The sequence below is a fragment of the Janthinobacterium kumbetense genome (assembly GCF_023703445.1).
Taxonomy (GTDB): Bacteria; Pseudomonadota; Gammaproteobacteria; order Burkholderiales; family Burkholderiaceae_D; genus Janthinobacterium; species Janthinobacterium kumbetense.
In genome coordinates this window covers 514,093-571,763 of record NZ_JAMQGR010000003.1, presented here as the reverse complement: position 1 = coordinate 571,763, position 57,671 = coordinate 514,093, and the positions used below count along the sequence as shown (strand labels likewise).

Sequence of the window (57,671 nt, the reverse complement as noted above, 5' to 3'; positions counted from 1 at the left end):
CGGCGACAGATTCACCGCCAAGGGAACGGGCTGCAAGCCCTGGCGCTGCCAGGCCATGCTTTGCTCGCACGCCTGGCGCATCACCCACTCGCCCACCGGCACGATCAAGCCGTTTTCCTCCATGATGGGGATGAAGCGGTCCGGCAGCACCAGGCCGTGGCCGGGACGGCGCCAGCGCAGCAGCACTTCCATGCCGTGCAGCCGGCGCGTGGCGATATCGATGACCGGCTGGTAAAACAGCTCGAACTGCTGCAGCGCCAGCGCCGTGCGCAAGCTGCTTTCCAGGTCGAAGTGCAGGGCCGCCGCCTGGTTCATCGTCTGCGTGAAGAACTGGTAGTTGTTGCGGCCATTGCCCTTCGCGTGGTACATGGCCGCATCCGCATGGCGCATCAGCGCATCGACATCGCCGCCATCGTCCGGATACAGGCAGATGCCGATCGACGGCGTCACGTGCAGCACGTGGCCGTCAAGAGGAAAGGCAGGTGTCAGCGCCTCGATGACCTTCTCGGCCACGTGCGCCGCTTCGTCGCTGCCGCGGATGCCCGGCACCAGCACGACGAATTCATCGCCGCCCAGGCGCGCCACCGTGTCGCTGGCGCGCACGGCGCCGCACAGCCGGGCGGCCACTTCCTTGAGCAGCAGGTCGCCCGTCATGTGGCCCAGCGAATCGTTGATGGTCTTGAAGCGGTCCAGGTCGATGAACATCACGGCCAGCTTGCGCCCGGAGCGCTGCGCGGCCAGCATGGCCCGCTCCAGCCGGTCCGACAGCAGCGCGCGGTTCGGCAAGCCCGTCAGGTTGTCGTGGTACGCCATGTGATGCACCCGCGCCTCGGCCTGGCGCCGCTCGACGATCTCGCCCTGCAGCAGCAGGTTGGCGCCGGCCAGTTCGGCCGTGCGCTCCTGCACGCGCAATTCCAGCTCGTCGCGCGCGCGGCGCACCGCCTCGGCCGCCTCGCGGCGCGCCGTCACGTCGTCAACCAGCCACACGGAACGGCCATGCGCATGCGCCAGGTCAAATGGCCGGCCGGACAGGCGCGCCCAGAAGCGGCTGCCATCCTTGCGCACCAGCTGGTATTCGGACATGTGCACTCTGCCCGCATCGAAATCGCGCGCCGTCTCGCCGCGCGCCGCCTTCCACGCGGCCACGTCGGGATACAGGGCCTGCACCGACAGGCCGTTGATCTCGCCGGGTCCATAGCAGAACAGCTCTTCCATCTTGCTGTTGGCGCGCAAATTGTGGCCGCCCTCCACCACCGAGATGCCCAGCACGGCGCTGTCGAGGATGGCCTGGTTTTCCAGCAGCGCGTTGCGCAGGGATTCTTCGGCGCGCTTGGCTTCCGTGCGGTCCTCGATGATCCAGATGGTGCCGGCGGCGGGATCGTCGGGATTGACGACATAGGCGATCAGCTGCGCCCACAAGGTGCTGCCGTCGCGGCGCATCATTTCCACTTCCGTCTGGAAGGGCTTGGCCACGGACAGGAAGGGAAAGGCCGCCGCGCCCAGCAATTCGTAGGATTGCTGCGACACGTACAGCGCGCGCCCGGGCAAGCCCAGCGCCTCGTCGCCGCTGTAGCCGAACATGGCGGCAAAGCCCAGGTTATAGCGCGTGATCTGGCGGTTCTTGGTATACAGGATGCTCACCGAGGCATTCGTCATGATGGCCGCCACTTCCATCTGCGTCTGGCGGCTGGCCGTGACGTCTTCCAGGATCCAGATGGCGCCCTGCTCGCTGTGCGCCTGGTCGACGGCCTTGGCGCGGATGCGGCACCAGAACAGGCTGCCGTCGCGGCGGCGGAACAGCGATTCATCCTGCTCGTACGGCAAGCCCTGTCCCAGCAGCGGCGTGGCTTGCACGCCAAACGCCTCGTAGGCGGCGGGAGAAGGAAACAGCTCGGCGGCGGGCAAGCCCGTCATCTCCTCCTGCGCGTAGCCGAACATTTCGGCGAAGCGGGGATTGCAGCGCAGGACCAGGCGCGAACGGGAAAACAGGATGCCGACGGAGGCATTGTCGAGGATAGCCTGCTGCTCCAGCATCAGCTGGCGCGTCGCCTCCTCGGCCGCCTTCTGCGCGCTGCGGTCGTCGAACAGCCAGATCGTGTCGCGCAAGCCGCGGTCCGTCTGGCTCTCCGGATTCAGGACATAGCCATACGCCAGCGCCCAGAAAGTGGAACCGTCGCTGCGGCGCATCTCCATCTCGCCCTGGAACGGCTGGCCGCGCCGCAGCAGGGGCGAAGCCTGCCTGACGACATTTTCATACGCCGCGCGCGACGGATACAGGTCGGCGACGGCCATGCCCACGCCGCTGTCGCCATCGAAGCCGAAGCATTCGGCGAAGCGCCGGTTATAACGCAGCACGCCCTTGTCGCGCTGAAAACCGATGGCCAGGGGCGCGTTATCCATCACGGCCTGCATTTCCAGCATGGCGCGGCGCAGCTGGTCTTCATCGCGCCGGTGGTCGCTGATATCCTCGATGATCCAGACCGTGCCGTCATGCGTATTGAGGGGATCGACGGCGCGCCCGTGCAGGCGGCTCCAGAACAAGCTGCCGTCCTGGCGCCGCAATTCCAGTTCGGTGCGGTACGGCTTGCCTTTCGACAGCAGCGGCGCCGCTTCCAGCCCCAGGGCGCGGCAATGCTCGGCGGAGCGGTACAGCACCGCGCCCGGCATGCCCGTCAACTGGTGGCGCGCGTAGCCGAGCATCTCGGCGGCGCGGATATTGCACTCTTCGATGAAGCCGCCCTTGGAAAAGACGATGCCGACGGCCGCGCTTTCCAGGATGGCCTGCTGCTCGAGCAAGGTCTTGCGCAAGGCTTGCTGGTCGCGCTGCTGCACGCGGATGTCGGCAAACACGAGGGTCGCGCCGGGCAAGCCATCGTCCACCAGCAGGGGCCGGGACCAGACCTGCACGGCGATGGCGCCCGCCGCCCCCTCCAGGCTGCTGTCCCAATGCCGTTCGCGCCCGGCCGCACCGAGCGCGCCGCGCAGCATGCTGGTGCTCGACGCGCAGTAAGCGTCCGTAAAGCAGTCGGCCAGCAGCCGGCCCGCGATATCCCGGCCCAGCAGGGCCTGCAAGGCGCCATTCGCCGCCACCACCATGCCGCAGGCATCGCAGGCGCAGGCCGGCAAGGCGATCAGTTGCAAGGCATCGGCGATGAAATCGGGACTGGTCGGTACGCGGTTCATGGACACCATGGGACGGTTAAGGACAAGATAAACATGCGCCTGGGAAAAGGATTCCTACAAGCATCATGGTGCTGCTAGATCATAAACCAGTTTCCCACGGTTTTTTCATATTCCTTATTGGCAATATCTGAAACACCACAGACCACCTGCAACACGCCCGTTGCAACGCCGTTGCATGGCTGGAAATTGAAACAAATCGTTTAGAATAAAGCATGCGCCGCCCTCCCCAACCTCCGCTCGACCACCGCGACAAACCTGTCATCTGGACCGTCTCCGTCTCGCGCCTGTTCGATCTGTTCCGCGACATCACGCTCGAATACGACGACCTGGCGACGATCGAACCGATCAACCTGGGTTTCGACGACGCCGTGCGCCACATCCGCGAACGCATGGCCACCGAGCGCTGCGACGCCGTCATCGCGGCCGGCTCGAACGGCGCCTACCTGAAAGGCCGGCTGTCGGTACCCGTCATCATCGCCAAGGCCAGCGGCTACGACGTGATGCAGGCGCTGGCGCGCGCGCGGCGCATCTCGCCGCACATCGGCGTCGTCACCTACCAGGACCCGATGCCGGAACTGGCCGAATTTGCCGCCACCTTCGGCTTCCAGATCGCGCAGCGCACCTACGCCACAGAGGAAGACGCGCGCGCGCAGATCAATGAACTGAAGGCAGCCGGCGTCAAGGCCGTCGTCGGCGCGGGGCTCGTCACCGACCTGGCCGAGGAAGCGGGACTGGCCGCCGTCTTCGTGTATTCGGCCACGGCCATCCGGCGCGCCTTCGACGACGCGCTGGAACTGGCGCGCCTGACCCAGATCGAATCGAACCGCGGACGGCGCGCGGTGGTGGCCGACACCCTTCGCGCGCGCCACGGCCTGCACGATTTGCGCGGCGAATCGGAAGCGATGGAAGCGCTGCGCCAGTCGGTGGTGCTGTATGCCCGCTCGCCGGCGACGGTGCTGATCCAGGGCGAGACGGGCAGCGGCAAGGAACTGGTGGCGCAGGCGATCCACCGTGAAAGCCCGCGCAGCCTGGGCGCGAACCGACCCTTCATCGCCATCAATTGCGGCGCCATCGCCGAATCCCTGCTGGAATCGGAACTGTTCGGCCACGAAGATGGCGCCTTCACGGGTGCGCGCCGGGGCGGCCATGCGGGCCTGTTCGAAGCGGCCAACCACGGCACCCTGTTCCTCGACGAAATCGGCGAAATGCCGCTGGCCCTGCAAACGCGATTGCTGCGCGTGCTGGAAGAGCGCGAAGTGGTGCGCGTGGGCGGCACGCGGCCCATCGCCATCAATGTGCGCATCATCAGCGCCACCCATTGCGACCTGGAACAGCGCATCCGCGAAGGACGCTTCCGCGCCGACCTGTTCTACCGCCTGGCCGTGCTGCGCCTGCATTTGCCCGCCTTGCGCGAACGCGCCAGCGACATTCCCGGCCTGGCCGAATGGTCGCTGAAAAACGCGCTGGCCGCGCTGGGCGCCCGTCCGCATCCCAACCTGCACGCGGAAATCCAGGCTTGCGCGCCGCTGCTGCGCCGCTACGACTGGCCCGGCAACGTGCGCGAACTGCGCAACCTGGCCGAACGCCTGGCGCTGTTCCTGGCCGCCGAACCGCTGCAGGCGCTGACGCCCGCCTTCGTGCTGGGCGTGGCGCCGGAACTGGCCAACGCTGCCGGCACGGCGGCGCTGCCGCCGGCGCCGGCCGCCGCCGTCGCACCGCGCCTGGAAGACGAAAGCGCCAGCGCCGTGCTGGCGCGCTTCGGCGGGCGCCGCGACGCCGCCGCCCAGTACCTCGGCATCAGCCGCACTACCTTGTGGCGCCGCCTCCGCGCCGGCTGATTTTTCCAACCAGACAAAAAACACCATGGACGACTGGGCTCACTTGCACGATTTATGGCAGCGCTGCACGGGACAAGGCGCCGCGAGCGGCAACCCGGGACTGGCGCGCGACCACAGCGACATCAAGGCGCTGTACGCACGCGGCATTTCGATGGAAGACGCGCTGCACTTCCTGTATCAGCAACGGCCGACCCTGCAAGCCTACACGGACTGGATCGCCGCGCGCACGCGCCCACGCCCGGCCCATGCCGCCAGCGCGCACGAGGACGTGCTGTCCGCCGCCGAGCTGCGCCATTTCGAGGAACACGGCTATCTGGTGCTGCGCGGCGCCGTGCCGCGCACGCAGTGCGCCGCTGCCCGGGCGGCCATCTGGGACTATCTGGGCGCCTCCCCGGACGATGCGGCATCGTGGTACCAGCCGCACCCGGGCAAGCGGGGCCTGATGCTGCAGTTTTCCGACCACCCGGCCCTCGAGGAAAACCGCCACGTTGCGCACATCCGCCACGCCTACCAGCAGCTGTACGGCACTGGCGCCGGCATCTACGCCAGCATCGACAAGGTGAGCTTCAATGCTCCGGAAACGCCGCAGCACCGCTTCCTCGGCAGCGCCCTGCACTGGGACGTCAGCCTGCAGCAGCCGATTCCGTTCAAGCTGCAAGGCATGCTGTACCTGAGCGACTGTCCGGCGCAGCACGGCGCCTTCCACTGCGTGCCCGGCTTCCAGCACCGCATGGCCGGCTGGCTGCGGCAAGTGCCGCCAGGGCGCCAGCCGCGCGAATGGGCCGTCGACGACTTGCGGCCCGTGCCCGTCGAAGGCATGGCCGGCGATTTCATCATCTGGCACCAGGCCCTGCCCCATTGCGCCACGCCCAACCGCGGCCCGGCGCCGCGCATGGTGCAATACCTGACCTACCATCCGGACCACTGCCAGGACCACGATGGGTGGATCTGAACCGCTCATCCCGCCCTGGCGCCGCTCATCCCGCGACGCTGGCCGCGCGTTCCCGGCGCCGCTAGCATGGTCGTCAAGGAGGAGTACCCCATGAAACGAACACTGCAAACATTGATCTTGCTCAGTACCGCGCTGCTGGCGGGCGCCAGCCAGGCCGCCGCACCCAAGGCCTTCACGGTCGAGGTCACCGGACAAGGCCGTCCCCTCATTCTGATTCCCGGCCTCGCGTCCTCGGGCGAAGTGTGGCAAGCCACGGTGGCGCGCCTGTGCGGCCCGCAAGCCGCGCGCCAATGCCACGTGCTGACATTGGCCGGCTTTGCCGGCGTGGCACCCATCGCAGGCGACCTGCTGGCGCAGGCGGAACAACAGCTGGCCGACTACATCGGCACCCGCAAACTGGGCCAGCCGGCCATCATCGGACATAGCCTGGGCGGCTTCCTGGCACTGAAAATGGCCATCGACCATCCGGCGCAAACGGGCAAGCTGGTGATCGTCGATTCGCTGCCGGCGCTGGGCGCGACGCAACTGCCCTCCATCACGCCGGAGCAGCTGCAAGCCATGTCGCAGCAGATGCAGGCGGCCATGCGGGCCCAGGATGCGGCGGCCGCCAGCGCCAGTCAGCGCCGCACCGTCGCGGCCATGGCCAGCGCGCCGGCCGACGTGGAACGCATCGTCGGCTGGGGCCAGCGCTCGGACCGCGAAACGGTGATCAGCGCCATGGGCGCCCTGATGGCCAGCGATTTGCGCCAGGACGTGGCGAAAGTGCAGTCGCCCACGCTGGTACTGGGCACTTGGATCGCCTACAAGGACTACGCGCCGCGCGCCGCCATCGAAGCCACGTTCCAGCAACAGTATGCACAGCTGCCGGGCGTGCAGATCGCGCTGGCCGACACGGCGCGCCACTTCATCATGTACGACCAGCCGGACTGGATGTTCGGCCAGATCGAGCAATTCCTGCGTTGAGCCATGACGCCACCCCACCGCCCCCCGCTGCTGGCTCGGATCGACTGGTACTGGACCTTCCAGCTGGCCGGCTGGGGCGCGCTGGCCCTGTTCAACAGCGTGTACGGCGGCTCCTCGCAACTGCGCATCGTCGCGACCATCGCCTGCTGGGGATCGCTGGGCGGCTTGCTGCTGTCGCACCTGTGGCATGGCGTGCTGCGCCGACGCGGCTGGGCGGTAAACGGCTTGCGCTGGAAACGCATCGTGCCGTCGCTGATCCTGCTGGCCGCCATCCAGACGGCCAGTGTGACGGCCGCCTTCCACGTCATGTATCCGCCCGACATCCTGCGCGGCATCGCCTGGCTGCCTGGCGCGCTGCTGTTCTGGTTCGGGGTCTTCCTGACCTGGACGGTGTTTTACTTCACCGCGCTGTCGCTGCGCCGCGCCGCTCGCCTGGAAGCGGAAACCCTGCGCCTGCAGCTGCACGGACGGGAGGCCGAACTGCGCGCCCTGCAGGCGCAAGTCAATCCGCATTTTTTCTTCAACAGCCTCAATAGCGTGCGCGCCCTGATCTTCGAAGACCGCGAGGCGGCCGCGCACATGATCGACCAGCTGGCCGGCCTGATGCGCCACGCGCTGCAATCGGGCCAGCACGCCACGGTGCCGCTGGCGGCCGAACTGGACGCCGTGCGCGCCTACCTGGCCATCGAACAGATACGCTTCGAGGAACGCCTGCGCGTCAGCTTCGCGATCGAGATCGGCGCGCACGACGTGGAACACGTGCGCGTGCCGCCCATGGCCCTGCAGACGCTGGTGGAAAACGCCGTCAAATACGGCGTCGAAGCGAGCGCCGAGGGCGCCGACATCCGCATCGCGGCGCGCCGCACCAGCCCGGCTGACGGCGCGGCCATGCTGCAGATCGACGTGGCCAACACGGGCGCCTTGCGCGAACCGGGCAACTCCACCTGCGTCGGCCTGCGCAATGCCCGCCAGCGCCTGCAACTGGCTTGCGGCGAGCGCGCCAGCCTGGAATTGCGCGAACAGGCGGGCTGGGTGCACGCCACCATCCACCTGCCGGAGCGGGCATGAACGGCCAGCCGCTCAAGGTACTGCTGGTCGATGACGAGCGCCTGGCGCGCGCCGAGCTGCGACGGCTGCTGGCGCCGCATGTGCAGCGCGGCGCCGTGGAGATCGTGGGCGAGGCGGCCAGCGCGGCCGACGCCGTCGCGCAGATCGGCAAGCTGCGGCCCGACCTGCTGCTGCTCGACGTGCAGATGCCGGGCGGCTCCGGCTTCGACCTGCTGGCCGCGCTCAATGATGCGCCCGACGTCATCTTTTGCACGGCCTTCGACCAGTACGCGCTGCAGGCGTTCGAGGTCAGCGCCCTCGACTACCTGCAAAAACCCGTGCAGGCGGCACGCCTGGCCACGGCGCTGGCACGCGCCGGCGCGCGGGCGCAAGCCGTGCCGCCGCCCGCGCCGCGCAAAGTCTTCATCAAGGATGGGGAGCGCTGCTGGTTCGTGGCGTTTGACGATATCCGCCTGCTGGAATCGGAAGGCAACTACACGCGCGTGCATTTCGGCACGCAGCGTCCGCTGATGCTGCGCACCCTGAACCAGCTGGAAGAAAGGCTCGATCCCGCCCTGTTCCTGCGCGCCAACCGGCGCCAGATCGTCAACCTGGCGCAGGTGGCGCAAGTGGCGCCGAATGCGGCCGATGGCCTCGACCTGCACCTGCTGGACGGCAGCGTGGTCGAGGTGTCGCGCCGCCGCGCGCAACAGTTCAAGGCCGCCTGCGGCCTGTAGCGGGACTACTTCAGCGCGGGGATCGGCTGCGCCTGGAAAGCGGGGCGCGGCTGCTCCTTGAGCTTTTTCGCCAGCATGTCGAGCGCCACTTCCAGCTGGCGGTCGGCGCCATTGAAGGTGGCGTGCGGCGGATTTTCCACCTCCACGTCCGGCACCACGCCCACGCCTTCGATCAGCCACTGGCCGTCGATGCCGAACTGGCCGTTTTCCGCCACGCGCGCCATGCCATTGTCGGCCAGACGCGTATTGTCGCTGAGCCAGACGCCGGCGCCCGCCGTGCGCTTGCCCACCAGCGGCGCCAGGCCCAGGGCCTTGATGCCAGCGGCGAAGGTCTCGCCATCCGAATACGTGAGTTCGTCGACCAGCACGACCAGGTGGCCGCGGAAGGTATTCTGCATGTTCGACGACGGCTGCACGCCCGGCGGCGCCCAGTAGGCCCAGGCCTTGCGCAGCAGTTTTTCAATGATCCAGCTGTCGATATTGCCGCCGTTATTGCGCCGCACGTCGATGACCAGGCCTTCGCGGTTGATGTTGGCGTAAAAATCGCGCGCGAACGAGGCGATGTCGTTGGGGCCCATGGCGCGCAAATGCAGGTAGCCGATGCGTCCCTGCGAGGCGGCCGCCACCTGCTCGGCGCGGCTCAATTCCCAGTCGCCATAGCGCAGCGCCGTCTGTTTCGCCATGTTGACGGGCGTGACGATGACGGCGCGCGGCGCGCCTTTGCCCCGCCTGACCTGCAACAACACCTGCTTGTCAGCCTGGTTCAGCAGCAGGTCGCTGATGTCGCGCGCGCCCAAGACGTCCTTGCCGTTGACGGCCGTGATCACGTCGCCCGCCTTCACCTCCACTTCGGGACGCGACAGGGGTGCGCGCGCCGAGGGCAGCTCCGCTTCGCTGCGGTAGACATGCTCGACCCGGTAGCCGTCGCTGGTGCGCGCCAGCACGGCGCCCAGGCCCGCCGGCGTGCCTTCCTGCTCCGTGCGGCGCAATTCGCCGGGGCGGATCTGCGAATGCAGGGCGCCCACTTCGGCCACCATCATGCCGAGCACGTCGTTGAGTTCGGCGCGGTCCGTGACCCGCTCGACCAGCGGCGCATATTTGTCGCGCGCCGCCTTCCAGTCCACGCCGCGCATCTTCGCGTCGTAGAGAAAATCGCGGTGCAAACGCCAGGCGTCGTTGAACATCTGCTTCCATTCCAGGCGCGGATTCGACACGAAAGTCCAGTCGTCGACCTTGACCTTGGCCTTCGACAGGTCGGCCGGCAGCTTGGCGCCCGCCTCGATCACCAGCATCTCGCCCGGTCCCGTGGCCGCCGCCGTGCGGTAGTACAAATGCTTCTTGTCCTGCGCCAGGTCGAATTCGCGCACATTGGCCACCAGCAATTCCGGCTTGGAGCCGGTGTTGCCAATCGCCAAGGTCTTCAGGCTGGACTTGTTTTCGCCGCTGTCCCGCTCGAGGAAATACAGGCGCTTGTCATCGGCGGCCAGCGCGCTGTAATTGCCCGCCGCCAGCGGCACTTCATACAGGCGCTCGGCCAGGCCCTGGCTGACGATGGCCGGCAGTGCCGCCGGCGCCTTTTTCACGGCGCCCTTGCCGCCCGCCTTTTCCAGCGCTTTTTCCGCCGCCGATTCGGCGGCCTTTTCATCGTCCGTCTCGGGCGGTTTCACTCCCGGACGGCTCAGTTCATCGTCGGGCTGGAACGGAAAACGGTTGCCCGGCTGCAGCGCCAGCGCATACACGCCGGTGCGCTTGTCGAACACGGGGCCCATGTTGCGGTCGCCCCATGGCGAACCGTTGGCCAGCTGGAAATTGCGCGCCGACAAGAAATACAGCCAGCGCCCGTCCGGCGAAAACACGGGCGAACCAGACGTGTAGCGGTCGCTGGTGACGAATTGCAGCTGCTTCGACGCGAGGTTGTACAAGCCGATCTGCTCGCGCTGCTCGTTGCTGGCCACGCGCACGATGGCCAGGTTGCGGCTGTCGGGCGACCATTGCACTTCGTCATGCTTGTCCACGCCCGCCTTGCCCGCGTCGTCGATCAGCGCGTTGCCCCTGGTCGCCAGATCCAGCAGCCAGAAACGGCCCTTTTTATCCGTGTGGGCCAGCCAGCGCCCGTCCGGCGACGGATACAATTTCCAGCGGTGATTATCGCCCTGCGTCGTCAGCTGCTCGCCCTTGCCCGAGCCATCGGCGGCGTACTTCCAGATTTCATTCTCGCCGCTCGTGTCGACGATGGCGAAGACGGATTTCTCGTCGCTGGAAAAGACGGCGTCGCGCGCCCGCGCCCCTTCCGGAATGGCGATGTCGACGCGGCGCAGGCTGCCCGTGCCGGCGACGCTGACACGGCCCCTTGCAGTAAGAATGATGCGCTCATCCTTGCCCGACACCTGGACATTGCTCAAGGTATCGAGCGGTGAGCGGATCTGGCGCGCGCGCTGCTGGTCGAAATCGGACACGAGGCTGATGGCCAGCGGCTGCGAAGCGCCCGTTGCCGCGACGTTCAGGTCCAGCACGTGCAAATCGGCGCCCAACTGGTAGACGATCTTGCCATCGCCCAGGGATGCATTGCGTACGTCCCACTGCGTGTGGCTCGTCAAGGCACGGCGGTCGGAGCCGTCGGGCAGCATGCTCCACAGATTGTCGCTGCCGCCCGCGTCGCTGATATAGTAGACACGGCCCTGCCACCACATGGGGCGCTTGTTGTTGCCAGCCAACACAGCGGGTTCCGCGTGCATGCGCACGGCCTCGCCCTTGCCATCAAGGTCATAGCGCCACAGGACGGCATGCGCGCCGCCCCGGTAGTTGCGCACATTGTCGTTGGTCATGGCCAGGCCGAAACGCGTAAAGAACAGCGTCTTGCCGGCGTCGTCGAGCACGGCATCGTTGGCGTCGGCCACGGGAAACACGCGGCGCGTCTGTTTCACGGGATCGATGGCGGCAACGATGCGGCGCGACGCGGGACCGTCCGTATTTTGCGTGCTGACCAGCACTTCGCCCTGCGCCGTCCAGCCCAGCACCAGCACGCCGCCATTGTCGTACGAAATACGCCGCGGCAAGCCGCCGGCCAGCGGCATCACATACGCTTCCTGCGCCCCTTCATAGGCGGCCGAAAAGGCGATCCACTGGCCGTCGCGCGAAATCGCCGCATTCGTTTCATAGCCCGGATGCGTGGTCAAACGCTGCGCCGCGCCACCGCGCAGATTGCTTTTCCACAAGTCACCTTCGGCCGTGAAGACGACGGTATCGCCGCGCACGGCGGGAAAGCGGAAGTAGCTGCCGGCAGGCGCGGCAGTGGCGGCAGCGCTCCCCAGCAAGCCGGCGGAAAACAAGAGGAAGGCGAGAGTACGGGAAATTTTCATGTAGGCAGTCTTTCAACGAGCAGTCAGCGGTCATGGAAACGATGCGGGGCAAGGCCGACACCGGGATCACGATTCTTGCATAGCTAATGCAAAAGCAATACCTTTTTTTAAACAAGGCAATTTGCATAATAGTTTCCATTACTCACTTACGGGCGTAAAAAAACCCGCGCCACTTGCGTGGGCGGGTTTTTGTTGACGGCAGGAAGCTTATTCCACTTCCACCGTTTCCGGCGCAGCCGTCGGCGCCGCGTCTGGCGGTTCCGGGAATTCCAGCAAGACCTGGTCCTTGTCGTCGAGGTCGACCGTGACCCGTCCGCCCGTCACCAGGCGACCGAACAGCAGTTCGTCGGCCAGGGCCTTGCGGATCATGTCCTGGATCAGGCGCGCCATCGGCCGCGCGCCCATCAGCGGGTCGAAGCCTTTCTTGCCGAGGAAAGCGCGCAGCTTCTCGGTAAACACGGCTTCGACCTTTTTCTCGTGCAACTGCTCTTCCAGCTGCATCAGGAACTTGTCGACCACGCGCAGGATGATTTCCTGATCCAGCGACCGGAAGCTGATGGTCGCGTCGATGCGGTTGCGGAACTCCGGCGTAAACATGCGCTTGATGTCGGCCATCTCGTCGCCAGCCTGCTTCGAGTTGGTGAAGCCGATCGACGTCTTTTGCAAGCTTTCCGCGCCCGCATTCGTCGTCATGATGATGATCACGTTGCGGAAATCGGCTTTGCGGCCATTGTTGTCCGTCAAGGTACCGTGATCCATCACTTGCAGCAGGATATTGAAAATGTCCGGATGGGCTTTTTCAATTTCATCGAGCAGCAAGACCGCATGCGGCTTCTTGGTGATCGCTTCCGTCAGCAAGCCGCCCTGGTCGAAACCGACATAGCCCGGTGGCGCGCCGATCAGACGGCTGACGGCGTGGCGTTCCATGTATTCCGACATATCGAAACGGATCAGCTCGATACCGAGGATGAAGGCCAGCTGTTTCGCCACCTCGGTCTTGCCCACGCCGGTCGGACCGGAGAACAGGAAGGAGCCGATCGGCTTGTCCGTCTTGCCCAGGCCGGCACGTGCCATCTTGATGGCCGAAGCCAGCGCGTCGATGGCCGGATCTTGCCCGAACACAACATTACGCAAGTCGCGGTCGATCGTCTGCAGCTTGCTGCGGTCGTCCTGGTTGACCGTTTGCGGCGGAATGCGGGCGATCTTGGCGATGATGTCCTCGATCTCGGCCTTGCCGATGGTTTTCTTCTGCTTCGATTTCGGCAAGATGCGCTGCGCCGCGCCCGCTTCATCGATGACGTCGATCGCCTTGTCGGGCAAGTGGCGGTCGTTGATGAAGCGCGCCGCCAGTTCGGCCGCCGTCGACAGGGCCGAGGCCGAGTATTTCACGCCATGGTGCTCTTCGAAGCGCGATTTGAGGCCGCGCAAGATTTGCACGGTTTGCTCGACGGTTGGCTCGTTGACGTCCACTTTCTGGAAGCGGCGGCTCAAGGCATGATCTTTCTCAAACACGCCGCGGAATTCCGTGTACGTGGTCGCGCCGATGCATTTCAACTGGCCGTTGGCCAGTGCCGGTTTCAGCAGGTTCGACGCATCCAGCGTGCCGCCCGACGCCGAGCCGGCACCGATGATGGTGTGGATCTCGTCGATGAACAGGATGCCGTTCGGATTGTCCTTCAACTGTTTCAGCACGGCTTTCAGGCGCTGTTCGAAGTCGCCGCGGTATTTGGTACCGGCCAGCAAGGCGCCCATGTCCAGCGAATACACGACGGCATTCTGCAGGATTTCCGGCACGTCGCTTTGCGTGATGCGGTAGGCGAGGCCTTCGGCGATGGCCGTCTTGCCCACGCCCGCCTCGCCGACCAGCAGCGGATTGTTCTTGCGGCGGCGGCACAGGATCTGGATCACGCGGTCGACTTCTTCCTCGCGGCCAATCAGCGGGTCGATCTTGCCTTCGGCAGCGGCCTTGTTCAGGTTTTGCGTGAACTGGTCGAGCGGGCTTTCCTTCGGCTGGCCGTCGACGGGCGCCTCTTCCACGCCTTCGGAGGCTTTCGCGCTTTCCGTCGACTGGTCCTTGCGCACGCCGTGCGAAATGAAATTGACCACGTCCAGGCGCGTCACGCCCTGCTGGTGCAGGTAGTAGACAGCATGCGAATCCTTTTCGCCGAAGATGGCCACCAGCACATTGGCGCCCGTGACTTCCTTCTTGCCATTCGAGGCGGACTGGACGTGCATGATGGCGCGCTGGATCACGCGCTGGAAACCAAGCGTCGGCTGGGTGTCGACTTCGCCCGTGCCAGGCACGGTCGGCGTGTTATCGCCGATGAAATTGGTGAGGGTCTTGCGCAGGTCTTCAATATTGACCGCGCAGGCACGCAACACCTCGGCAGCGGAGGGATTGTCCAGCAGTGCCAGCAGTAAATGCTCGACCGTGATGAATTCGTGCCGTGCCTGCCGAGCTTCGACAAACGCCATGTGCAAACTTACTTCTAATTCCTGCGCAATCATACTTCCTCCATCACGCACTGCAGGGGGTGCCCCGCCTTGCGCGCATGCGTTAAAACGAACTCCACTTTGGTACACGCTATATCTTTAGAGAACACGCCGCACACTCCTTTGCCGTAGCGATGAACACTGAGCATGATTTGCGTCGCCGTTTCACGGTCCTTGTTGAAATACTCCTGAATGATGGCCACCACAAATTCCATGGGGGTGTAGTCGTCATTGAGCAAGGCTACCTGGTAGAGCGGTGGCGGCTTCAGCACTTGCCGCTCCAGCAGGGTTTCTGTGTCGTGCTTGGTTGCCATACGCTTATTCTAATGCTTTCACAGTGGTTGTCATGCGCAATATCTACGCCTTTCCAATTGTTTTCAATCTTACGCGTTTTCTTAATAGTGCGCAGATGGCGACCTTGCCGTCAAAATCAAGAGTTGCTTTTTTGGTTGCCGTGAAGAATTTGGCAATATCGATGGAAAAGCGCTTGACTTCATTATTTATTCCGCCAACAATGCTGTATCGACTGTTGCAGTAATGTACAGCTTGATAAGAAGTGAGACGTCGAGGAGGGGGCAAGAAGCTTCTTGCTTTTATGGCTCGTGTGATTTGTTTTAATTTTGAAAGTTCTTTTTATGGCAACAGGTACAGTTAAGTGGTTCAATGATTCCAAAGGTTTTGGCTTCATCACTCCAGATGATGGCGGCGAAGATTTGTTTGCTCATTTCTCCGCAATCAACATGAACGGTTTCAAGACCCTCAAAGAAGGTCAAAAAGTTCAATTCGAAGTCACGCAAGGCCCTAAAGGCAAGCAAGCTTCCAACATCCAAGCAGCCTAAGCATCGCCGGCCCTCAGATGTGAAAAACCCCGTTTCCTTGAAGCGGGGTTTTTTTTCGTCCGCAGGGCGCGCAGCACCCTGCCCCGTTCCCTTTACATGTGCTCGACCATCACCTGGCCGAAACCGGAGCACGACACTTGCGTGGCGCCTTCCATCAGGCGGGCAAAATCATAGGTGACGCGCTTCGAGGCGATCGATTTTTGCATCGAGGAAATCACCAGGTCGGCCGCATCGAGCCAGCCCATGTGGCGCAGCATCATTTCCGCGGACAAAATCAGCGAACCGGGGTTCACGTAATCCTTGCCCGCATACTTAGGCGCCGTGCCGTGCGTCGCTTCGAACATGGCGACGGAATCGGACAGGTTGGCGCCCGGCGCGATGCCGATGCCGCCCACTTGCGCCGCCAGCGCGTCGGAAATGTAATCGCCGTTCAAATTCAGGGTGGCGATGACGCTGTATTCGGCCGGACGCAGCAAAATCTGTTGCAGGAACGCGTCAGCGATGGAATCCTTGACGATGATGTCGCGGCCCGTCCGTGGGTTCTTGAACTTGCACCACGGGCCGCCATCGATCAACTCGGCGCCGAATTCCTTTTGCGCCAGCGCATACGCCCAGTCGCGGAAGCCGCCTTCCGTGTATTTCATGATGTTGCCTTTGTGCACGATCGTCACGGATGGCTTGTCATTGTCGATCGCATACTGGATGGCCTTGCGCACCAGGCGCTGCGTGCCTTCGATGGAGACGGGCTTGATGCCCAGGCCCGACGTGGCCGGGAAGCGGATCTTGGTCACGCCCATTTCATTGACGAGGAAATCCATCAGTTTCTTCGCTTCGGGCGAGCCTTGCTGGTATTCGATGCCGGCGTAGATATCTTCCGAGTTTTCGCGGAAAATCACCATGTCCGTCTTTTCCGGCTCTTTCACGGGCGATGGCACGCCCGTGAAGTAGCGCACGGGGCGCAGGCAGACGTACAGGTCGAGCTGCTGGCGCAAGGCCACGTTCAGCGAGCGGATGCCGCCGCCGACGGGCGTGGTCAGCGGACCCTTGATGGAGACCACGTAATCTTTCAGCACGGCCAAGGTTTCTTCCGGCAGCCACACATCGGGGCCGTACACATTCGTCGCTTTTTCGCCCGCATAGATTTCCATCCAGCTGATCTTGCGCGCGCCGCCGTAGGCCTTGGCCACGGCCGCGTCGATCACCTTGATCATGACGGGGCTGATATCGATGCCCGTGCCATCGCCTTCAATGAAGGGAACGATGGGATTATCTGGTACATTCAGCGAAAAATCGGCGTTGACGGTGATTTTTTGGCCGTCAGCAGGTACAGTGATATGTTGATACATCGTGATCTCCGAAGTGGGACACACCGCTGGCGGGCAACACAGGCCGGCGACGCGCTCTGCGGTTGCAGAGTTTACAAAAACAAGTCCGAACAGGGCGGCAACAACGCACTTTAGCAGGGAAAGAACACCCGGGCCACCCGCGGCGCCAAAGAACCGCATTGCCATACGGCCTCAAGTCTTCTATAAGACATAAGACTAACATTTCACATTATGCACCAGTATCTTACAGGGCGCCACGCTTTTGCGGCGCCGATCAGCAGCCACCATCGCTTACATCAATTCCCTTACCAGCATGCCACTCATCCTCTTCAATAAACCATTCCAGGTCCTGTGCCAGTTTTCGCCGCAGGAGGGCCGCGCCACCCTGGCCGACCACATCACCATCCCCGGCATCTACCCGGCCGGCCGGCTCGACGCCGACAGCGAAGGCTTGCTGCTGCTGACGGACGACGGCCGCCTGCAGCACGAGATCAGCCACCCGGACCGCAAGGAAGCGAAAACCTACCTGGTGCAGGTCGACGGCGTGCCCGATGCGGCCAGCCTGGCGCGCCTGCAGGCGCCGCTGGACCTGGGCGACTTCATCACCAAGCCGTGCAAGGCCGTGCGCATCGCCGAGCCGGACTGGCTGTGGCCGCGCAATCCGCCGATCCGCGCGCGCGCCGACAAGCCCACCTCGTGGCTGGCGATCACCCTGAAAGAGGGGAAAAACCGGCAAGTGCGGCGCATGACGGCCGCCGTCGGCCTGCCCACCCTGCGCCTGGTGCGCAGCGCCATCGGCCCGTTTTCCCTGGCCAGCCACCCCTTGCTGCCCGGCGAATGGTGCGAAGTGCCGGCCGAAAACATCGGAAAAGCGTGAACCGGACAAGAAAAAACGCCCCCGGCGCCGAATTTTGCCAAGATGCACTATTTATTTTTAGATAATGCATTAAAATCATCCCACCTTAACATGATAGAAAAGGAAAGATGATGACAAAAGTAATCCTGGCCCTGGCCGCTTCCCTGCTTGCCGGCGCCGCACTGGCGCAATCGGGCGCCAAGGTGCACGCTTCCGCCGCGACCGATGCCGTCAAGCCGCCGCCCGCTTCGGCAGCCAGCCATGCGTCGGCCGCGACCGACGCCGTCAAGCCGGTGCCGCCGGCGTCGGCCACCGTCAACGCTTCGGCCGCGACGGATGCGGCGCGTTCGGGCGCATCGACCAAGGCTTCGGCCGCAACGGATGCCCCGCGCCTGGTTCCCCAGGCCCGCAAGGCGAAGCAGCCGGCCGCCGAGGCAGGCAAGCCGGTGAAGTAAGCAGCAAGAAGTAAGAAGTAAGAAGTAAGAAGAAGCAAGGGTAATTCCCAGCAAGGGTAATTCCCGGGGTTACGGCTGCAGCCATGTTGCTGTAACCCCACGCTTTCGGCGCGGACAGGCAGCATGCTTGACCAGGCAGCCGCCAGCATGGCTTAATCGCCGCTTCGCAGCCACCGTCCCGCCCCATGAAAAATTCCCTACGTCATCTCAGCCTGTCCATCGCCCTGCTGGCCGGCGCCAACATTGCTCAAGCTCAAACAAAGAGCGTGCAACTGTCGGCTGGCATGCATTTGATCCAGGCAGAAGTGGCCGCCACGGAAGAGCAGCGCGAACAGGGCTTGATGTACCGTGAAAAGATGCCGGCCAATGCGGGCATGCTGTTCGTCTTTGGCAATCCATCGACGCAATGCATGTGGATGAAAAACACGCCGCTGCCCCTGTCGGTGGCCTTTATCGATGCCGGCGGCAAGATCGTCAACATCGAAGACATGCAGCCGCACACGCTCGACAGCCATTGCTCCACGAAGACGGTGCCCGTGCGCTATGCGCTGGAAATGAACCTGGGCTGGTTCAAGCAAAAGAACATCAAGCCGGGCATGAGCATCGGCAACTTGCCAGGGACACGCTAGGCCAGCGCGGCCGCGGCCTGCCGCTGGCGGGTGCGGCCGCAAAAAATCCTGAAAAAACGCGAAAAAACCCGCCAGAATGAATCTGCGGGTTTTTGCTTTTCAACCAGTGCCAGCGTACCGGCACAGGCAAGGCCGCCGTGGCGGCTTGCCTGCTGGCGAATATTAAGCGGACAGTGCTTTCAAAGCAGCTGCCAGACGGCTCTTATGGCGAGCTGCCTTGTTTTTGTGGATGATCTTCTTGTCAGCGATACGGTCGATGGTCGACACGGATGCTTGGAAGATTGCAGCAGCAGCTGCCTTGTCGCCGCCCTGGATCGCTTTGCGAGCAGCTTTGATAGCCGTGCGCAAGGTCGAACGTTGGGACGAATTGTGTGCGTTTTGCTTAACTGCTTGACGAGCGCGTTTGCGCGCTTGTGCGGTATTTGCCATGGAATTTCCTAAAACAGGGTCAAAGTGCGTTTGCAAACATTAGTGTTTGCCAACCGGTGCGTTCTGTGCGTCTGCCGAACCATGTGTGCCAAACCAGTGCCTGTCAAACATTAGTGTCTGCGTAACAGAATTCTGTACAGCCTTCGATTATAGCGATATTTTCAAGCGGGGGCAAATCAAAAAACCGTGTGTCACGCCAAAAACACGTGAAAATGGGCCTAGCAAGGGCGAATCGGCCCCGCTTGTTACCCGCTTGTTACCATATTTTAACCGTTTAACGGTACCGCGCCCGGCTATAATCTGCCCCCATGAACTTGCTTAAAACCCTCGCCGCCATTTCCAGCATGACCATGCTGTCCCGTGTAACCGGATTATTGCGCGAAAGCCTGTTCGCGCGCGCCTTTGGCGCCGGCGCCTACACGGACGCCTTCATCGTTGCCTTCCGCATTCCCAACCTCTTGCGCCGCCTGTTTGCCGAAGGGGCCTTCTCGCAAGCCTTCGTGCCGATCTTGTCTGAATACAAGAACCAGCATGGCCAGGAAGCGAGCAAGCAACTGGCCGACCATGTGGCCACCACCCTCGTCTGGGCCACCTTGCTCGTGTCCGCCATCGGCATCGTCGGCGCACCCTGGTTCGTGTACGCGATCGCCACGGGCCTGTCCAAGGACCCAGGGGCCTTCGACGCGGCCGTGTGGATGACGCGCCTGATGTTCCCTTATATTACTTGCATGTCTTTCGTGGCCCTGGCCGGCGGCATCCTGAATACCTGGCGCGAATTCAAGATACCCGCGTTCACCCCCGTCTTGCTGAACCTGTCGTTCATCGCCGCCTCGCTGTTCCTCGCGCCGCACTTGAAACAGCCGATCTACGCCATGGCCATTGCCGTTTTCGCCGGCGGCTTGCTGCAAGTGGCGATCCAGATTCCCGCGCTGATCAAGATCGGCATGCTGCCGCGCCTGTCGATCAATCCCGCCATCGGCCTGTCCGACGGCGGCGTGCGCCGCGTGCTGAAAAAGATGGGGCCGGCCGTGTTTGCCGTCTCGGCAGCGCAGATCAGCCTGATGATCAACACGAGCATCGCGTCGCGCCTGGCCGAGGGCAGCATTTCCTGGCTGTCGTATGCGGACCGCCTGATGGAGTTCCCCACCGCCATGCTGGGCGTGGCCCTGGGCACCATCTTGCTGCCCAGCCTGTCGAAGGCGAATGTCGATGGCGACAAGACGGAATACTCGGCCCTGCTGGACTGGGGTTTGCGTTTGACCTTCCTGCTGGCCCTGCCCGCCGCCGTCGGCATGGCGACCCTGGCCACGCCGCTGATCGCGACATTATTTCACTACGGCAAGTTCACGGCCGAATCCGTGACCATGTCGACGCAGCCGCTGGTGGCCTACAGCCTGGGCCTGATCGGCATCATCCTCGTGAAAACCCTGGCGCCCGCCTTCTATGCGCGCCAGGATATCCGCACGCCCGTGAAAATCGCCATCGGCGTGCTGATCGCCACGCAACTGATGAATCTGCTGTTCGTGCCCTACATCGCCGTGGCTGGCCTGGCCCTGTCGATCGGCCTGGGCGCCTGCCTGAACGCCAGCTTCCTGTACTGGGGCTTGCGCAAGCGCGGCATCTACCAGCCGAAACCGGGCTGGGCCAAGTTCTTCCTGCGCCTGCTGCCGGCACTCGTCGTGATGGGCGGCGTGGCGTATGCTGGCGCCATGCGCATCGACTGGATCGCTATGCAAGCCCATCCGCTGTTGCGGGCCGGCGCGCTGGCCCTGGTGGTGGCCCTGTGCGGCGTGGCGTACTTTGCCACCCTCTTTTTAGTTGGCTTCCGCTTCCGCGACTTCAAGCGCCACGCTTGACAGCATGGGCAGGACGTTGTTGCCTGCGTCTCGCCGTACTGGCGTACTGCCTTCGACTGGGCGCCTAGTCCTGCACATGTTGTCGCAATCGCATATGTAATCATGCAGTAGAAACAAAAAAACCCGCCTCGGCGGGTTTTGTCATTCTTGCCAGCAAAAATCAAACAGCTTTGCGGGCGCGGCGGCGGGCGGCGAAACCGACCAGCGCCAGGCCACCCAACAGCATGCCGTAGGTTTCCGGTTCCGGCACAGGCAAGGCCGAGACCGTGCCCACGTACTGGCCATTCTGCAAACCGGTCAAGCCCGAAACACGCACCTCATAGGTACCCGCCGCCAGGGAACCGGCCCAGCTCAGGCTCTGGATGCCGGCCACCGACGTCAGGGTCAGGTCACCATAGCCCACCAGGGTGGCGGCGAAGTTGCTGATCGCGCCTTCGGCAACGGAAAACGTTTGCAATGCGCCAAACGAAGTCGACGACGGGGTCAGCAGTTTGAAGGTCCACAAATCATCGACCACCGAATTGGCGGCGAAATTGGTGGTGATCGATGCCCGCGTATCGAAGCCGCTTGGATCCAGGATGCCCAGATTGTAGGTGGCCGCCGATGCGCTGAACGATGCTGCAGCCAGAATGCCTGCCGCGATAAATTTCAATTTCATAAATTATCCCTTAAAAGTAATTTATGGCCGCCAGGTGGGCCAGCCATCGCTTTAGTACTGAAAGTACCAGGAAGGATGGTAGCATAAAGACATCAAATTACTTGTAATTATTTTATTGAAATTTCATTTATTGAAAGTATTTCCTCTATGAAATGGTTCCAGGTCAAGATGAATTTCCAGGTGAAAATAGTTATCCCTGTATTCTTCATCGTTGACTTATGGTTACGGCAGATTGCGCGCTTGCGCGCCGGTCTCTTCCTCCGGCTCCGCCGCCTCGGGCGCCGACGGTTCGGGCGCTGGCGCAGCCGGATGCGGCGGCGGGAACAAGGCGGGCGGCGCGGCGGAGGGCGGCGCGGCGGCGTCTGGCGGCGCCAGGACCAGTCCCGCCGGCGGCACGGGCCCGCCGGCGACGAACTGCCACTCGGACAGGTGCGCCTTGCCTTCAAAACCGGTGAAGCGGGCGTCGAAATTGCCCACTTTTAAGGGCGCGGACGAGGACAGGCTATGCACGCCGATGATGCCCTGGCCACCGGGCTGGTACAACAAGCCCCATTCGGCGCGTCCCGTGACGGGGTCCACATACAGCTTGCGCAAATGGCGGCGTACCTGCGGAAAGCGGGGGTCGCGCAGCAAGGCGGCCAGGGTCGGCGGATGCTGCGGCTGGCCGGCGGGCGTGGCACCCGTGTAACTCTGCAGCGCATCGACAAACTCCGCCCCGATGTCGAGCAGCTCCTGCTCGGCCGCCTGGCGCTGCAGCAAGGAGCCCATCTTCAGCCCGGCCGCCCCCACGAGGCCCAGGATGGCGACCAGGATGATCAGGCCCAGATACGTAACACCGCGCTGGCGGCGCGCAGGACGGTGCATGGCCGCTACCAGTCGGCGAACGGCGTGCCGCTGCGGTCCTTGCCGGGCGCGCCGCTTTTCACGTCATACACCTGGCCCGGCGTATCGTCGGGCGGCGGCACGATCAGCCATGTCGATTCGCTGTCCGTGATGGGGTCGATGGGCATGGCGCGCAGGTATTTCTTTTCGACCAGTTGCTCCAGAGTATCGGGATAACGTCCCGTATCGCCGTGGAACTGGTCGATGGTCGTGCGCAGGTTGCGCAAGTTGTCCGCCAACACGGTTTCCTTCGCCTTGTCGAGGCTGGGAAAGTAGCGGGGTACGGCCAGGGTCAGCAACAGCGCCACGATGCCGAGCACCACCAGCAACTCGATCAGCGTAAAGCCGCGCGCGCGGTCAGGGACAGGCATGGTTCACCATAGACGGTAAGGCACGTTGTTCAGGCCGGTCTTGTTGGAAGTCGAGTACACATCGTACACATCGTCGCCCTCGCGCGGTTCGGCCGCTTCGCTGGCGTAGCTGCGCTTGCCCCACGTTTGCGCATCGCTCAGGCCCGCATCCGCATTGAACGGGTCGCGCGGCACGCGGCGCAGGAAAAACAGCTTGCTGCGCTTCGGGTTGCGCTGGTCCGGCACGCCCTCGACCAGCAGCTCCAGGCTTTTCGGATAGCCGCTGGCGTCGGGCGTGCGCATGACGCGGCCTTCGTCGCCGGCCCGTTTATAGGCGTCGAGGCCCTGGCGGATCTCGCGCAGCGCGCGCCGCAATTCCTGCTCCTGGCGCCGCTGCACCGTCACCTGCGTGACGGGGATCACCAGGGTGGCCAGCACGCCCAGGATGGCCAGGGTCACCAGCAGCTCGATCAGGGTGAAGCCGCCTGGCCCGCCCTGCGCATGCGCCAGTCTCATTTGGCGGGCGCCACCGGCACCGGCTGGCTCGATGACAGCGGCAAGGGCGATGCCTGCAGCGGCACGGGCTGGCCAGCCGAGATCGGCAAGGGCGAGGCGGCCGGCTCGGGCGATGGCGCCACTTCCTGCGCGGGCACGCTCTGCGGCAAGGCGGGCGGCACCTGGCCCGGCGCCATCAGCTGCTGCGCCGGCGCCGGCTGCATGCCGACGGCCGACGGGCCGGAACGCACGATCACCGTGCCCGGCATCTGCGTGGGCGCTTTGGCCGCCATGTCGGGCCGGCGGCGGAAGCTGCCTTCCGTGCCGGCGGAAAATTCCGACTCCTTCGCTTCCGGACGCTGCACCGTGCGCACCAGGTGCGGCGTGATCGACAGCACGATTTCCGTCTTCTGGCTATCGTCCTTGCTGCTGCCGAACAGGCGGCCCAGCACGGGTATGTCGCCCAGGCCCGGCACCTTGTTGCCCGAGCTGCGCTCTTCATTGTTGATCAGGCCCGCCAGCACCTGGTTTTCGCCATCCTTCAGCTGCAGCATGGTCGACGCCTGGCGCGTGCCGATCTGGTACAGGGTCGAGCCGCTCCGGGTGGTGGTGGCCGCGCCCAGGTTGCTCACCTCGAGCGAGATGCGGATGCCCACTTCATTGTTCAAATAGATGGTCGGCTCGGCGTTCACCGTCAGACCCACGTCCAGGTAGCTGATCGATTCGGAAGCGAAGCCGCCCGTGCCCGGCGAAATCGTGGTGGTCACCACGGGCACCCGGTCGCCGATGACGAATTTCGCCTTTTCCCGGTTGCGCACGCGGATGCGCGGGTTGGCCAGGATGTTCGCGTCGCCGTCCGTTTTGTTGGCGTTCGCCGTCACGGCCAGGTTGCTCACGCCGAGAGTACGCTGATTCAGATTATTCAAGTCGTTGATGGTCAGCCCGATCCCGCCTGAAGTACTGAGCGGCGTCAAGGTCAGGCTTGATGGCCAGGCCACGCCCAGCTCCATCAGGCGGCTGCGCTTGACTTCGAGGATTTCCAGTTCCAGCACCACTTCCGCCTCGGGCACGTCCTGCAGCGCGATCAGGCGCTCGGCCAGGCGGATCGCCTCGGGCGTGTCGCGCACGATGACGAGGTTGAGCTTTTCATCGGCCACCACGTCGCGCGTCTTGAGGATGGTCTTGAGCGTGTTGGCCACCTGCTTGGCGTCCGCGTTCGCCAGGAAGAAGGTTTTCACCAGCACTTCCTGGTATTCCTTCAATTTCGCCGCCACATTGGGATAGATCAAAATGGTGTTCGCATCCATCACCTGCTGTTCCAGCTGGTTCGTCACCAGCAGGAAGTAGACGGCCGATTCCACCGTGCTGTTTTTCAGGAAGATCGACGTTTTCGCGTCCGCCTTGACGTCCTTGTCGAAGACGAAATTGAGGCCGGAACGACGCGCGATCAGCTCGAACACCTGTTTTAACGGCGCGTCGCGAAACTCGATCGTGATCGGCTGCTTGTACGACCTGGCCAGGCCCGATTCGACGATGGGCGGCGCCGTCTTTTCATCGACCTCGCGCAGCAGCGCGCGCGCGCCGGCGTGATTCGGCTGCTCCGTCAGGATGGCGTTCAGGCGCTGGCGCGCTGGGTCGTATTGTTTTGCCTCAAGGGCCGTGCGCGCATCGGCCAGCAGTTTCCCCTGACGCTGCTCGCGTTCGAGCGCGCGCAAGCCGCTGTTGGCCCGCTCGTTCTGCGCATCGATTTCCAGCACGCTCATGAAGGAGGCGCGCGCCAGCTCGCCCTGCCCTGCCTGCGCCTGGCGCTCGGCCTGCTGCAAGCGGCCGCTGGTGGCCCGTTCGCGCGCCTGCAGATAGGCGCTGCGGTATTGCGCGTTGCCGGGGTCTTGCTGCAGCGCTTCCTCCAGCTTTTGCAGGCCGGCCGGGACCTGATCTTGCGCAATCAGCTCGCGCCCGTCGCGGTAGGCTTGCTGCCCTGCGCAGCCGGACAGCAGCAAGAGCAGCAGCGCCGATGAAAAGGAACGAGACATCACTCGGAAACTCCAATGTTGAGCTGCTGAAGCTGGTTCAACGGCAGATAAGTGAGCGTCATGACGGGCGGCGCGATCGTCACGACCTTGTAGGCGCCATCGACGACGGTATTGGCGCGCACGATATACGTCTTGTCGGCGCGCGACAAAAACACTTCCCAGGCGCCGTCGGCGGCCGCCTTGCCCAGGTAGACGAAGGGCAGCGGCGGCGCCATCGGCGGCGGTGGCGGCGGCGCTGCCGTCACTGCCATTTTCGGCGGCGGCGGATTCCAGTTCTGGCTCTGGAAGACGCCGTCGGCGCCGCCAAAGGTCTCGCCCTCCTCGCCCGCCACTTCGCTGCGCGGCAGCAGGGCCAGGATGGCCGGCTGCGCGGCCGGCGCCTTGACGGCCGCATGGCGCGCGGGCGCGACGGCCCGCTCCACCGCTTCGGCCACGTCGGCCACGGGCTGGCGCTCGCCGAACAGCAGCAAGGTGCCCGCGCCCAGCACGCCGGCCAGCATCAGATAGTGGCGCGGCGTCATGGCGCGCCTCCCGCATCGGCCTGCGCATCGGCCTGCATTTCGGTCAGATAAAACGTCAGGCGCAAGCGCGCTTCGAGTTGCGTATCGGCGATTTGCTCGCGGCGGAAACTCAGTTCGTCGAGCGAGGCGAAGGGCGCGGCGCGCAGCGCCTGCAGCGCGAACTGCCACACGGCCCCGTAACTGCCCTTCAGCGGCAAGGTCACCTGGTAGGTGGCGACCCGGCTGGCCTTGTCGTAGCCGCTCTTGTATTCGCCTTGCGCCAGCAGCAAGCCATTTTTCGCGGCCAGGTCGAACAGCTGCTTGACCTGCTGCTCCGCGTGGCGCTGCTGCCCCAGGGCCGCATAAAAACGCGCCAGGTTCTCGCTGGCCGTCGCCGGCGCCGCCGCGATGGCCACGGCCAGCGATGGCGCAGGTAACGGACGCGCTTCCAGCTGCGCCGCCACGGCCCGCTGCTGCCAGGCCCACGCCCAGGCGGCCACGCCCAGCGCGATCAAGGCCACGGCGATGCAGGCGGGCGCGCCCAGGCGGCGCAGCAGCAGTTGCGCGCGCAGGCGCAGGATATTGATGTCGATGGCCATCATGGCGTGCCCCAGCGCGCTTCGAGCTGGAAGCGCAAGGGTTTGTTCGGGTCGAGCGCATTGATTTCATGGCGCAGCAGCTGCACCCTGGCGCCAAACAGCTCCTGCTGCTTCAGTTGCGCGATGTAGGCCACCATGGCGTCGCTGCCGCTCGTCTCGGCCGTGATCTTCAGCATGCGCTTGCGCGCATCCGGTTCCAGCGCCAGCAGCGCGATGGCGGGCGGCGTGGCGCTGGCCAGCGCATCCTGCAAGTCGCGCCACGGCAGGTTCAATTGCAGGATGGCCGCATTCACGGCCGCCGCCTGCGCGGGCGCGATGGCGATTTGCGGCGCAGGCGCCGGTCCCTGCATGGCGGCCATCGTGCGCTGCTGCGCCAGATGCCAGCGTGCTTCGCTTGCCTGCTGGCGCTGCAACGCGGCGCTGCCGCTGCAGGCCGCCGTGACGGCCAGCGCCACGCCCAGCACCCCCGTCATCCACGCCCAGACGGGCACGCGGTGCAGGCTGCGGCGCCAGCCGGGTGGCGCGAAATCGAAATCGAGGCGCGTCATGCCACGCCTCCGCTGCGGGCCAGCCGGGCGGCCGGCGACAAGGCGCCTTCCCCGTCCGGCGCGGAAAAAACCTGGCAGCGGAACGCTGCCGCCGGCGCCAGCCAGAGCGCTGGCGGCGCGCCGCACAGCTGCAGCAGCGCCGGTGCGGGCACGCCTTGCAGCAGCGCCTCGCGCGCCAGCGTGTGTTCCAGCCAATCCTGGCCCGCGCCGGGCGGCATGGGCAGCGCGCGCACGGCGCGCAGGCGGCCATCGTGCCGCACGCCCAGGGTCAAGGCATTCTCCTGCAACTGGCCGAACCAGGCACCCGGTTTCAGCGCGCCGTGCCAGCGGTTCCAGTGGCGCGCGAATTGCGGCGTGATGAAAATCAGGGCCAGCTTGCGCGCGGCCGCCACGCGCGTCAGCTGCGCCAGCAGGGCACGGGGCACGGCGCAAAAAAACGGCGCGCGCGCATCCCAGGCGCTGCTGCTGTGCCACAGGCCGGGAGGATCGCCATACAGCGACTGGAAGCGCAGCGCGGCGGCCGCCTCGATATCGGCCAGGCGCGCGGCGCCGTGCGGCATATCCACTTGCCACAGGCGCGCCAAGCCATCGTCGAGCACCACGGACAGGGGCCAGCCCGCGTACTCGCCGGCCGGCAGAATCTGTTCCAACGCCTGCCCCAGGGCGGCAAAGTCGCCGTGCAGCGTGTCGCCCGGCACATACGCGGCTTCGCCCAGCGGTGTCCAGGCGGGCGCGCGCCAGCGGCTGCTGCGCCACAGGCTCACCTTGCCCGCCGCCACGCCCAGGCGCAGTCCCACTCCATAAGCTCTACGCATGCAGGGTGACCCTCTTGATTTCCGTGATGGTGGTGGCGCCCCGCTTGACCAGTTCCAGCGCCGCCAGGCGCAGGCTGCGCGTGCCGTTCGCATGCGCGGCCGCCTTGATCTGGCGGATCGGTTTCTTGTCAACGATGAGTTCGCGGATTTCATCGGTCAGCACGAGGATTTCGGCGATCGAGCGGCGCCCTTTGTAACCCGTGCCGCGGCAGTCGCCGCACCCCTTGCCCTGCTTGAATTGATATGCATCAACGTCGGCGCGCGCCAGGCCCACGCTGGCCAGTTCCTGCTCGTCCGGCGTGTACTCCACCGCGCAATGAGGGCAGTTGGTGCGGATCAGCCGCTGCGCCCAGATGCCGTTCAGGGCCGAGACGAAGGCATACGGATCGATGCCCATGTGCGTGAAGCGGCCGAACACGTCGAAGACGTTATTCGCATGCACGGTGGTGAGCACCAGGTGGCCCGTGAGGGCCGACTGCACGGCGATTTCCGCCGTCTCGCGGTCGCGGATCTCGCCCACCATGATCTTGTCGGGGTCGTGGCGCAGGATCGAGCGCAAGCCCTTGGCAAAGGTCAGCCCCTTCTTCTCATTCACGGGAATCTGCAGAATGCCGGGCAGCTGGTATTCGACGGGGTCTTCGATGGTGATGATCTTTTCGCGCCCGTTATGGATTTCCGTCAGCGCCGCATACAGGGTCGTCGTCTTGCCCGAGCCCGTGGGACCCGTGACGAGCAGCATGCCGTAGGCTTCCTGCGCCAGCGCGCGCAAGGCTTCCAGCGACGGCGCGTCAAAGCCCAGCGCTTCGAGGGTCAGGGCGCCGTACGCCTCGATCATGGCGCGCTTGTCGAGGATGCGGATGACGGCGTCCTCGCCATGGATGCTGGGCATGATGGAGACGCGCAAATCGATTTCGCGCCCGCCCGATTCGACGCGGAAGCTGCCGTCCTGCGGCACGCGGCGCTCGGCGATATCGAGTTCGGCCAGCACTTTCAGGCGCGAGATGATGTGCTCGGCCACTTCGATGCCGTTGACGGACGTGGCGTGATCGAGCACGCCGTCGACGCGGTACTTGACGGCCAGGCCGCCGGCCGTGCTTTCCAGGTGGATGTCCGAGGCGCCCGCCTTCAGCGCGTCGTACAAGGTCGAGTTGACCAGCTTGACGGCGGGGCTGGCCGCTTCCGACACGCTGGCGAACGACAGCACGGCGGCCGTCTTGCCGTCGCGCCGCGCATCGGTGGCGGCGCCGGGCAGCAGGCTGTCGACGGCGCGCGCCGATTCTTCCTGCTTCGACAGGTAGGCGCCGATGTCGGCCTGCAGCGCCAGGCGCACGCTCAGGGCGCCCTGCCCCGCGCGCGCGCCGAGCCAGGTTTGCAGGTCCAGGTCGAACGGGTCGGCGATCACGCCCACCAGCTGGCCGTCGGCGGCGCGCAGCAGCACGCTGTGGCGCGCCAGCGCCTGCGACAGGGGCAGCACGTCGAAGGCGGGAGACAACGCCAGCATGTCGGCCGTTTCCAGCACGTCCAGGCCGAACGGACGCGCCAGCGCGCGCACCACGGCGCGCGCCTCGATGCCGCTCAGCTGCTGCAATTCCTCGACCAGGCTGCGCTTCGATTGGCGGCACAGGAGGCGCGCGCGCTGCAGCAGCGCGGGATCGATGGCCGCGCCGGCCACGGGGGATTCGGCTACGCTCTGCATCATGAAATATCGCCGGCAAGGTCAAAGATGGGCATGTACAGCAGGATCACGATGGCGCCCACGACGAGGCCGATGGCGGCCATCAGCAAGGGCTCGAAGGTGCGCGTGAAACGGTCGATCCAGCGGCTGATTTCGCCATCATAAAAGGCTGCAGACTGCGTCAGCATGGGGCCCATGTCGCCCGTGCGCTCGCCCACGCGCAGCATGCGCAGGGAAATGGGCGTCGTCAGTTGATATTGCTCAAACGCGGACGACAGGGGCTGGCCCGCCTCGATGGCGCCGCGCGCCTGCTGCAACGACGCCTGCATGCCGGGCGACACCATCGCCTGCACGGTGGCGATCGCCTGCACGATGGTGATGCCGCCCTCGGCCAGCATGCCCAGCGTCAGGTACAGGCGCGACAATTCATAGATGCGCACGCGCTCGCCGATGCCGGGCAACTTCGCCAGCAGGCGCGCCACGCCGCCATGGCGCAGCACGCGCCGCACGGCCGACCATGCGACGCCGCCCGTGATCAGCAGGCCGAGCAACAGCAGCACGCCATGCTGCGTGACGAACTGGCCCCAGCTGAGCATGACTTGCGACATCCACGGCAAGTTGCGTCCGGCGCCCTGGTATACCTCGGCGAAGCGGGGCACGACATAACTGATCAGGAAGGCGCTGACGCCGCCGCCCACGGCCAGCAAAATGGCGGGATAGATGGCGGCGCTGACGATCTTGCCGCGCACCGTATCGATGCGCTGCTGGTAATCGATGTAGCGCGACAAGGCGCGCGGCAAGTCGCTCGTGCCTTCGGCCGCCTTGACGATGCCGATATACAAGGGAGGAAACAGTTCCGCCTGCTCCGCCAGGGCGGCGGAAAAGCGCTTGCCTTCGCGCAAGCCTTCCAGCAGGCGCGTGAGCACGCTGCGCGTGGCCGGCGACGCTTCCTTTTCCAGCAAGGCTTCCAGCCCTTCGACGATGCCCAGGCCCGCGTTCAGCAGCGCCAGCAACTCCTGGCTGAACAGCAGCAAAGGCAGCGCCCGCGCGCGCTGGCGGCCGGCCGCGCTGAACGGCGTGGCCCGCAACGGGCGGATGGCGCTGACGAACAGGCCGCGCGCCTCGGCCTGGCGGCGCGCATCGGCTTCGTCACGGCCGTCGATCACGCACGTATGCAAGGTTGCTACGGCCTGGTCCGTGGAAAGCGCGCGTACTTCGAACTGCATGATGGCTTGTCCGTAGGAAAAAGAATGCTGCTGGCGTTATTGCGAACTGATGTCGGCGTTCTCGCCGCTGCCGCCCGGCTGGCCATCCTTGCCCATCGAGACGATGTCATATTCGCCCTTGCTGCCCGGGGCGCGGTATTGATAGGCATGGCCCCACGGGTCGAGCGGCACGGCCTTTTTCAGGTAGGGGCCATTCCAGCGCGTGCCGGCGGCGGGCGGCGCGACCAGCAGCGCGGCCAGGCCTTCTTCCGTGCTCGGGTAGCGCCCCACGTCGAGGCGGTAGGTGTCGAGCGATTTTTCAAACGCCTCGATCTGCGCCTTGGCCACCGTCACTTCGGATTTGCCCAATTGGGCGAAATATTTGGGGCCGACATACGCCGCCAGCAAGCCGATGATGACGATGACGACCAACAGTTCGAGCAAGGTAAAGCCGCGCGCATGGCGCGTTGCTGCAAGGTTCTGCCTGTGTGCTGCATGCATCCGGTAACTCCTTATTGCCTACCTTCAATACATTGCCGCCATGTGCACCGCTGGTGGCCGCGCACAGGCGGCGCGCGCCTGCCTGATGCCTAGCAGGCTACCATGCCGCTTATGGTTAATACAATCTTTTGTTTGTACTGAAAACAACAAAATACCAGGGGAAACCATCGCGTTTGCACTAACGCAAGTCGCGCGCCACCTGTCCCGCGGCAGGCGTACAATCGGCGCATGTGCGGCCACGCCGCCTGCCTTGGGAGCTTGCATGTCTGCAATCCGTTTCAGCCTTGCCATCCTGGCCGCCGCCAGCGTACTGCCTGCCGGCGCGTCGGCGGCGCCACAGCGGCAGCCATATATTGTTGAAGTGCGCATGCAGTTGACGCCGCCTGACGCAATCCAGCGGGAAACCCAGCGGGAAGCGGGACGGCGCGCCGTGCTGGCGCTGGTGCCCGATGCCATCGTGCAATATCACTACACGGCCGCGCTGAACGGCTTTGCCGCCCTGCTGACGCCGGCCGAAGTCCAGCGCCTGCGCACCAGCCCCCTCGTCGCGCGGGTGGCGCCCGACACCGAGGATCAGTTCAACAGCGGCGGCATGCACCGGACCGCCGCACCCCGGCCGCAGCGCTAAGCGGCATCAGGCGGCCAGCAGGCGCAGCGCGATGCCGCGTGAGACGGCTTGCGTGCGATTGCTCACCCCCAATAATTTATAGATGCGCTGCAAGTGGCTTTTCACGGTCCCCCCGCTGATGCCGAGGATTTGCCCCACCTCTTCATTGCTCTTGCCGATGCTGACCCAGTGCAGCACTTCCAGCTCGCGCGCACTGGCCGCGCGCGCCGCCCCGGCGGGAGCTGCCTGCGCGCCGTCCGGCAGCGCCAGCCAATGCAGATGCAGGCAGGGCAGCAGCAATTCCAGCACGTACGCCTGGCGCGCCGGGTCGGGCCAGGCAGCGCAGGGGGCACGGAACAGGGCAAAGAAACTGCCGCCGCCAGCGCCTGTGCTGCCATGCACGAGGGTCCCGTCGATGAAGGCGACGCGCCGCCCGCCAGCGCGCCAGGCCTGCGCCAGCCGGGCCACCTGTCCGTGGCGCGGGTCGCTGAAGTCCCGCACCTCGGCCTCGGCCAGCACCACGCTATGCCAGGTCGCGCTGCGCACCACGCCGCCATCGGCGCCCAGTTGCGCGCAGACGAGGACGGCATGCGGCAGCAACGCCTGCAGCGGCCCCTGGCTCCACAAAAAGAAATCGCCGGGCGCGGCGATGCCATGCGCGCCGAGTATGGCGTGCAGCAAGTATTCCTGTTCCCGCCCCGTCAGCAGCATCAGGCGCACACGGCGGTGTCAAACGCCAGGTAGCGGTAGCCGCTGCCGCGCACGGTTTCGATACGGTGGCCGCAGCCGCCCGGCAGCAAAGCCTGCCGCAAGCGTCCCACGTGGGCGTCGACCGTGCGTTCGTCCAGATACGCGGCATGGCCCCACACCTGGTCCAGCAGTTGCGCGCGGCTATGCACCCGGCCCGGATGGTCCATCAAAAAATGCAGCAGCTTGAATTCCACGCGGCCCAGGCTGACAGGCACGCTGCCGGCCGTCACGCGCCGGGTGTGCGGATCGAGCCGCAAGGCGGCGCCGTCCGCGCTTGAGCCTGCGCGCAAGGCCGCTGGCGCGCGCCGGCGCAGCAGCGCATGCACGCGGGCCAGCATTTCACGGGGGCCGACAGGCTTGCACAGATAATCGTCGGCGCCGCTTTCCAGGGCCAGCACCTTGTCCTGTTCGCTGTCGCGCGCGCTGACCATAATGATGGGCAAGTCGCACAGCACGCCATCCTGGCGCACCTGGCGCAGCAGCGCGATGCCGGACGCATCCGGCAGCTCCCACTCCAGCAGCAGCACGTCGGGCGGATCGGCGGCCAGCAAGGCCAGCGCGCCGCGCGCATCCACGGCGCAGCTGACCCGGTAGCCGGCGCCTTGCAGGTTATGCACCAGCAAGGCTTGCGAGGCTGGCGCAGGATCCAGCAGCAGAATATGACGGCGCATCGATGCATCCTCCCGAAAAAAGTGGGCGGCCCTCCCTGAGAAACTAGACGGCACGACAAGTTTTTGACTATGCATCAAGCGTAAAACGGTGACTAATACAATTTAGTTTCCTGATTTATAGCTATTCCGAATAAATAGGCGAAAAAAAAGGCTATGTCACCGTCAAATGTGGGAATGCTCCCAGCGTTGCTTTCAATAACGTTTCTGGTGAACGGATGCGCCTGGCGTCGAGTATCCAGCGCCAGCCCAGGTAATTCGGCAGGTAGCGCGTCGCCACGCCGCGAAAGGGCCGCAGCCAGTCCCGCAGACGGCTGTGATACGCATTGACGTTCTGCACATGCGCGGCGCCCTGCACACGGATGCCTGCGCGCAAGTTGACGGCCTGGTGGCTGATGCCCGCTTCCCTGGCAAACGCCCGGTAGGCGGCATGGCCATCCGTTACCAGCAGGACATCCTTATCGATGACGGGCAATAAACAGCGGTGCAGCTGTGCCTTCGTCAACGCCCCTTTGCCCGTGATGAAATCGAGGGTCTGGCCTGTGCGGTCGCGCGCCACCAGGATACAGACCTGCTCATCGGAAATGCCGCGCTGGCGGGCATGGCCGCCCCGGCGGCGGGCCGGACGCGTCATCTGCCTGGATCCCTTTTCCGATTCCAGCACATATAACTCGTCCGCCTCGGCAATGCCATGCAGGCCATGCGGTCGATCCGTCCTGGCGACGCGGAGAAAACGGTGGCGCCAGCGAAACGTGGTGTTGCGGTGCAATCCCAGCTGCTGAGCGGCCTGGCGTACCGACCTGGAATCGAGCAGGCAATCGGCATAGGCGATCCACAACGATTTATGGCGCAAGCGGGACAGCGGCGTGCCCGTCAAGGCATTGAAAGTGCGCCCGCACGGTACACAACGGTAGCGCTGCAAGCCATGCGCATGGCCATGCCGGTGCAGCTGATGCGCGTGGCAGGCGGGACAGGCCAGGCGCGGCTGCGCCACGCTTTCCAGCAGCGCAACGGTCGCGTCATGTGGCGCGTTGCCACGCAGCAAGGTTATGCCTGCCTGCCGCTGGCGCCGGTTCAGGTAAGCAAACTGTGCGATAAAGCTGATCCAGTCGGCTGGCTGCATGATCTGCTCCCTGTATGGTGAATATGCAGAGTCAGACAGCGCAGCCAACGGAAGATTCCGGCATTTCCCCTACTTGCCGATGACAGAGCCAAAAAAAACACAGCGCACCGAGGGCGCGCTGTGTTCAGGCGGAACAACGACTATTTATGCTGGCGTGACGAACTGGCGCCGGCGCAGGGCAAAACCGATCAGCGCCAGGCCGCCCGTGAGCATCATCCATTCCGACGCTTCCGGCACGGCCGAGATCGTCGCGATGCTGGCGTAGGTGCTGCCGGCTATGCTGGCGGGCAAGCCTCCGTTCAGCGGGGTCAGTTCGAATTGCAGCAGGTTGCCATTCGCATTGCCCAGGTAAGCCATACCCGTGTAGTCGAGCAAGCCCACCCCAAACGTCGTGCCCGCGTTGCCGGCCGTGTTCAGGAAGTCGCCGCCGAAGACGACGTTGAAACCGAACTTGCCGCCCAGGGTCACGTTGTGGAACCAGTCGTTGTAGGCGCCGCTATTGCCGAAGGTCAAGGTACCGGGCACGCTGCCGCTGACATTGCCTTCCAGCGATTCCAGCGCGCCGAACGCGCCCGAAAAATTGCTGAGCACGGCGCTGGCGCCCGGCGCGGGGCTGTTGCCGGCGATAAAGGCGAAGTCGAGGAAGCCGGCGCCGGAAAAGGCGCTCGTGTCGATTTCCACGCGATAGGCCAGCGGGTCCGCCAGCGCCACGCTGGAGCTGGCGGCCAGCACGGCGGCCAGCACGGCGCGGCGCAGGGCCGGATGGAGTTTTGTTGTCAACATGATGGTGTCCTTAGAAGTTGCCGGCATAGATGCTGGCCGAGTAGGTGATCGTCACTTTCGACGGATTGGTGAAACTGACGGCAAACGAGGCCGTCGCGCCCGGCGCCAGGCTGGCGGCGTTGACGGTGACATATGCGGCGCCCGCATGGGTGCCCGTGGCATTGGCCAGGCTGACGCCGGCCGGCAAGCCGCCGAACGCCACCTGGAACGAGCCGCTCAAGGCGCTCGTGCCCGTGTTGGTGAACGAGAACGTGCCCGTGTATTTTTGCGTCGCGCGGTTGTACGCGAGGCCCGAGCTGGCCGTCGAGACGGCGGCCGTGATGTCGCGGTAGGCGGGCTGCAAATCCAGGCTGATGACGACCGGGTCGTGGTCCGAGGCGCGGTAAGGCAAGGCGTTGTACAAGTCTTGCGGCTTGGCCGAATCGATGTTGTAGTCGATCACTTCCGGCTCGTCCGCATTCACATGCCATTCGGCCACGCCGGCCACTTGCGGGCTCAGCGACGCGCTGGCCAGCGCGTGGTCGAGGTAGCCGCTCTGGCCGCCGAATACATACGAGTACGGCATGCCGGACGGCCGCACGAAACGCTCGAGTTCATTGACGAAGCCGGCGCCCGTGATGACCTGGATCGGGTCTTCCGCGCCATAGGAATTCAAGTCGCCGATGACCAGCACGTCAGCGTCGCCGGCAGCGGCCGCCACCTGCGGCACGAAGCTGCCCACCAGGCGCTGGGCTTGCTGCACGCGGGTGGCGTTCCAGCAGCTCTGGCTATCGTTCTGGTCCGCATCCAGCCCGCTCGACGGGCAGCTGCCCTTCGATTTCAGGTGGTTGACGATCAGCGAGAATTTCTCGCCATTGCTCGCAAGAAAAGTTTGCGCCATCGGTGGCCGGTTGTTGATGGCGTTGGCGTCCGACAATGCGCCGCCCACCAGGCCCAGCTTGCCCGGCTTGTAGATCATGGCCACGCGGATGGCGTCCGTGCCCGTGGCGGCCGGCTTCGGCACCACGGCATACGTGACGCCGCCGATGGCAGCGTTCAGCTGGTCGACCAGATAGGTGACGGCGATTTCGCCGTTGTTCTGGATTTCCATCAAGCCCACCACGTCCGCATCGATGGCTTTCAGTTCGGCCACGATCTTGTCGCGCTGGCGCTCGAATTCGGCCAGGTTGTCGGCGCCGCGGCAGTTCGACTTGGTGGTCGAGGCGCCCAAGGTGCAGCCCTGCCCCGTCTGCCCAAAGATATTGTTGCCATTCGTAAAGGTCGTAAAGAAATTCAGCACATTCGCGCTGGCCACCTTGACGTTGCCGGATGGCAGTTCCGGGCTGCCCGTGCGCGGGTTGTCGCGCGAAAACTGCGGCGTCTGCGTCGGCTGCAATTTATATGCGGCGCCGCCACCGCCGATGGCACCGAAATCGACCACGCCCGTCAGGTCGGCCACCGTGTCGCCGCTGCGCACGGTGTTGTCCTGACCGATGTAGGGAATCGTGGGCGGCGTGACGAAAATGCCATCATCGAGCACAATCAGGTTGTTCGCATTGGCGGCGATCAAGGCTTGCGCTTCGGCGGAGCCGGCCGGATAACGGTTGGTCGGCACTTCGCGCCGGCCCGCCGACAGGGTCAGCTCGCCGCGCGCGCCCAGGTAGGCGTTTTGCGACACGGTCAGGGGCTGGGTGAAACGCACCAGCATGCCTTCCACGGCGGCCAGCTTGTCGTTCGGCAAGGTCACATTCGTCGGCACGATGCCGTGGCCCGCGCTTTGCGTGAGGATGGCCGTCACGTCCTTCAATTCCGTGTAGGAATTCTTGGCGCCCGTGGGCGTGTATTCGAACACCGTGCCCGTCACGCGCACCAGCTCGCCCGGCTGCACGGTGGTGGCCGTCGCGCCCGTGTACACGAAGATGCCGTCCGACGTCGATGGATCGCCGTCGCCGGCCGCGTCCTGGATGAAGAAGCCCGTGCCCACTTTCAGGGTCACCACGCCTTCCGTCGTCTGCACGGAATTGGCGTAGGGGCTGGCCGCGCCGCTGCCCTGGATTTGCGGAATCGTGTGGCTGACGGCGGCCAGGCCTTGCACGGCGACATCCACCTTGCAGGTAGCCGTCTGCTGCTGGTCATTGCTGAAGCTGACGATCACGGGATAATTGCCCACCGGCACGCCGGCGGCCACCAGCAGGCTGACCATGGCGCTCTCGCCCGCCACGCCGGCCGCGCTGAAGTTGGCCAGGCTGATGCCGGCCACGGCCGGCGAACTCAAGATAGCGGCGTTCACGACGCCATCCGCGTCGGACGCGCGCAGCACGGCGCTGCCGCCATTGCCCACGGCCAGGGCCAGGCTGGCGGGGCAACTGGTGATGATCTTGTGCACGACGGGGCCGCCGCAGACATTCAGCGGCGAGGCCGTATTGCGCGGCGTCACGCTGCCGGTGGCAAAATCCGCGCTGTTATCGTCCGTGTCGCCGCAGCCGCCATTGGCGCGCAGAATCGCCAGGGTATTCGAGGGCGCGGGCGCCACGGCGCCTTCGAAGCCGTTGGCCGTGCCGAAGCCGACCAGGTCGATGACGGCCGCGCCCGTGGGGCTGGCGCCCACCTGGGCTGTCTTGCTATTACTCAACAGTACCTTGCCCGTTGTGCCGGACATGGCCAGGGTGCCCGTCGCGTCCGGCGTCGGCAAGTCTTGCGTGCCGCCCGTGCCCTTGGCTTGCTGGACCAGCAAATACTGGCCAGGTTGCAAATCGATAGCCGGCAAGGCCGTCACGGACCAGCTCGTGTTGGCGGCGGCGCCGTACTGCACGCTCCAGTTGCTCAGGTTGACGGGACTGGCGCCACGATTGAACAGCTCGATGAAATCGTTGCGGTACACGGCGCCCGTATTGCCGCCGCCCCCATATACCTGGCTGATGACGACATCGGATACGGCCAAGGCTGGCAAGGACAGGCTGGCCAGCACGGCGGCCATGACCGTCAGGCGCAACGGTTTACGCAGGGACGAGAGCGGGACGGACGGGACGGCAAGGTGGACATTCATGGTTTTCCTGGTCGGTAAGATGACGCCAACCCGGACAGGCGCTGGCAGGCTGTTCTTGACAAAATGATGACGAACTTATGATTTGCATACTAAACAGTGTGCATGACGAGTTGATGACATTTCATTAAGCTGAACGGAGTAATGCGCAGCACGGATCCAGGCTGGCGGCTGCCTGCCGAAAGTATCCTTTCAACAACGCCAGGCTGTACAAAGCAAGCCAGGTCGTTATGCCGCTGCACAATATGATATAATTCAAACAAATAAGTTTAGTTCCTGATAAGAAATTGAACGGCAACACCAGACCCAGTAGTGCAGGCCCCATCCATGCCTGACCTTGAAACGCACTCCCTGCCTTGCTCGCAACAGTAGCCTGGACGGGAGCGGCAACAATCGCATGCGGACATACGCGCCCAGCGGCGCACCCTTCCATGCTTTTTGAGAGATCGATCATGCCAACACCAATTTTCACGCCAGCCTCTTCCCGTCCCTTGCTGCTGGCCGCGGCCTTGATGTTCTTCGGCGCCAGCGCCCAGGCACAAACGGCCGCGCCTGCGCAAAAGAATGAAAAGAATTGCCAGGCCAGCACGCAATCGGCGAATGGCAATACGAAAGACGCCAACCTGGACGGCACCTACAGCGCCTGCAGCCTGGCCAATGGCTTCATCGGCTCCGGCACGCGCACCAACGACGGCTCGAACAAGACGCCGGAATTTGACGGCATCGTGTCCGACCAGGAATTCCGCAACTCGTCCTCGGCCGAGAATAATCACCGCCTGACCGCGCGCCAGTTGCCTGACGGTGCCGGTGCCGGCGAACCGCGCAAGGTGCGTGCCAGCGACGACCGCGACTTCAGCTTTATCACGCGCGACTTCGTGGCCGCCGAAGAAAACCGTCCTTTCGATGACGCGGCCGGCTACCGTGGCCCGGGCCGTTCGTACCAGGCCCGCAGCGGCGACACCCAGGCGCCATTGATCGTTTCGTCGTCGCTGGGTGAAAACTTGCCCACCGGCAGCAACGGTGTCGGCGGCGGCGGTTCGGGTGGCGGCTTTACGGGCGGCAGCATCCTGCCCGTGACGCCGGAAATCCCGGCCGTGCCGGAACCGGAAACCTATGCCATGCTGCTGGCCGGACTGGGCCTCGTCGCCCTGGCGCGCCGCCGCAAAAGCAAGTAACCGTCACGCAGCACCATGAAAAAAGGCCCGCAAGGGCCTTTTTTATTGTCTGGAAGAATACGGTTTCAGCGCCGGAAACCCGCATACGGCGCCGCCAGCGGGTCGCCGATGAACAGGCCCTGGGCCGGCCACAGCACGCTGCCCCAGTACGCTTCCAGCGCCGTGCTGCCGGACAGGTAGCGGCGCAGCAGCACGGTCGGATTGGGAAACTTTTGCCAATAACTGCACGGTTCGCTGACGGTGCCATAGCTGGCCGTCGCGCCCGCCTCCAGCCAGCGCTGGCTGCTCATCTGGCTACTGCCCTGCAAGTCGCCGCCAAACGAGGTCAGGTGGTCGGCCAGGGCGCCGGGCAGGAAATGCAGGGTTTCCAGCTTGGCCACCTTGGCCTGCCCCGTCTGGTACACCATGATGTCTTGCGCCCCTTCCAGGCTGTCCGCCTTGAGGTTCTTGACGGTCAGCTTGCGCTGGCGCACGACGCCGGCGGGAGGAAAGAAACCGGCCCGGCTGTTGCGCACCGCGTCGCTGGTGGTCAAATAATAGGCGCTGGCGGCCGGCACGGAAAAGCCGCTGACGGTGCCGCGGTCCACCACGGCCTTGGCCTCTTCCACGAAATCGACAGGCAGCAGCATCGACAGGCGCAAGCCCAGCTGCGTGTAGGGCTGCGCCGCCTCGCTGTTGAAATACTTGCTGGGCCTGCCGGGATCGCACGTCTTCGCGCATTGATCCCCGTCATAACCGAGGGTGAAGGCGGCGGTGATGGCATTGCATTCGACGGCATACGGCGCGCTCCACACCATCAGCACGGCCTGGATCTCGGGTTTCAGCTGCGCATTGATGCGTTCCTTCAACTGCGCGAACTGGTCGATGCTGAGCTTGCGGGGGCGGTTGGGAATATTCACGTGCGCCACATTCGCGGCAGGAATGCCGTGCGCCTTGCGGTAGTACTCGCCCACCTCGACACTGTTGGGTTCGGCGTCGTTGATGACGATGGCCAGCTGCGACGCCTGCAAGCCGGGCGGCGCCACGGCTGCGGCAGCGGCGGCTGGCGCGTCGGCATGGGCGGCGCCGGCGGCCAGCGCCAGCGAAAGACAAAGGAAGTTGCGCAAGGGTCGGTACACCGGTAAGTGAGGGATCGGAGGCAGCCGGCCAGGGGCGCGGCTGCCCTGTGATGAGAACGCCATCAGGCGCGCTGGTAGACATCCTCCAGGCGCACGATGTCGTCTTCGCCCAGGTAGCTGCCCGACTGCACTTCGATCAGGTGCAAGGGCAGCTTGCCCGGATTTTCCAGGCGGTGCGTCATGCCGATGGGGATATACGTCGATTCGTTTTCCGTCAGCAAGGTCACCTTCTCGCCGCACGTGACTTGCGCCGTGCCGCTGACCACCACCCAGTGTTCGGCGCGGTGATGGTGCATCTGCAGGGACAGCTTGCCGCCCGGATTGACGGTGATGCGCTTGACCTGGAAGCGCTCGCCGATATCGATGCCTTCATAACTGCCCCACGGGCGGTACACCTTGCGGTGCTGCACGTGTTCGCTGCGTCCCGCCTGCTTCAAGTGGTCGACCACCTGTTTCACGCGCTGCACCTGGTCCTTGTGCGCGATCAATACCGCATCGTCTGTTTCCACCACGACCAGGTCCTGCACGCCCAGCACGGCCACCATGCGGCGCTCGGCGCGCACCAGGCAATTGCTCACGCCATCGAGATACACGTCGCCGCGCACCACGTTGCCGTTGGCATCCCCCTGCTGCACTTCCCACAGGGCCGACCAGGAACCGACATCGCTCCAGCCTATGGCGGCCGGCAACACCACCGCATGCGCCGTATGTTCCATGACGGCATAGTCGATCGAATCGGATGGGCAGGCGGCGAAGGCCTGCTCTTGCAGGCGGCAGAAATCGAGGTCGCGGTAACCGTCGCGCACGGCCGTTTCGCAGGCGGCCAGCATGGCGGGCTGGAATTGCCCCAGCTCGCCCAGATAGCGTTCGGCGCGGAACATGAACATGCCGCTGTTCCAGAAATAATTACCGGCGGCAAGGAACGACTGCGCCGTGGCCAGATCCGGCTTTTCCACGAAACGCTCGACCTTGCAGCCCGCGGCGCCCGGATTGACGGGTGCGCCGCTGCGGATGTAGCCATAGCCCGTTTCCGGCGCCGTCGGCACGATGCCGAAGGTGGCCAGCGCGCCATCGGCCGCCAGCAGGGCCGCCTCGGCGATCGCCTGGTGAAACGCGGCCACGTCGGTGATGACATGGTCGGCCGGCAAGACCAGCATCAGCGCCTGCGGGTCGATGGCCAGCAGGAATTGCGCGGCCACGGCTACGGCCGGCGCCGTGTTGCGCCCCACGGGCTCAAGCAAGATGCCCAGCGGCGGCAAGCCGATCTCGCGCAGTTGCTCGGCCACCATGAAGCGGTGCTCGTTGCCGCATACCACCAGCGGCGGCATGACGTCGAAACCGGCCAGTCCGCTATCGCCGGCACGGCGGTTGGGCAGGCTGGTCACGCGCAACGCCGTTTCCTGCAACATGGTCTTGTCCGTTACCAGCGGCAACAGTTGCTTGGGCAACACGGCGCGCGACAGCGGCCATAAACGGGTGCCCGAACCGCCGGACAGGATGACTGGATAAATTTTCATGGTTTCACTTCGCAAACAGTTTATTGGGCAGCATACAGGGCCGGCGGCGTTTCGTCGCGGCGCAGGCTGCGCCGGTCGCGCGCATTGCCCCAGGCATCTTTTTCATAGTCGGAGACATGGCGCATCTGGCCGGCACGGTCGACACTATAATCCTTGAAGACGATCATTTCATCCAGCACCACGCCAGGCAGCACGCGCGTGTACTCGAACAGCACGCTGCGCACCACTTCGGCGCCGCCGCAGACGTGGCTGCCATGGCCGATCCAGGCCGGCCCGATGATGGTCGTGCCCGCTTCGATGCGGCAGCCCGAACCGATGTAGACGGGGCCTTCGATGCGCGTGCCGCCGCTCCAGTCGATGCTCGTGTTCAGGCCGGCCCACACGCCATCGGCGATCTGGGTGCCAGGCACGTGCAAATGGGGCACTTTTCCCATCAGCACGCTTTGCAGCACTTCCCAGTAATCCTTGATGCTGCCGATGTCGATCCAGTTGTACTGGCGTTTTTGCGCATGGAAGGGCAAGCCTTGCGCGACCAGCAGGGGAAACAGTTCCGAGCCGATATCGAAGGGCTGGCCGGCGGGAATCAGGTCCAGCACGGCCGGCTCGAACAGGTAGATGCCGGTGCTGACGCAATTGGACAGCGCATCGGCCTGCGCCGGCTTTTCCTGGAAGGCGCGCACGCGCCCATCGGCACCGCTGACCACCACGCCATAGCTCGACACCTTGTCCCACGGCACTTCCAGGGTGATGACGGACGCCAGCGCGCCCTTGCTGCGGTGCTCGCGCAGGGCCGCTGCCAGGTCGAGGTCGATCAAGGCGTCGCCGCACAGCACGATCGTCGTATCGTCGAAAAAGCCGCCGAACTCCTGGATCTTCTTCATGCCCCCAGCCGAGCCGAGCGGTTGCGGCACGACCTCGCCCGCATCGTTCGTATAGCCTTCGAAGGAATAGCCGATGCGCACGCCGAACTGGTGGCCTTCGCCGAAATACTCCTCGATCTTTTCATGCAGATAACTGACGTTGACCATGATGTCGGTCACGCCATGCTGCGCCAGATGTTCCACCAGGTAAGCCATCACGGGTTTGCCCAGGATGGGGATCATCGGCTTGGGCAAATCATAGGTCAGGGGCTGCACGCGCGTGCCCTTGCCTGCTGCCAATATCATCGCTTTCATCGTCAAACTGCTCCATCAGGGTTGGGGATGGCTGGCCAGGCGGCGCACTTCAGCGGCCATCCTTGCTCAAGGTCACGGGAGCGGCGGGCGCGGCGGGAAACAGGCGCGCATACGCGGCCAGCAGCTTCGGCGCTTCATATTCCCACTCCAGTTCGTTGATCACGCGATGGCGGCCAAACGCCCCCATCTGCTCGCGGCGGGCCGGGTCGTCCAGCAAGTCGACGATCTTGCGCGCCATGTCGATGGGATCGTTCTTCAATGCATACAAGGATGCCTGCTGCGCGGAAACCTTGCCCTCGACCAGATCAAACTGCACGATCGGTTTGCCCAGCGCCATGTATTCCATGATCTTGTTCATGGTCGACTTGTCGTTCATGTCGTTGGCCACATCCGGATTCACGCACACATCGGACGTATTGAGCATTTCCAGCAATTGCTGGTCCGGCACGCGCCCCGTAAACGTCACGTAGTCGGCAATGCCCAGGTCCTGCGCCATCTGCTTCATCTGTTCCAGCGAGGTGCCGCCGCCTACCAGGCCGAACTGCACATCTTCGCGCTTCAGGGTTTGCACGATGTATTGCGCCGCCTGCAGCAGCAGGTCGATGCCTTCCTGCGCGCCCATCACGCCCACGTAGCCGACCAGGTAGGCGCGCCCCTTCTTGAGTTCCGCCACGGGCGGCAGCACGCGCAGGCGGTCCAGCTTGGGTCCGCTGCGCACCACGTAGACATCCTCGGGCTTCATGCCGCCCCGCTCGATGGCGATCTTCTTGTACGACTCGTTGGTGGCGATCGACACGTCGGCGCTCCGGAACGACCAGCGCTCGAACAGCACCATCAGTTTATAAAAGAAATCGCGCCGGCCGAACTTGGCTTCGTACAGCTCCGGATTGATGTCATGGTGGTCAAACAGGAAACGCTTGCCCATCGTCAACTTGAAGAAGCCGCCGATGAGGAACAGCAGGTCGGGCGGATTGCAGGCGTGGATGACGTCGAAGCCGCGCGCGAAATGCACTTTCCATGCCAGGCGGAAAGTGTGGAACAGCGCCAGCGAGTATTCCACCAGATAGCCCTTCGCCCCTTCCGCTTCCAGCGGCAGGTGGTAGCGGTAGATATGGATGCCGTCGATGGCTTCATAGCGCGACTCGTAGCCCTTGCCCGTCGGGCAGATGATCGACACTTCATAGCCGTTCGCATGCAGCGTGGTCGCTTCCTGCCACACGCGCCGGTCGAACGGCGACGGCAGGTTTTCCACCAGGATCAGCACCCGGCGCGGCTGTCCTGCCACGGTGTTACCAGCAGATGCCGTCATATTGCTCTCCACTTTGTTCTTTGCTGATGCGCACCAGGTCGACGATATGCTGGTGCGGCTGCAGGCTGGCGGGCACGGTCTTGAATTCGGCCGCGCCATTGCCGATGACGATGGTGTCGGCAAAATCGAGCACGTCCTGCATGTTCGTCACCATCAGCTTGGAAATGTGCGGGATGTGATTGAGGATGTAATCCTGGTTGGCGCCCGTCAAGGCGGCCAGGTTGACGTTCTTGTCGTACAGTTTCAGCTCGTAGCCCTTGCCCAGCAGATACTCGATGACATCGACCAGCGGCGACTCGCGCAAGTCATCCGTGCCGGCCTTGAACGAGAAGCCCAGGATGCCCACCTTGCGCGCACCTTTGTCGACGATCATCTTGATGCCTTTTTCCACTTGCCGCTGGTTCGACGGCAGGATAGAGTTCAGCAAGGGCAAATCGAGGTCCAGGCTGCGCGCCTTGTAGGTCAGCGCGCGCACGTCTTTCGGCAGGCAAGAACCGCCGAAGGCGAAGCCCGGCTTCATGTAGTACGGCGACAGGTTCAGCTTGGTATCCTGGCAAAAGATTTCCATCACCTTGTGGCCATCGATGCCGACGGCCTTGCAGATGTTGCCGATTTCATTCGCGAACGCCACTTTCACGGCGTGCCAGGTGTTGTCCGTGTACTTGACCATCTCGGCCGTTTCCACGTCCGTGCGCACCAGCGGCGCATCCATCTTTTCATACAGCTGCACCAGCAGCGCGCCCGCCTTTTCGTCGGATTCGCCGATCACCGTCTTCGGCGGATTGTAGTAATCGTAGACGGCCGTGCCTTCGCGCAAGAATTCCGGGTTGTTGCACACGCCGAAATCGACGCCGGCCACCTTGCCCGACGCCGCTTCCAGGGTCGGGATGACGAGCGAACGCATGGAGCCGGGCAACATGGTCGAGCGCGCAACGACGACGTGGAAAGTATCCTTTTCACGGATGGCGGCACCGATTTCCTGGCACACCTTGCGCACGTGGCTCAGGTCCAGGTTGCCATTGAGCTGCGACGGCGTGCCCACGCAGATGAGCGACATGTCCGAACCGAAGACGGCGTCGCGCACGTCGAAGGTGGCGCGCAAATGGCCGCTCTTCACGGTGGCGGCGATCATTTCGCCGATGTCTTTTTCAATGATGGGCGTGGTGCCCTGATTGATCAGCTCCACCTTGGTCCTGTTCGGATCGACGCCGATGACTTCGTGTCCATCCGTTGCCAGGCAACCAGCCGAGACGGCACCCACATAACCCAAACCAAATATGCTAATTTTCATGTTTTCCTCGTATTTTCTGACAGATCAGGGGTAGCCAAACTCAGGTGAAACTCCGTGCGCAAGGTGGCTGCGCCTTGCAGCCGCCCGCGCCAGACCAACACAGGCGCAGCCTGTTTTTCATCGAAGCGGTGCGAAATCCAGCCCAGCGGCGGATGGTCGCTGCCGCATACCAGTTGCACGGAAGCATCCGGCAACGGCGGTAAATGCATCTCCAGCGCGAAAGCGTCGCCCGCCACGCGCAGCACCTGGCCATCCAGCTGCACGCGGCAGCGGGGATCGACGTGCCAGAACAATTCCACCTCATGCGCGCCCTGGCATTCGAGCACGTCATCGACCACGATCAGCGCGGCGCCGGGCGCCACGCGCACGTCGCGCCGGTGCAGCACGGCATCTTTCAAGCCCAGGTAGCCGTCATGGCTGGCGCTCCAGAATTGCCCATCGGCATCGTCACGCCACGCCAGGCACTCGGCCCTGGCCTTGCGCAGCCACAGGAAGTTGCCGCCCGACTCGGACTGGTCGCGGCCATCGATGCGCACGGTGTTGTGCGCGCTGGTGCCACGGAAATAATCGCGCCACTGCTTGTGCGTATGGTAGGCATAGGTACCCGGATCGACCAGCACCATCTGGCCCGCCACGGACAAGGTCAGCGCCAGCGCATCGGCGTGGCCGTGCGCGGCGATGCCCAGGTAGCCCAGCGGGCCGGCATCGGCAATCAGGCGCACTTCGTCGGGCGTGCCAAAGCCGGCGCCCATCACGTAATAGCCGCCATCGGGGAAGGCGCGCGGCAAGGTATCGGGCGCAGCGTCCGGCAAGGCGTCAAACGCCTGGCTCCCCGCCTCGCCCAGCAGCCAGGCGCTTTTCTCGTCGAAAGCGCGCGCCTTGGCCTTGAAGTCCGCGCGGCCGAACAGGGCCGCGCCGCTGGCCAGCAGCGACGTGTAGGGATTGGCGCCCGGTGCCTTATCCCAGTGCGCCAGCAGCGCATCGTCGGCGTCGCCGAGCATCGGCACCTCGCCCGCCACGTTCGTCATGGCGGCGATAAATTCCAGCATGGCTTCCAGGCGCCGCAAAAAGGCGGCCGAGCGGGGCCGGCCATTGGCGCGGCCCGCCAGCACGCACAGCAGCATTTCATCGGCCACCGTGTGCTGGTAATAAATGGCTTGCTCGCGGTTCACGCCATCGGGGCCATTCTGCTGCAGCGCCTGCGCTTCCAGCTCGCGTTCCGTCTGCGCCAGCCAGCCGGAACTTTCCGGCCAGCAAGGCCACGTGAGCGCGGCGATATGCAGGCCCGTCAATTCGCCAAACAGGTGGTTGTTGGCCGACGAGTGGCGCGAAAAGTGTCCCGCGATGAAGTGGCAATGCTGGTAGATGCTGTCGAGCCAGCGCTGCAGGAAGGCTTGCCCCTGCGCACCCTGGAACAGGGGGCTGTTGATGCCACCGAGCAAGTGCCACGCATGCGACCAGCTGACCAGGCGCAAGGCCAGCTCCAGCGCGCTGCTCCAGTTCGGTCCCAGCGGATACGGACATTGCTGCCACCAAGATTCGAGCAGGACTTGCACACCTTGCGCATGGCGCAAGTCGCCGCCGAGGCGGTAGGCCATCGCCAGGTCGGCCACGGCCAGGTGGCGGTTCGGTTCCCACAGGCATTTGATATCGCCCACCACGGTTTCGTCGCGGTAATTGAGCGTCTTGCCAAAATCCAAGGGCACGACGGTGCCCGTCTTCGGATCGCGGTTCCATTGCGGCGGGAAACCCAGCTCCGTATCGCGCAGGGCGAACACATCGAAACGGCCCGCGAGGATGCGCTCGGCCGCCGCCAGGTGCGGCGCCGTGTCGATGGGCATGCCCAGCCAGGGCGCGCCGAAACGCTGGCGCACGGCGGGCGGCGGCACATGCGCCAGGCCGTAGCCGCGCGCCTGCAGCCGTTGCTGCAAGGCATCACGCACGCGATGCGCCACCTCGGGCGCCCCCATGGCGCGCAAGCGGTTCAGTTTCCAGGACAGGTTGCTCAGCATGGACGTCTCACAGATACTGGCGGTGCCAGATTTCCAGGGTGAGCAAGCTCCACAGCAGTTTCTCGTGGTTTTGCCGTCCGGCCACGTGTTCGGCCAGCACCTGCTGCAGGGCTTGTGTATGGTAATAGTGGCGCGTGCGCGACCCGGCGCCCGTCAAGTGTTCGTACAGGTAATCCTTCATGGGGCCGCGGAACCACTCGTTGACGGGCACGCGGAAGCCCACTTTCGGCCGTTCCAGTATAGCTTGCGGCAACAGCTGCTTCATGGCTTCGCGCAAGATCCACTTGGTGGTGCGGCCGCGCACGCGGTACTCGTCCGGCAGGCTAGCCACATACGCGGCCAGTTCGTGGTCCATGAAGGGCATGCGCGCTTCCAGCGACGCGGCCATGGTCATGCGGTCGCCCCGCTCCAGCAGGTTGTCGGGCAACCAGCTCAGCTGGTCGAAGCACAGGATGCGGCGCAAGGCGCTGTTGCCGGCGCTGCCGCAGCCCAGCGAAGGATCGCGCTGGCGCGCCGGCGCCGGCATGGCCACCAGGCGCGCGCGTTCCTGGTCGGACATCATGCCGAACCAGCGCGGCATGCGTTCGTGGAACGCTTCCAGGCCCAGGTTGACGATGGCCGTCTTGGCGCGGCGGAAACGATACGGCAAGGCGCCGATGGCCGGCTCGATCAAGCCCCGGCGCAGTAGGCCCGGCAGCATCTGGTAGTTGCCCGCATAGCGCTCGTACACGTGCTTGGGATAGCCGCCGAGGATTTCATCGGAACCTTCGCCCGTCAAGACCATCTTGACCGTCTTGCGCGATTCCTTCGCCAGCAGGTAGATGGGAATGTCGGATGGCTCGGCCACGGGGGCGTCGCGGAAGCGCACGAGGTCGGGCAGCAAGGCGATGACCTGGTCAACGGACACTTCCAGCTCATGGTGTTCCGTGGAAAACTGACGGGCGATATCGGCCGCATACGCCAGCTCGCTGAAGCCGCCCTCCTTGAAACCGACGGAAAAAGTCTTCACGGGCACGCCCGCATGGCGCGACATCAGCGCCACGACGGCCGACGAATCGATGCCGCCGGACAGGAAGGCGCCGAAGGGCACGTCGGAAATCATGCGGATGCGCACCGATTCATCGAGCTTGTCGAGGAAGGTGGCGACGGGGTCGGCCGGCAGCGGGGCCGCCAGGCGGGGCCGGCTGTCGGGCGGCGTGTAATACACGCGCTCGCGCAGCACGCCGTTTTCCCACGTGGCCGTGGAACCGGGCGCCAGCTTGCGGATGCCCTGGAACAAGGTGGCCGGGCCCGGCACGTAGCGGTAGGCGAAATAATCCCAGATGGCGGCCTCGTCCGCTTGCGGCGCCACGTCCGGCAAGGCCAGCAGCGCCTTGATTTCCGAGCCAAAAGCCAGTTTTCCCTCGTGCTGCCACAGGAACAGGGGTTTCTTGCCGAACGGGTCGCGCGCCATGAACAGGCGGTCGTTGCGCGCATCCCAGATGGCAAACGCAAACATGCCGCGGAAATGCTGCACGCACTCCTCGCCCCATTGCACGTAGGCATGCACGATGGTTTCCGTGTCGGATGCCGTGCGGAAATGGTGACCCAGCGCGATCAATTCGTCGCGCAGGGGCTGGAAATTGTAGATTTCGCCATTGAAGATGATTTGCACATCGCCCGTCTCATTGCCCAGCGGCTGGTGGCCCGTGGCGATGTCGATGATGGACAGGCGGCGGTGCAGCAAGCCCACCTGCCAGGCGCCGTCGGCCGTGGCCGCGTTGAGCACGCCCGTGTCATCGGGACCGCGGTGCGCGATGGCGCGCCCCATGGCGTCGAGCGCCGCGGGCAAGCCGGCGACGGACGAGGGGAAAATCAAACCGGCAATACCGCACATATAAGCTCGCTTAAAAAAGGGTTCGGCTAGACTGCCGGCGGCGCCAGCAAGGCGCGGTAGACGCGGCGAAAATCCTGCGCCAGGCGCTCGACCGTATAGGCGCTTTCGATGCGCTCGCGGCACGCTTGCCCCATGCGCAGCAACAGGGCGCGGTCGCCGTCGAGGCGCGCGATGGCGTCCGCCAGCGCCTGGGGATTGCGCCGCGGCAAGAACACGCCATGCACGCCATCCTGCATCACGTCGGCAATAGCGCCCACGGGGCACACCAGGACGGGCGTGCGCGCGGCCATGCTTTCCAGCAACGCATACGGCAAGCCTTCCTGATGCAAGGTGGGAAAACCGAACAGGTCGGCCTGGCGCCATACGGCTTCCTTTTCGGCGCCAAAGACGGGGCCGAGAAAGCGCACCGCCTCTTGCAAGCCGAGCCCGGCGACGCGCTCGCGCAGCGCCGCTTCCTGGGGGCCGCTGCCGGCCAGCGCCAGCGTGGCTTGCACGCCTGCGGCGCGCGCCAGGCGCAGCCCTTCGAGCAAGTCGAACAGGCCCTTGCTTTCCGCCAGGCGCCCCACGTACACGAGTGACAGCGGACGCTGCGGCACGGGCGGCCTGTCGCCGGGGTCGCTGCCCGCATCGATGGCGTTGGGTATCACGTCGAGCGCCAGCGCGGGATCGAAATCGCGATAGCCCTGCAGTTCGCATTGCGCCAGCAACACCACCACATCGGCCGCGCGCAGCACGCGCCGCAGCAAACCCGTCAGCAATGGCTTGCCGTTGAAAAACACTTGCGGCAAGGCGCCGCCATGCACCTGGTACACGACGCGCTTGCCCATGGCCTTGGCCAGCAGCAGATACACGATGTCGCGCCAGTAGCTGCGCCACTCCATGGACGTGTTGATATGCACGATCTGCGGACGCTGCCTGCGCATGGCCTGCACGAACTGCACGGGGCTCCAGGCGAAACGCAGCAGCTTGTGCAGGCGCGACTCGTTGCGGCCCTCGCTGCCGACCTGGAAGTGCACGAGCTTGTAGTCTTGCGACAAAGAACTGTGAAATAGTTGATTCAAATGGGTGGTTACCCCGCTCACCGCATTAAGTGCAGGTCCTAGCAGCATTATCGTAGTCATATTGGTATTATATGTTGTACTTTTGTAATTTAGACGCGAAGACAAATATATTTGCTGCATTGCGCTAACATCTACAACAATTTTCTTCCAGGGAACACCACCCATGGTGCATTCTGAGCGCCGTTTACGTGTTCGGCAACAACTTCTTGCCTGCGCTTCCAGCCATGGGCATCAACGGCGCGCGCCGGCCAGATCCAGGTAGCGCTGCGCCAGTGCCTGCGCCAGCACGCGGTAGCTGCGCCGCGCCTCGATATAGGCGACGCCGGCCTGGGCGCGGGCGCGCGCTGCGGGCACATCGGACAAGATGGCCGCCATCGCCGCAGCCATGGCGGCCGGTTCGCTGGCCGTCAGCCAGCCTGCGCCGCTGGCCGTCAGCACTTCGGCCTGGTCCGGGCTGTCATTGCCCACGGCCGGCATGCGCAAGGCCAGGTATTCGAGCAGCTTGGTGGGCGAACTGACGTCGAACAGGGCGCCACGGGGAATATACGACAGCGCGGCGTCGGCCCCGGCCAGCAGGGGCCAGGCCTGGTCCGAGGGCAGCCAGCCCGTCACGCGCACAGCCCCGGCCAGGCCGGCACGCTGCGCATAGGCAAGCAAGTCATCGACGTCGGATGGCGTATCGGAAGCGCCGATCAGCAACAAACAGGCTGCGGGGATGCGCTGGCGCACGATCAGCAAGGCGTCCAGCAAGCGTTCCAGCTGGCGCGACTGGTCGAGCGTGCCCAGGTAGGCCAGCAAGGACACCTCCTCCCAGCCCTCCGGCCGGACGGGCGCGATGGCTTGCGCCTGCAACACTTCCATGTCGACCCCCATGGGCACGGCAGTGAGGCGCTGCGCCGCGATGCCGCGCGCCTGCATCATGCGCAGCATCGCGTCGCTTTGCACGAACACATGATTGGCGCGCGGCAACACAATGCGGTACAACAACCATTGTTCGAGCAAGCCCTTGCACAGCACCAGGCGCGCGCGCAAGGTGGGGCGCTGCGCCAGGCTGCTGCGCGCCCGTTCGATGCGTCCCTCGCTGATCAGGTATGACACCCAGTAATAGAACGGTATGCCCTTCAGGCGCGCCACCAGCAGGGCAAGCAGGCCCGTGGGCACCATGTCGCGCACCTGGATCGCATCGCAACCGGCGCGGCGGGCGCCCGCCAGGGCGCGCAGGCAGAGCCACTGGAAAGCCAGTTCGCGCAACAGGCGGCTGCCCAGGAAACGTCCGTGGCGTACCGAACGGAAACCCTGCGCCTGCGGCGGCTGTTGCGACGGCATGCCGACGATATCGCATTCGACGCCGTGGCGCGGCAGGTACTTACCGAACAGTACCGCGACATCGGGACGAAACGTGGGCAGGCTTTCCGGCACCAGTTGCAAAATCTTCAGGGACATAGGCGGTTCGACGGCAAAAAAAGGTTGAGGCAGATACAATACGCCATGCGCCGAAGCATATCATGCCCTTACGAAATAATTAATTATATTGCATTAGTAGCATCAAACCAAGCTTGCGCCATTGATGAGCGGCAAGCTGGCCGCAGCGTGACAGGTCTCACACTGAAACAATGCATAAACGTCCATTTTAATGCTATTGTAATAATTCAGTCGATTGCCAATCATTAATTGTGTGACAACGAGGGCCGGAACGGCCCTGGCTGTTGTTTTAATGTGATAATGTTCATTTTTAATAAGGCGCAACAATGATCCACGTGCTGCTGTCGGAAGCGGGAACCTACCACGACATCGTCGAGCATCTGGCGGCGGGCGGCGCGCGCGTGACGCATATCGGGCCGGACGCGCAGGCGCACATGCGCAGCAAACTGTCCATCCTGGCCGCCATGCTGTCGCCGTCGCTGTTGCGCACGCGCAAATTATGGCGCCAGCAAGACCGCCTGCTGGTCGTCGGCTGGCAGGCGCTGCCCGTGCTGGCGCTGATACGCCTGGGTCTGCTACCGCGCCCGCAGCGCCTGCTGGTGATGGCTTGTTTCATCCATGGCACGCGGGCCCGCAACGTGATCAACCGGGCCTGGCGCCTGCTCAATTTCCCCGGACTGGAATTCATTACTTTTTCCAGCGGAGAAACGCGCAACCTGACCGACAACGTCGGCATCGCACCCTCCGCCGTGCATTTCCACCTGTGGCGCCAGCATCTCGACGGCGCCACCACGGCGTCCCAGCGGCAAGATGACGGCAGCATCTTCTCCGGCGGCTTTTCCAACCGCGATTACGACCTGCTGCTGGAGGCGGCGCACGGGCTGGAAGCGCACCTGGTGATCGTGGCGTCGGCGCAAAACCAGATCCCCGCGCAAGACCCGGCGCAGACCACGGTCCATCTCGACTTGCCGGAAGCGCAGTTTGAAAAGCTGCTGGCAAGCAGCCGGGTGGTCGCCATGCCGCTGAAAAGCCAGGGCGAAGCCTGTGGCCAGAGCGTGCTGCTGCGGGTATTGCGCAATGGAAAACCGCTGATCGCCACGCGCCACGAAGCCATCGAAGCGTACCTGGGACGCGATTACGCCGGTTTCGTTGCCGCCGGCGACAGCGGCGCCATGCGCGAAGGATTGCGCCGCGCCCTGTCCGACGACGCCTTCCGCGAAGGCTTGGCCGCGCAGGTGTCGCGCGCCTGTGCCCAAATGGAGCAGCGCGGCGGACCGGGCCAGGAAATCGAACAATTTCTGCTCGCCAATTAAAAAATCCACTGCCGCAACAACGACAGTGGATTTTCATTGAAGCAGCGGTCAGTTCGGCAATGTCACCACTTGCTTGCCGACCGTCAGCGTGCGGGCCGTGCCGCTTTTGCCCAGCTTGATCAGCGGCTTCTTGCAGCCGACATCGAGCACCGTGAGGAATTCGCCGCTCAGCGCCGCGGCCGACTTGATGAACACCCCATGCTCTTCATAGGTACCGGGCTGCGGCGGAGGTCCCGTGCGCTTTTCGAAACGCGCGCCGGTACTGACCGGCACCACGCACACCTTGCGGCCCTGATTCGTCACCGAGATGGCGCCGCCGGCGTCGACCACGATAGGCGCATACGTATGGAAGTTCCACTCGAACACGCGCGGCGTGGCCGAGGTCACCTGGTCCTGCACCACCACGGCATCCGTGGTGCGCAGGAACCACAGCTTGCGCAGCGCCGATGTCAGCTGGCCGCCATAGGCCAGCGTGGCGTCGCCCGCCACATAGTCGACGGTGGCCTTGGGAGCAAAGGCGGTGATGCGGCCGTTGCGCGCCATGGTCGTTTCATAGCCGTCGACCAGCTGGCCCTGGCCATTGTCGAACGTCAAGGCATTGTGGGCCTTGGTCTGGCGGTACCAGGAACTCCACAGCGGCGAATCGTACCAGTCGTACCAGCCGCTTTCCGTCAGCAGGGGCACGCCCGCGCTGGCCAGCACAAAGCCGTTCTGGTCGCCGTGGCTGTGATTGAACGAACCGTAGGGACTCGATTTGAAATACACCGAGGTGCGTTGCAGATTGCCGATGTCGCTGTGCATGGCTGCCCAGCCGATGCTGGGGTAATACGCCGAGTTGCCTGGCGGCGCGGGCGTGGCCACCGTCGCCACCGGCAACGGGTATGGCGCCTGCAAGGTGGCCAGCGAATCGTCGGTGCGGATCAGGTTCTTGTAATACCACGCCGCGGCAGGCGTGGCGAAATGCGCGGCGAAACCCTTCATCATGCGGATTTCAGGCAGCGTCTCGTGCCCGTCGCCAAACACGTGGGTCTGCGAACCGGGCGGCACGAAATGCATCAGGTAATCGAGGAAGCCGCTGGCCCAAGGCTTGGTGAACAGGTCGACCTTGGTCGCGTAGGCAAGCGCCGGCCAGATCTGCAGCGCATAGTCGGCTTCATACTCGGCATACGCCGTGCCGTTGGCAAAACCGCCCTCCGGACCGCTCCACACGCTGTAGGAACTGACAAAGGCGCGGAACGAGAAATCGAACCAGTCCTTCGCCTCCGGGATATCGCCCAGGGACAGCGTTGAAATCAGCGTCAGGAAACCGATATTGCTGGCGGCGTGGGAATCGTAGGGATACTGGTCCAGGCGCCCCGTCTGCGCAGCCAGGTCGAGGTACATCGCATTCGTACGAACGCGTACCATTTCCAGCCACGCGGCGCGGCGCGGCGCATCGAGGGCGCTGCCCAGGTTGTCGACCGCCTTGATCAGGCTTTGCGCAATGGCGCGGTTGCCCTGGTCATGGTTGACAAAACTGGTACCGCCGTTCGGGCTAAGCGCGGCTTCCTGGTCGCCGCGCGCGATCGCCTCCACCAGATACTGGTTCTCGCCCGTCACGCGATACAGCAGCGAGGCCGCTTCGAGCTGGCGTGCGCTCTGATTCGTGCGCGAAATGACGCGCGCATTCTGCGCCTCGTTGGCGGCCGTGCGCACCTTGCCTGGCGACAATGGCCACTCGGCGTCGGAGACGGGCGCGATCGCCGTCATATTACGTATCACCTCGGTGCTCAGCCAGGTCAGCACCTGGGTGCGGTCGGCGCGCTTGGCCGCGCTCCAGCTCGCAAAAAAGGTCGCGTTATCCTCCAGGCCGCGCGGACGCGGGCGCAAGACGATGGCAGCGCGCAAGGTGCTGCTTTCCGGCACTTCGAACACTTTCGACGTGGCGTCGATCACAAAGGTTCGCGGGCTCGACCATTCATTGCTCGTGCTGGGACGCACGCGCCAGTTGTAGGTGCCTGCCGCAAATTTCTTGGATGGCAGATACCAGTTGCGCGCCGACGTGAAGGTGCTGACCACGGCGCCCGCCAATTTGACTTCAATGACATACGACGCCGGCGACAGCGGATGGCGCGACCAGGTAAAACTGGGGGGATTTTGCGGCTGGATCTGGCGGTTGTCCGGCAAGGTGCGGACGGCCAATGGGTCGGTCGCCAGGGCCCAGTCGGCCTGGGCCTGGCCGCAGGCTGAACAGACGAGCAGCAGCGCCACTTTGACCAGCGTATATTTAGCGAATTTCATAGATTACCTTCTTAACATCAACTATCGAGCAAGATACCGCCGCTGCGTGGGGCATATCATACGCCTCCTGTCGAGGCTGCTTGCGAGACACAGGACGGCCCGCCGTACAAAATCGGGCAAAAGGCGAAGACACTGCTGAAGGCACTGCGAATACCTGTAAGCATATACCTAAAGTATTCTTCCGAACATTAATATTAGTTGCAGCTCAGCTATTAATGTGCGTTTCGCGCCACATTTGCCATTTGACGGCGAGCCGGGTCGGCAGCAAACAAGACAAGGCCAGGGCCACCCACCAGTGGCGCGACATGCCGCCGCCGGCGGCGCGGCGCAGCCCGGCCAGCGCCTCGCCGCGGCGGCCCCGCGCCAGCGCCGCGCGCGCCACGCTGACGCGCGCATCGGACACCAGCCGCAAGGCGGAACGGCGCGCCGGATTGGCCGCCGGCCAGGCCAGGGCGCGCCGTTCCAGCCGCTCGAACGTGGGCGCCAGCACATCGGCCGACTCGATCGCGCACAGGCTGCCTGCCACCTCGACACGGTAGGCCACCAGCTGTGCCGGCGTAAACACCAGGGTCAGGCGCTCGGCCAGCCGGAACCACAGATCCTGGTCCTCGCCAGCCGACTCGCCTTCCGGGAAGCATGGTTGCAAGGGCAACAAATCGCTGCGCCGGATGGCCACCGAATTCGTGCAGAAAAACGGTCCGCCACGGCGGCGCCGCTCGAAAAAGTCGTCGAGCAGGCGCGTCTCGCGCACAGCCGCGCCCTGGTAGCTGAGCGCCGCGGCGCGGCTGTCCGGTATGCGTTCGAAGCCGCAGGCGAAAAACGAGCCGGACGGATGGGCGCGCGCCATGCCGACCATGGTTTCCAGATACACGGGGCCATACCAGTCGTCCGCATCGAGAAAGCAGATCAAGTCGCCGCGCGCTTCGAGGATGCCGCGGTTGCGCGCGCGCGAGACGCCGCCATTGGCCTGGCTGACCAGCCGCACGCGCGCATCGGCGCAGGCCCGCACGCGCTGCGCGCCATCGTCGCTGGAGCCGTCATCGACCACCACCACTTCCCAGTCGGCATGGGTTTGCGCCAGCACCGAGGCCAGCGCCGCTTCGATATACGGCCCCTTGTTATACAGGGGCACTATGACCGAGCACAGCATCAAGCCATCCCCGGCACGCGCACCTTGCGCGCCCTGACGGCCTGCTTGTCGGCCACCGGGAAATACGCCGTCACGATAATGAGCAACAGCAAATGCGTCATCGCCTCGGCGGCAAAGCCCGTCAGCGACAGCGGCACTTCGCTGATCGAGCGGATGGCGATGAGAACGAACAAGGCCATCGACAGGCCCTGGCTGGCCCGCGCCGTGCGCGCGCACGCATACAGCAGCGCCATGGCATACAGCACCAGGCCGATGGCGCCGATGGTGCCGGCGCTGGCCAGGCTCTGGTAAAACTGGCTGTGCGCATGGGTGGCGTATGGCATGCCGATGCTGATGCGGAATGCGTCATCCCACAGAGGCAAGCCGTAGCCGAACACGGGATTCTTGTGCCATTCCTGCAGCGCCACCTGCCAGATCACGTCGCGGCCCGTCAAGCTGATCAAGTCGGAGCCTTCGCTGCTGGTGGCAAAGTGCGCCAGCTTGGCATCGATATTGCCAAACATCACATACAACATGCCCAGCGTACACAGCAGGATGAAGCAGAAGATGCCGACGATCGACAATTGCGGGCGGCGGTAATCGAACAGCCGCTCCTTGATCTGTTCGCGGAAACCGAAATAGGCGACGCAGGCAAAGCACAGGAAGCAGGCGATCCAGCTGGTTTTCGATTGCGCCAGCAGCAGGCTGCCCAGGCCCAGGCCCCAGGCGAACAGGTTCAGCGGGCGCCAGCCATAGGGCTTGCGCCACAGGCACAGCAGGAACACCACCACCATCGGTCCCAGGCTGTTGGCGTGATT

General features: G+C 64.4%; 48 protein-coding genes (2 of these 48 only partly in view). 13 read left to right on the top strand and 35 right to left on the bottom strand.

What is annotated here, in order from left to right; all coding sequences use genetic code 11:
- Window positions 1-3,183, bottom strand: the 5' portion of a protein-coding gene (locus NCG91_RS13470; RefSeq protein ID WP_251350047.1) for a sensor domain-containing protein. The gene continues 480 nt to the left of window position 1, outside the view; 3,183 of the gene's 3,663 nt are visible here — the first part of the coding sequence; the start codon lies at window positions 3,181-3,183; the stop codon falls past the left edge of the window.
- Between the two features lie 212 nt (window positions 3,184-3,395).
- On the opposite strand from NCG91_RS13470, the gene prpR reads away from it, so the two are divergent.
- From prpR to NCG91_RS13445, 5 genes are all read left to right on the top strand, one after another.
- Entirely contained in the window at window positions 3,396-5,021 is a 1,626-nt protein-coding gene (prpR, locus tag NCG91_RS13465; RefSeq protein WP_251350046.1) for a propionate catabolism operon regulatory protein PrpR, read from the top strand.
- Window positions 5,022-5,046: 25 nt separating this feature from the next.
- Window positions 5,047-5,973 (top strand): phytanoyl-CoA dioxygenase family protein, encoded by a 927-nt coding sequence (locus tag NCG91_RS13460; protein ID WP_251350045.1) that lies wholly within the window; start codon window positions 5,047-5,049, stop codon window positions 5,971-5,973.
- 90 nt (window positions 5,974-6,063) lie between these two features.
- Complete coding sequence (locus NCG91_RS13455; RefSeq protein WP_251350044.1) at window positions 6,064-6,936, top strand: alpha/beta fold hydrolase; 873 nt, start codon at window positions 6,064-6,066, stop codon at window positions 6,934-6,936.
- Between the two features lie 3 nt (window positions 6,937-6,939).
- A complete protein-coding gene (locus tag NCG91_RS13450) occupies window positions 6,940-8,004 on the top strand; it encodes a sensor histidine kinase (RefSeq protein WP_251350043.1) in 1,065 nt (354 codons plus the stop codon).
- Entirely contained in the window at window positions 8,001-8,720 is a 720-nt protein-coding gene (locus NCG91_RS13445; protein ID WP_251350042.1) for a LytR/AlgR family response regulator transcription factor, read from the top strand. The genes NCG91_RS13450 and NCG91_RS13445 overlap by 4 nt, the downstream gene beginning before the upstream one ends.
- Before the next feature lie 5 nt (window positions 8,721-8,725).
- On the opposite strand, the gene NCG91_RS13440 is transcribed toward NCG91_RS13445, so the two are convergent.
- From NCG91_RS13440 to clpS, 3 genes are all read right to left on the bottom strand, one after another.
- Complete coding sequence (locus NCG91_RS13440) at window positions 8,726-12,079, bottom strand: S41 family peptidase (protein WP_251350041.1); 3,354 nt, start codon at window positions 12,077-12,079, stop codon at window positions 8,726-8,728.
- A gap of 207 nt (window positions 12,080-12,286) precedes the next feature.
- Window positions 12,287-14,587, bottom strand: a complete 2,301-nt coding sequence (clpA, locus tag NCG91_RS13435) for an ATP-dependent Clp protease ATP-binding subunit ClpA (RefSeq protein ID WP_035825884.1) — start codon at window positions 14,585-14,587, stop codon at window positions 12,287-12,289.
- The gene (clpS, locus tag NCG91_RS13430; protein WP_034751577.1) at window positions 14,584-14,886 is read right to left on the bottom strand and encodes an ATP-dependent Clp protease adapter ClpS; all 303 of its coding nucleotides are present in this window, start codon (window positions 14,884-14,886) and stop codon (window positions 14,584-14,586) included. Before clpS ends, clpA begins: the two co-directional genes overlap by 4 nt.
- 321 nt (window positions 14,887-15,207) lie before the next feature.
- On the opposite strand from clpS, the gene cspE reads away from it, so the two are divergent.
- Complete coding sequence (cspE, locus tag NCG91_RS13425) at window positions 15,208-15,411, top strand: transcription antiterminator/RNA stability regulator CspE (RefSeq protein ID WP_010395943.1); 204 nt, start codon at window positions 15,208-15,210, stop codon at window positions 15,409-15,411.
- Between the two features lie 92 nt (window positions 15,412-15,503).
- Here the strand turns inward: cspE and icd are convergent, their stop codons facing one another.
- Window positions 15,504-16,757 (bottom strand): NADP-dependent isocitrate dehydrogenase, encoded by a 1,254-nt coding sequence (icd, locus tag NCG91_RS13420; protein WP_251350040.1) that lies wholly within the window; start codon window positions 16,755-16,757, stop codon window positions 15,504-15,506.
- Between the two features lie 292 nt (window positions 16,758-17,049).
- Here icd and NCG91_RS13415 point away from each other — a divergent pair, with 292 nt between their 5' ends.
- The 3 genes from NCG91_RS13415 to NCG91_RS13405 all read left to right on the top strand — a co-directional run bounded on the left by NCG91_RS13415 (window position 17,050) and on the right by NCG91_RS13405 (window position 18,676).
- Entirely contained in the window at window positions 17,050-17,613 is a 564-nt protein-coding gene (locus NCG91_RS13415; RefSeq protein WP_099665051.1) for a pseudouridine synthase, read from the top strand.
- Between the two features lie 110 nt (window positions 17,614-17,723).
- On the top strand, window positions 17,724-18,047 hold the full coding sequence (locus NCG91_RS13410) for a hypothetical protein (protein WP_099665052.1): 324 nt from the start codon (window positions 17,724-17,726) through the stop codon (window positions 18,045-18,047).
- Window positions 18,048-18,232: 185 nt separating this feature from the next.
- On the top strand, window positions 18,233-18,676 hold the full coding sequence (locus tag NCG91_RS13405; protein WP_251350039.1) for a DUF192 domain-containing protein: 444 nt from the start codon (window positions 18,233-18,235) through the stop codon (window positions 18,674-18,676).
- A gap of 162 nt (window positions 18,677-18,838) precedes the next feature.
- On the opposite strand, the gene rpsT is transcribed toward NCG91_RS13405, so the two are convergent.
- On the bottom strand, window positions 18,839-19,105 hold the full coding sequence (rpsT, locus tag NCG91_RS13400) for a 30S ribosomal protein S20 (RefSeq protein ID WP_010395935.1): 267 nt from the start codon (window positions 19,103-19,105) through the stop codon (window positions 18,839-18,841).
- A 308-nt stretch (window positions 19,106-19,413) separates the two neighbouring features.
- Here rpsT and murJ point away from each other — a divergent pair, with 308 nt between their 5' ends.
- The gene (gene murJ, locus NCG91_RS13395; protein ID WP_099665054.1) at window positions 19,414-20,961 is read left to right on the top strand and encodes a murein biosynthesis integral membrane protein MurJ; all 1,548 of its coding nucleotides are present in this window, start codon (window positions 19,414-19,416) and stop codon (window positions 20,959-20,961) included.
- A 160-nt stretch (window positions 20,962-21,121) separates the two neighbouring features.
- On the opposite strand, the gene NCG91_RS13390 is transcribed toward murJ, so the two are convergent.
- From NCG91_RS13390 to gspG, 12 genes are all read right to left on the bottom strand, one after another.
- Entirely contained in the window at window positions 21,122-21,619 is a 498-nt protein-coding gene (locus tag NCG91_RS13390; RefSeq protein WP_077401053.1) for an FxDxF family PEP-CTERM protein, read from the bottom strand.
- Between the two features lie 222 nt (window positions 21,620-21,841).
- Entirely contained in the window at window positions 21,842-22,483 is a 642-nt protein-coding gene (locus NCG91_RS13385) for a type II secretion system protein (protein WP_251350038.1), read from the bottom strand.
- A 5-nt stretch (window positions 22,484-22,488) separates the two neighbouring features.
- On the bottom strand, window positions 22,489-22,872 hold the full coding sequence (locus NCG91_RS13380) for a type II secretion system protein (RefSeq protein ID WP_099665056.1): 384 nt from the start codon (window positions 22,870-22,872) through the stop codon (window positions 22,489-22,491).
- 3 nt (window positions 22,873-22,875) lie between these two features.
- The gene (locus tag NCG91_RS13375; protein WP_251350037.1) at window positions 22,876-23,367 is read right to left on the bottom strand and encodes a type II secretion system protein; all 492 of its coding nucleotides are present in this window, start codon (window positions 23,365-23,367) and stop codon (window positions 22,876-22,878) included.
- Entirely contained in the window at window positions 23,364-25,379 is a 2,016-nt protein-coding gene (locus NCG91_RS13370) for a secretin GspD/PilQ domain-containing protein (protein ID WP_251350067.1), read from the bottom strand. The genes NCG91_RS13375 and NCG91_RS13370 overlap by 4 nt, the downstream gene beginning before the upstream one ends.
- Entirely contained in the window at window positions 25,379-25,900 is a 522-nt protein-coding gene (locus NCG91_RS13365; protein ID WP_251350036.1) for a hypothetical protein, read from the bottom strand. Before NCG91_RS13365 ends, NCG91_RS13370 begins: the two co-directional genes overlap by 1 nt.
- Window positions 25,897-26,481, bottom strand: a complete 585-nt coding sequence (locus NCG91_RS13360) for a hypothetical protein (protein WP_251350035.1) — start codon at window positions 26,479-26,481, stop codon at window positions 25,897-25,899. Before NCG91_RS13360 ends, NCG91_RS13365 begins: the two co-directional genes overlap by 4 nt.
- Window positions 26,478-27,026, bottom strand: coding sequence for a hypothetical protein (locus NCG91_RS13355; protein WP_251350034.1), 549 nt, complete (start codon window positions 27,024-27,026; stop codon window positions 26,478-26,480). The genes NCG91_RS13360 and NCG91_RS13355 overlap by 4 nt, the downstream gene beginning before the upstream one ends.
- Entirely contained in the window at window positions 27,023-27,841 is an 819-nt protein-coding gene (locus NCG91_RS13350; protein WP_251350033.1) for a hypothetical protein, read from the bottom strand. Before NCG91_RS13350 ends, NCG91_RS13355 begins: the two co-directional genes overlap by 4 nt.
- Window positions 27,834-29,540 carry a GspE/PulE family protein gene (locus NCG91_RS13345; RefSeq protein WP_435526484.1) on the bottom strand — a complete coding sequence of 569 codons (1,707 nt, stop codon included), beginning with the start codon at window positions 29,538-29,540 and terminating at the stop codon, window positions 27,834-27,836. The genes NCG91_RS13350 and NCG91_RS13345 overlap by 8 nt, the downstream gene beginning before the upstream one ends.
- On the bottom strand, window positions 29,537-30,742 hold the full coding sequence (locus NCG91_RS13340; protein WP_251350032.1) for a type II secretion system F family protein: 1,206 nt from the start codon (window positions 30,740-30,742) through the stop codon (window positions 29,537-29,539). Before NCG91_RS13340 ends, NCG91_RS13345 begins: the two co-directional genes overlap by 4 nt.
- A gap of 36 nt (window positions 30,743-30,778) precedes the next feature.
- The gene (gspG, locus tag NCG91_RS13335; protein ID WP_251350031.1) at window positions 30,779-31,222 is read right to left on the bottom strand and encodes a type II secretion system major pseudopilin GspG; all 444 of its coding nucleotides are present in this window, start codon (window positions 31,220-31,222) and stop codon (window positions 30,779-30,781) included.
- Window positions 31,223-31,484: 262 nt separating this feature from the next.
- Here gspG and NCG91_RS13330 point away from each other — a divergent pair, with 262 nt between their 5' ends.
- Entirely contained in the window at window positions 31,485-31,850 is a 366-nt protein-coding gene (locus NCG91_RS13330) for a protease inhibitor I9 family protein (RefSeq protein ID WP_251350030.1), read from the top strand.
- Window positions 31,851-31,856: 6 nt separating this feature from the next.
- On the opposite strand, the gene NCG91_RS13325 is transcribed toward NCG91_RS13330, so the two are convergent.
- The 5 genes from NCG91_RS13325 to NCG91_RS13305 all read right to left on the bottom strand — a co-directional run bounded on the left by NCG91_RS13325 (window position 31,857) and on the right by NCG91_RS13305 (window position 38,178).
- Entirely contained in the window at window positions 31,857-32,540 is a 684-nt protein-coding gene (locus NCG91_RS13325) for a LuxR C-terminal-related transcriptional regulator (RefSeq protein ID WP_251350065.1), read from the bottom strand.
- A complete protein-coding gene (locus tag NCG91_RS13320; protein ID WP_251350029.1) occupies window positions 32,540-33,250 on the bottom strand; it encodes a winged helix-turn-helix domain-containing protein in 711 nt (236 codons plus the stop codon). The genes NCG91_RS13325 and NCG91_RS13320 overlap by 1 nt, the downstream gene beginning before the upstream one ends.
- Window positions 33,251-33,401: 151 nt before the next feature.
- On the bottom strand, window positions 33,402-34,370 hold the full coding sequence (locus NCG91_RS13315; RefSeq protein ID WP_251350028.1) for an IS1595 family transposase: 969 nt from the start codon (window positions 34,368-34,370) through the stop codon (window positions 33,402-33,404).
- Window positions 34,371-34,514: 144 nt separating this feature from the next.
- Window positions 34,515-35,153 carry an NF038129 family PEP-CTERM protein gene (locus NCG91_RS13310; RefSeq protein ID WP_251350027.1) on the bottom strand — a complete coding sequence of 213 codons (639 nt, stop codon included), beginning with the start codon at window positions 35,151-35,153 and terminating at the stop codon, window positions 34,515-34,517.
- 10 nt (window positions 35,154-35,163) lie between these two features.
- Window positions 35,164-38,178 carry an ExeM/NucH family extracellular endonuclease gene (locus NCG91_RS13305; protein ID WP_251350026.1) on the bottom strand — a complete coding sequence of 1,005 codons (3,015 nt, stop codon included), beginning with the start codon at window positions 38,176-38,178 and terminating at the stop codon, window positions 35,164-35,166.
- Between the two features lie 449 nt (window positions 38,179-38,627).
- Here NCG91_RS13305 and NCG91_RS13300 point away from each other — a divergent pair, with 449 nt between their 5' ends.
- Window positions 38,628-39,350 carry a PEP-CTERM sorting domain-containing protein gene (locus NCG91_RS13300; RefSeq protein ID WP_251350025.1) on the top strand — a complete coding sequence of 241 codons (723 nt, stop codon included), beginning with the start codon at window positions 38,628-38,630 and terminating at the stop codon, window positions 39,348-39,350.
- Window positions 39,351-39,415: 65 nt separating this feature from the next.
- On the opposite strand, the gene NCG91_RS13295 is transcribed toward NCG91_RS13300, so the two are convergent.
- The 9 genes from NCG91_RS13295 to NCG91_RS13255 form a co-directional block, all read right to left on the bottom strand.
- Window positions 39,416-40,456, bottom strand: coding sequence for a TIGR03790 family protein (locus NCG91_RS13295; protein ID WP_251350024.1), 1,041 nt, complete (start codon window positions 40,454-40,456; stop codon window positions 39,416-39,418).
- A 74-nt stretch (window positions 40,457-40,530) separates the two neighbouring features.
- Complete coding sequence (locus NCG91_RS13290) at window positions 40,531-41,985, bottom strand: mannose-1-phosphate guanylyltransferase/mannose-6-phosphate isomerase (protein WP_099665069.1); 1,455 nt, start codon at window positions 41,983-41,985, stop codon at window positions 40,531-40,533.
- Between the two features lie 20 nt (window positions 41,986-42,005).
- Window positions 42,006-43,160 (bottom strand): nucleotidyltransferase family protein, encoded by a 1,155-nt coding sequence (locus NCG91_RS13285; protein ID WP_251350023.1) that lies wholly within the window; start codon window positions 43,158-43,160, stop codon window positions 42,006-42,008.
- Between the two features lie 49 nt (window positions 43,161-43,209).
- Window positions 43,210-44,469: a glycosyltransferase family 4 protein gene (locus NCG91_RS13280; RefSeq protein WP_251350022.1), complete on the bottom strand. Its 1,260-nt coding sequence runs from the start codon at window positions 44,467-44,469 to the stop codon at window positions 43,210-43,212.
- Window positions 44,450-45,760, bottom strand: coding sequence for a nucleotide sugar dehydrogenase (locus NCG91_RS13275; protein ID WP_077400992.1), 1,311 nt, complete (start codon window positions 45,758-45,760; stop codon window positions 44,450-44,452). Before NCG91_RS13275 ends, NCG91_RS13280 begins: the two co-directional genes overlap by 20 nt.
- On the bottom strand, window positions 45,757-47,772 hold the full coding sequence (locus NCG91_RS13270; RefSeq protein ID WP_251350021.1) for a heparinase II/III family protein: 2,016 nt from the start codon (window positions 47,770-47,772) through the stop codon (window positions 45,757-45,759). Before NCG91_RS13270 ends, NCG91_RS13275 begins: the two co-directional genes overlap by 4 nt.
- 7 nt (window positions 47,773-47,779) lie before the next feature.
- Window positions 47,780-49,648, bottom strand: a complete 1,869-nt coding sequence (gene asnB, locus NCG91_RS13265) for an asparagine synthase (glutamine-hydrolyzing) (RefSeq protein WP_251350020.1) — start codon at window positions 49,646-49,648, stop codon at window positions 47,780-47,782.
- Window positions 49,649-49,674: 26 nt separating this feature from the next.
- Window positions 49,675-50,709 (bottom strand): glycosyltransferase family 4 protein, encoded by a 1,035-nt coding sequence (locus NCG91_RS13260; protein WP_251350019.1) that lies wholly within the window; start codon window positions 50,707-50,709, stop codon window positions 49,675-49,677.
- A gap of 231 nt (window positions 50,710-50,940) precedes the next feature.
- Entirely contained in the window at window positions 50,941-52,152 is a 1,212-nt protein-coding gene (locus NCG91_RS13255; RefSeq protein WP_251350018.1) for a glycosyltransferase, read from the bottom strand.
- A 305-nt stretch (window positions 52,153-52,457) separates the two neighbouring features.
- On the opposite strand from NCG91_RS13255, the gene NCG91_RS13250 reads away from it, so the two are divergent.
- The gene (locus NCG91_RS13250; protein ID WP_251350017.1) at window positions 52,458-53,444 is read left to right on the top strand and encodes a glycosyltransferase; all 987 of its coding nucleotides are present in this window, start codon (window positions 52,458-52,460) and stop codon (window positions 53,442-53,444) included.
- Between the two features lie 48 nt (window positions 53,445-53,492).
- Here NCG91_RS13250 and NCG91_RS13245 read toward each other — a convergent pair whose 3' ends face one another.
- The 3 genes from NCG91_RS13245 to NCG91_RS13235 all read right to left on the bottom strand — a co-directional run.
- Window positions 53,493-55,724 carry a heparinase II/III domain-containing protein gene (locus tag NCG91_RS13245; protein ID WP_251350016.1) on the bottom strand — a complete coding sequence of 744 codons (2,232 nt, stop codon included), beginning with the start codon at window positions 55,722-55,724 and terminating at the stop codon, window positions 53,493-53,495.
- A 205-nt stretch (window positions 55,725-55,929) separates the two neighbouring features.
- Window positions 55,930-56,874: a glycosyltransferase family 2 protein gene (locus NCG91_RS13240; RefSeq protein WP_251350015.1), complete on the bottom strand. Its 945-nt coding sequence runs from the start codon at window positions 56,872-56,874 to the stop codon at window positions 55,930-55,932.
- On the bottom strand, window positions 56,874-57,671 hold the 3' portion of the coding sequence (locus NCG91_RS13235) for an O-antigen ligase family protein (protein ID WP_099665077.1). It continues 621 nt past the right edge of the window; only the last 798 of its 1,419 coding nucleotides appear in the window; its start codon lies off the right edge, out of view; its stop codon occupies window positions 56,874-56,876. Before NCG91_RS13235 ends, NCG91_RS13240 begins: the two co-directional genes overlap by 1 nt.

Coding starts and splice junctions, on each gene's coding strand:
- prpR (WP_251350046.1), top strand. CDS start 3,396: ATGCGCCGCCCTCCCCAACCTCCGCTCGACCACCGCGACAAACCTGTC.
- NCG91_RS13460 (WP_251350045.1), top strand. CDS start 5,047: ATGGACGACTGGGCTCACTTGCACGATTTATGGCAGCGCTGCACGGGA.
- NCG91_RS13455 (WP_251350044.1), top strand. CDS start 6,064: ATGAAACGAACACTGCAAACATTGATCTTGCTCAGTACCGCGCTGCTG.
- NCG91_RS13450 (WP_251350043.1), top strand. CDS start 6,940: ATGACGCCACCCCACCGCCCCCCGCTGCTGGCTCGGATCGACTGGTAC.
- NCG91_RS13445 (WP_251350042.1), top strand. CDS start 8,001: ATGAACGGCCAGCCGCTCAAGGTACTGCTGGTCGATGACGAGCGCCTG.
- NCG91_RS13440 (WP_251350041.1), bottom strand. CDS start 12,079: ATGAAAATTTCCCGTACTCTCGCCTTCCTCTTGTTTTCCGCCGGCTTG.
- clpA (WP_035825884.1), bottom strand. CDS start 14,587: ATGATTGCGCAGGAATTAGAAGTAAGTTTGCACATGGCGTTTGTCGAA.
- clpS (WP_034751577.1), bottom strand. CDS start 14,886: ATGGCAACCAAGCACGACACAGAAACCCTGCTGGAGCGGCAAGTGCTG.
- cspE (WP_010395943.1), top strand. CDS start 15,208: ATGGCAACAGGTACAGTTAAGTGGTTCAATGATTCCAAAGGTTTTGGC.
- icd (WP_251350040.1), bottom strand. CDS start 16,757: ATGTATCAACATATCACTGTACCTGCTGACGGCCAAAAAATCACCGTC.
- NCG91_RS13415 (WP_099665051.1), top strand. CDS start 17,050: ATGCCACTCATCCTCTTCAATAAACCATTCCAGGTCCTGTGCCAGTTT.
- NCG91_RS13410 (WP_099665052.1), top strand. CDS start 17,724: ATGACAAAAGTAATCCTGGCCCTGGCCGCTTCCCTGCTTGCCGGCGCC.
- NCG91_RS13405 (WP_251350039.1), top strand. CDS start 18,233: ATGAAAAATTCCCTACGTCATCTCAGCCTGTCCATCGCCCTGCTGGCC.
- rpsT (WP_010395935.1), bottom strand. CDS start 19,105: ATGGCAAATACCGCACAAGCGCGCAAACGCGCTCGTCAAGCAGTTAAG.
- murJ (WP_099665054.1), top strand. CDS start 19,414: ATGAACTTGCTTAAAACCCTCGCCGCCATTTCCAGCATGACCATGCTG.
- NCG91_RS13390 (WP_077401053.1), bottom strand. CDS start 21,619: ATGAAATTGAAATTTATCGCGGCAGGCATTCTGGCTGCAGCATCGTTC.
- NCG91_RS13385 (WP_251350038.1), bottom strand. CDS start 22,483: ATGCACCGTCCTGCGCGCCGCCAGCGCGGTGTTACGTATCTGGGCCTG.
- NCG91_RS13380 (WP_099665056.1), bottom strand. CDS start 22,872: ATGCCTGTCCCTGACCGCGCGCGCGGCTTTACGCTGATCGAGTTGCTG.
- NCG91_RS13375 (WP_251350037.1), bottom strand. CDS start 23,367: ATGAGACTGGCGCATGCGCAGGGCGGGCCAGGCGGCTTCACCCTGATC.
- NCG91_RS13370 (WP_251350067.1), bottom strand. CDS start 25,379: ATGTCTCGTTCCTTTTCATCGGCGCTGCTGCTCTTGCTGCTGTCCGGC.
- NCG91_RS13365 (WP_251350036.1), bottom strand. CDS start 25,900: ATGACGCCGCGCCACTATCTGATGCTGGCCGGCGTGCTGGGCGCGGGC.
- NCG91_RS13360 (WP_251350035.1), bottom strand. CDS start 26,481: ATGATGGCCATCGACATCAATATCCTGCGCCTGCGCGCGCAACTGCTG.
- NCG91_RS13355 (WP_251350034.1), bottom strand. CDS start 27,026: ATGACGCGCCTCGATTTCGATTTCGCGCCACCCGGCTGGCGCCGCAGC.
- NCG91_RS13350 (WP_251350033.1), bottom strand. CDS start 27,841: ATGCGTAGAGCTTATGGAGTGGGACTGCGCCTGGGCGTGGCGGCGGGC.
- NCG91_RS13345 (WP_435526484.1), bottom strand. CDS start 29,540: ATGATGCAGAGCGTAGCCGAATCCCCCGTGGCCGGCGCGGCCATCGAT.
- NCG91_RS13340 (WP_251350032.1), bottom strand. CDS start 30,742: ATGCAGTTCGAAGTACGCGCGCTTTCCACGGACCAGGCCGTAGCAACC.
- gspG (WP_251350031.1), bottom strand. CDS start 31,222: ATGCATGCAGCACACAGGCAGAACCTTGCAGCAACGCGCCATGCGCGC.
- NCG91_RS13330 (WP_251350030.1), top strand. CDS start 31,485: ATGTCTGCAATCCGTTTCAGCCTTGCCATCCTGGCCGCCGCCAGCGTA.
- NCG91_RS13325 (WP_251350065.1), bottom strand. CDS start 32,540: ATGCTGCTGACGGGGCGGGAACAGGAATACTTGCTGCACGCCATACTC.
- NCG91_RS13320 (WP_251350029.1), bottom strand. CDS start 33,250: ATGCGCCGTCATATTCTGCTGCTGGATCCTGCGCCAGCCTCGCAAGCC.
- NCG91_RS13315 (WP_251350028.1), bottom strand. CDS start 34,370: ATGCAGCCAGCCGACTGGATCAGCTTTATCGCACAGTTTGCTTACCTG.
- NCG91_RS13310 (WP_251350027.1), bottom strand. CDS start 35,153: ATGTTGACAACAAAACTCCATCCGGCCCTGCGCCGCGCCGTGCTGGCC.
- NCG91_RS13305 (WP_251350026.1), bottom strand. CDS start 38,178: ATGAATGTCCACCTTGCCGTCCCGTCCGTCCCGCTCTCGTCCCTGCGT.
- NCG91_RS13300 (WP_251350025.1), top strand. CDS start 38,628: ATGCCAACACCAATTTTCACGCCAGCCTCTTCCCGTCCCTTGCTGCTG.
- NCG91_RS13290 (WP_099665069.1), bottom strand. CDS start 41,985: ATGAAAATTTATCCAGTCATCCTGTCCGGCGGTTCGGGCACCCGTTTA.
- NCG91_RS13285 (WP_251350023.1), bottom strand. CDS start 43,160: ATGAAAGCGATGATATTGGCAGCAGGCAAGGGCACGCGCGTGCAGCCC.
- NCG91_RS13280 (WP_251350022.1), bottom strand. CDS start 44,469: ATGACGGCATCTGCTGGTAACACCGTGGCAGGACAGCCGCGCCGGGTG.
- NCG91_RS13275 (WP_077400992.1), bottom strand. CDS start 45,760: ATGAAAATTAGCATATTTGGTTTGGGTTATGTGGGTGCCGTCTCGGCT.
- NCG91_RS13270 (WP_251350021.1), bottom strand. CDS start 47,772: ATGCTGAGCAACCTGTCCTGGAAACTGAACCGCTTGCGCGCCATGGGG.
- asnB (WP_251350020.1), bottom strand. CDS start 49,648: ATGTGCGGTATTGCCGGTTTGATTTTCCCCTCGTCCGTCGCCGGCTTG.
- NCG91_RS13255 (WP_251350018.1), bottom strand. CDS start 52,152: ATGTCCCTGAAGATTTTGCAACTGGTGCCGGAAAGCCTGCCCACGTTT.
- NCG91_RS13250 (WP_251350017.1), top strand. CDS start 52,458: ATGATCCACGTGCTGCTGTCGGAAGCGGGAACCTACCACGACATCGTC.
- NCG91_RS13245 (WP_251350016.1), bottom strand. CDS start 55,724: ATGAAATTCGCTAAATATACGCTGGTCAAAGTGGCGCTGCTGCTCGTC.
- NCG91_RS13240 (WP_251350015.1), bottom strand. CDS start 56,874: ATGCTGTGCTCGGTCATAGTGCCCCTGTATAACAAGGGGCCGTATATC.